Origin of the sequence: Massilia sp. BKSP1R2A-1 (assembly GCF_050586525.1) — a bacterium.
Lineage (GTDB): Bacteria > Pseudomonadota > Gammaproteobacteria > Burkholderiales > Burkholderiaceae_D > Telluria.
The window spans coordinates 115,344-171,881 of the sequence record NZ_JBOBRE010000002.1 but is presented as its reverse complement, the minus strand read 5'-3'; the positions used below and the strand labels follow the sequence as shown (position 1 = coordinate 171,881).

Annotated in this window: 47 protein-coding genes (2 of these 47 running past the window's edge); 28 read left to right on the top strand and 19 right to left on the bottom strand. The window is 66.9% G+C overall.

The window, feature by feature from the left end; all coding sequences use genetic code 11:
* Together ACQ7JA_RS04050 and pcp are read left to right on the top strand one after the other, a co-directional pair.
* Nucleotides 1–631, top strand: partial view of a DUF979 domain-containing protein gene (locus tag ACQ7JA_RS04050; protein WP_430894764.1) — the 3' portion only. It extends 317 nt beyond the left edge of the window; the window shows 631 of its 948 coding nt (coding positions 318–948); its start codon lies off the left edge, out of view; its stop codon occupies nt 629–631.
* Nucleotides 631–1,284: a pyroglutamyl-peptidase I gene (gene pcp, locus ACQ7JA_RS04045; RefSeq protein ID WP_430894762.1), complete on the top strand. Its 654-nt coding sequence runs from the start codon at nt 631–633 to the stop codon at nt 1,282–1,284. The genes ACQ7JA_RS04050 and pcp overlap by 1 nt, the downstream gene beginning before the upstream one ends.
* A gap of 58 nt (nt 1,285–1,342) precedes the next feature.
* Here pcp and ACQ7JA_RS04040 read toward each other — a convergent pair whose 3' ends face one another.
* Nucleotides 1,343–1,753 carry a hypothetical protein gene (locus ACQ7JA_RS04040; protein ID WP_430894760.1) on the bottom strand — a complete coding sequence of 137 codons (411 nt, stop codon included), beginning with the start codon at nt 1,751–1,753 and terminating at the stop codon, nt 1,343–1,345.
* 192 nt (nt 1,754–1,945) lie between these two features.
* On the opposite strand from ACQ7JA_RS04040, the gene ACQ7JA_RS04035 reads away from it, so the two are divergent.
* Nucleotides 1,946–2,155, top strand: coding sequence for a hypothetical protein (locus ACQ7JA_RS04035; protein WP_430894758.1), 210 nt, complete (start codon nt 1,946–1,948; stop codon nt 2,153–2,155).
* Here ACQ7JA_RS04035 and ACQ7JA_RS04030 read toward each other — a convergent pair.
* From ACQ7JA_RS04030 to ACQ7JA_RS04020, 3 genes are read right to left on the bottom strand one after another with little or no spacing between them, the layout of a single operon-like run.
* Complete coding sequence (locus ACQ7JA_RS04030; RefSeq protein ID WP_430894756.1) at nt 2,142–3,059, bottom strand: LysR family transcriptional regulator; 918 nt, start codon at nt 3,057–3,059, stop codon at nt 2,142–2,144. The genes ACQ7JA_RS04035 and ACQ7JA_RS04030 overlap by 14 nt on opposite strands.
* A gap of 14 nt (nt 3,060–3,073) precedes the next feature.
* Nucleotides 3,074–3,997, bottom strand: coding sequence for a pseudouridine-5'-phosphate glycosidase (locus ACQ7JA_RS04025; RefSeq protein ID WP_430894754.1), 924 nt, complete (start codon nt 3,995–3,997; stop codon nt 3,074–3,076).
* A gap of 2 nt (nt 3,998–3,999) precedes the next feature.
* Nucleotides 4,000–5,118 (bottom strand): carbohydrate kinase, encoded by a 1,119-nt coding sequence (locus ACQ7JA_RS04020; RefSeq protein ID WP_430894752.1) that lies wholly within the window; start codon nt 5,116–5,118, stop codon nt 4,000–4,002.
* 283 nt (nt 5,119–5,401) lie between these two features.
* Between ACQ7JA_RS04020 and xapA the strand changes: the two genes are divergently transcribed.
* From xapA to ACQ7JA_RS03980, 8 genes are all read left to right on the top strand, one after another.
* Nucleotides 5,402–6,244: a xanthosine phosphorylase gene (gene xapA / locus ACQ7JA_RS04015; RefSeq protein ID WP_430894750.1), complete on the top strand. Its 843-nt coding sequence runs from the start codon at nt 5,402–5,404 to the stop codon at nt 6,242–6,244.
* Between the two features lie 15 nt (nt 6,245–6,259).
* Nucleotides 6,260–7,453: a phosphopentomutase gene (locus ACQ7JA_RS04010; RefSeq protein ID WP_430894748.1), complete on the top strand. Its 1,194-nt coding sequence runs from the start codon at nt 6,260–6,262 to the stop codon at nt 7,451–7,453.
* Nucleotides 7,450–8,406 (top strand): deoxyribose-phosphate aldolase, encoded by a 957-nt coding sequence (deoC, locus tag ACQ7JA_RS04005; RefSeq protein ID WP_430894746.1) that lies wholly within the window; start codon nt 7,450–7,452, stop codon nt 8,404–8,406. Before ACQ7JA_RS04010 ends, deoC begins: the two co-directional genes overlap by 4 nt.
* Nucleotides 8,407–8,423: 17 nt before the next feature.
* Nucleotides 8,424–10,814, top strand: coding sequence for an aldehyde dehydrogenase family protein (locus ACQ7JA_RS04000; RefSeq protein ID WP_430894744.1), 2,391 nt, complete (start codon nt 8,424–8,426; stop codon nt 10,812–10,814).
* Between the two features lie 135 nt (nt 10,815–10,949).
* The gene (deoA, locus tag ACQ7JA_RS03995) at nt 10,950–12,272 is read left to right on the top strand and encodes a thymidine phosphorylase (protein ID WP_430894742.1); all 1,323 of its coding nucleotides are present in this window, start codon (nt 10,950–10,952) and stop codon (nt 12,270–12,272) included.
* Between the two features lie 2 nt (nt 12,273–12,274).
* Nucleotides 12,275–12,676, top strand: coding sequence for a cytidine deaminase (locus ACQ7JA_RS03990; RefSeq protein WP_430894740.1), 402 nt, complete (start codon nt 12,275–12,277; stop codon nt 12,674–12,676).
* 402 nt (nt 12,677–13,078) lie between these two features.
* Complete coding sequence (locus ACQ7JA_RS03985) at nt 13,079–15,781, top strand: TonB-dependent receptor (protein ID WP_430894738.1); 2,703 nt, start codon at nt 13,079–13,081, stop codon at nt 15,779–15,781.
* Nucleotides 15,782–15,940: 159 nt separating this feature from the next.
* On the top strand, nt 15,941–17,491 hold the full coding sequence (locus ACQ7JA_RS03980) for a tryptophan halogenase family protein (RefSeq protein ID WP_430894736.1): 1,551 nt from the start codon (nt 15,941–15,943) through the stop codon (nt 17,489–17,491).
* Nucleotides 17,492–17,505: 14 nt separating this feature from the next.
* Here the strand turns inward: ACQ7JA_RS03980 and ACQ7JA_RS03975 are convergent, their stop codons facing one another.
* A complete protein-coding gene (locus tag ACQ7JA_RS03975) occupies nt 17,506–18,252 on the bottom strand; it encodes a GntR family transcriptional regulator (protein ID WP_430894734.1) in 747 nt (248 codons plus the stop codon).
* A gap of 268 nt (nt 18,253–18,520) precedes the next feature.
* Between ACQ7JA_RS03975 and ACQ7JA_RS03970 the strand changes: the two genes are divergently transcribed.
* On the top strand, nt 18,521–19,501 hold the full coding sequence (locus ACQ7JA_RS03970) for a glycosyl hydrolase (protein ID WP_430894732.1): 981 nt from the start codon (nt 18,521–18,523) through the stop codon (nt 19,499–19,501).
* Between the two features lie 9 nt (nt 19,502–19,510).
* On the opposite strand, the gene nagZ is transcribed toward ACQ7JA_RS03970, so the two are convergent.
* The gene (gene nagZ / locus ACQ7JA_RS03965; protein WP_430894730.1) at nt 19,511–21,013 is read right to left on the bottom strand and encodes a beta-N-acetylhexosaminidase; all 1,503 of its coding nucleotides are present in this window, start codon (nt 21,011–21,013) and stop codon (nt 19,511–19,513) included.
* Nucleotides 21,014–21,050: 37 nt separating this feature from the next.
* A complete protein-coding gene (locus ACQ7JA_RS03960; protein ID WP_430894728.1) occupies nt 21,051–21,785 on the bottom strand; it encodes a GntR family transcriptional regulator in 735 nt (244 codons plus the stop codon).
* A 426-nt stretch (nt 21,786–22,211) separates the two neighbouring features.
* Between ACQ7JA_RS03960 and ACQ7JA_RS03955 the strand changes: the two genes are divergently transcribed.
* Nucleotides 22,212–23,570 carry a sugar MFS transporter gene (locus ACQ7JA_RS03955; protein ID WP_430894726.1) on the top strand — a complete coding sequence of 453 codons (1,359 nt, stop codon included), beginning with the start codon at nt 22,212–22,214 and terminating at the stop codon, nt 23,568–23,570.
* A gap of 96 nt (nt 23,571–23,666) precedes the next feature.
* On the opposite strand, the gene ACQ7JA_RS03950 is transcribed toward ACQ7JA_RS03955, so the two are convergent.
* Nucleotides 23,667–23,969: a hypothetical protein gene (locus ACQ7JA_RS03950; protein WP_430894724.1), complete on the bottom strand. Its 303-nt coding sequence runs from the start codon at nt 23,967–23,969 to the stop codon at nt 23,667–23,669.
* Between ACQ7JA_RS03950 and ACQ7JA_RS03945 the strand changes: the two genes are divergently transcribed.
* Nucleotides 23,968–24,624, top strand: a complete 657-nt coding sequence (locus ACQ7JA_RS03945; RefSeq protein WP_430894722.1) for a DUF2076 domain-containing protein — start codon at nt 23,968–23,970, stop codon at nt 24,622–24,624. The genes ACQ7JA_RS03950 and ACQ7JA_RS03945 overlap by 2 nt on opposite strands.
* A gap of 7 nt (nt 24,625–24,631) precedes the next feature.
* Here the strand turns inward: ACQ7JA_RS03945 and ACQ7JA_RS03940 are convergent, their stop codons facing one another.
* The 6 genes from ACQ7JA_RS03940 to ACQ7JA_RS03915 all read right to left on the bottom strand — a co-directional run bounded on the left by ACQ7JA_RS03940 (nt 24,632) and on the right by ACQ7JA_RS03915 (nt 29,399).
* Complete coding sequence (locus ACQ7JA_RS03940) at nt 24,632–25,414, bottom strand: LytR/AlgR family response regulator transcription factor (protein ID WP_430894720.1); 783 nt, start codon at nt 25,412–25,414, stop codon at nt 24,632–24,634.
* A complete protein-coding gene (locus tag ACQ7JA_RS03935; RefSeq protein WP_430894718.1) occupies nt 25,414–26,304 on the bottom strand; it encodes a sensor histidine kinase in 891 nt (296 codons plus the stop codon). Before ACQ7JA_RS03935 ends, ACQ7JA_RS03940 begins: the two co-directional genes overlap by 1 nt.
* Nucleotides 26,305–26,307: 3 nt before the next feature.
* Entirely contained in the window at nt 26,308–26,568 is a 261-nt protein-coding gene (locus ACQ7JA_RS03930) for a hypothetical protein (protein WP_430894716.1), read from the bottom strand.
* Between the two features lie 93 nt (nt 26,569–26,661).
* On the bottom strand, nt 26,662–27,255 hold the full coding sequence (locus ACQ7JA_RS03925; RefSeq protein ID WP_430894714.1) for a GNAT family N-acetyltransferase: 594 nt from the start codon (nt 27,253–27,255) through the stop codon (nt 26,662–26,664).
* 62 nt (nt 27,256–27,317) lie between these two features.
* Entirely contained in the window at nt 27,318–27,944 is a 627-nt protein-coding gene (locus ACQ7JA_RS03920) for a TetR/AcrR family transcriptional regulator (protein WP_430894712.1), read from the bottom strand.
* A gap of 9 nt (nt 27,945–27,953) precedes the next feature.
* On the bottom strand, nt 27,954–29,399 hold the full coding sequence (locus ACQ7JA_RS03915) for a PLP-dependent aminotransferase family protein (protein WP_430895397.1): 1,446 nt from the start codon (nt 29,397–29,399) through the stop codon (nt 27,954–27,956).
* A gap of 206 nt (nt 29,400–29,605) precedes the next feature.
* On the opposite strand from ACQ7JA_RS03915, the gene ACQ7JA_RS03910 reads away from it, so the two are divergent.
* From ACQ7JA_RS03910 to ACQ7JA_RS03875, 8 genes are all read left to right on the top strand, one after another.
* The gene (locus ACQ7JA_RS03910; RefSeq protein WP_430894710.1) at nt 29,606–30,922 is read left to right on the top strand and encodes an aspartate aminotransferase family protein; all 1,317 of its coding nucleotides are present in this window, start codon (nt 29,606–29,608) and stop codon (nt 30,920–30,922) included.
* Between the two features lie 4 nt (nt 30,923–30,926).
* A complete protein-coding gene (locus ACQ7JA_RS03905) occupies nt 30,927–32,420 on the top strand; it encodes a CoA-acylating methylmalonate-semialdehyde dehydrogenase (RefSeq protein WP_430894708.1) in 1,494 nt (497 codons plus the stop codon).
* 45 nt (nt 32,421–32,465) lie between these two features.
* A complete protein-coding gene (locus ACQ7JA_RS03900; protein ID WP_430894706.1) occupies nt 32,466–33,842 on the top strand; it encodes an NAD(P)-dependent oxidoreductase in 1,377 nt (458 codons plus the stop codon).
* Nucleotides 33,830–35,107: an NAD-dependent dihydropyrimidine dehydrogenase subunit PreA gene (gene preA, locus ACQ7JA_RS03895; protein WP_430894704.1), complete on the top strand. Its 1,278-nt coding sequence runs from the start codon at nt 33,830–33,832 to the stop codon at nt 35,105–35,107. The genes ACQ7JA_RS03900 and preA overlap by 13 nt, the downstream gene beginning before the upstream one ends.
* 176 nt (nt 35,108–35,283) lie before the next feature.
* A complete protein-coding gene (locus tag ACQ7JA_RS03890) occupies nt 35,284–36,765 on the top strand; it encodes an NCS1 family nucleobase:cation symporter-1 (RefSeq protein ID WP_430894702.1) in 1,482 nt (493 codons plus the stop codon).
* Nucleotides 36,766–36,782: 17 nt separating this feature from the next.
* Nucleotides 36,783–38,174: a dihydropyrimidinase gene (hydA, locus tag ACQ7JA_RS03885; protein ID WP_430894700.1), complete on the top strand. Its 1,392-nt coding sequence runs from the start codon at nt 36,783–36,785 to the stop codon at nt 38,172–38,174.
* A gap of 11 nt (nt 38,175–38,185) precedes the next feature.
* On the top strand, nt 38,186–39,424 hold the full coding sequence (locus ACQ7JA_RS03880; protein ID WP_430894698.1) for a Zn-dependent hydrolase: 1,239 nt from the start codon (nt 38,186–38,188) through the stop codon (nt 39,422–39,424).
* 33 nt (nt 39,425–39,457) lie between these two features.
* A complete protein-coding gene (locus tag ACQ7JA_RS03875) occupies nt 39,458–39,967 on the top strand; it encodes an MgtC/SapB family protein (protein ID WP_430894696.1) in 510 nt (169 codons plus the stop codon).
* Nucleotides 39,968–39,977: 10 nt separating this feature from the next.
* Here the strand turns inward: ACQ7JA_RS03875 and ACQ7JA_RS03870 are convergent, their stop codons facing one another.
* The 3 genes from ACQ7JA_RS03870 to ACQ7JA_RS03860 all read right to left on the bottom strand — a co-directional run bounded on the left by ACQ7JA_RS03870 (nt 39,978) and on the right by ACQ7JA_RS03860 (nt 43,006).
* Nucleotides 39,978–40,229 carry a hypothetical protein gene (locus ACQ7JA_RS03870; protein ID WP_430894694.1) on the bottom strand — a complete coding sequence of 84 codons (252 nt, stop codon included), beginning with the start codon at nt 40,227–40,229 and terminating at the stop codon, nt 39,978–39,980.
* A complete protein-coding gene (locus tag ACQ7JA_RS03865; RefSeq protein ID WP_430894692.1) occupies nt 40,226–41,986 on the bottom strand; it encodes an allantoate amidohydrolase in 1,761 nt (586 codons plus the stop codon). Before ACQ7JA_RS03865 ends, ACQ7JA_RS03870 begins: the two co-directional genes overlap by 4 nt.
* Nucleotides 41,987–42,067: 81 nt before the next feature.
* Nucleotides 42,068–43,006, bottom strand: coding sequence for a LysR substrate-binding domain-containing protein (locus ACQ7JA_RS03860; protein ID WP_430894690.1), 939 nt, complete (start codon nt 43,004–43,006; stop codon nt 42,068–42,070).
* 114 nt (nt 43,007–43,120) lie between these two features.
* On the opposite strand from ACQ7JA_RS03860, the gene ACQ7JA_RS03855 reads away from it, so the two are divergent.
* The gene (locus ACQ7JA_RS03855; RefSeq protein ID WP_430894688.1) at nt 43,121–44,365 is read left to right on the top strand and encodes a urate hydroxylase PuuD; all 1,245 of its coding nucleotides are present in this window, start codon (nt 43,121–43,123) and stop codon (nt 44,363–44,365) included.
* On the top strand, nt 44,366–45,604 hold the full coding sequence (locus tag ACQ7JA_RS03850) for a M20/M25/M40 family metallo-hydrolase (RefSeq protein WP_430894686.1): 1,239 nt from the start codon (nt 44,366–44,368) through the stop codon (nt 45,602–45,604).
* Here ACQ7JA_RS03850 and ACQ7JA_RS03845 read toward each other — a convergent pair.
* Nucleotides 45,572–47,821 (bottom strand): hypothetical protein, encoded by a 2,250-nt coding sequence (locus ACQ7JA_RS03845; protein WP_430894684.1) that lies wholly within the window; start codon nt 47,819–47,821, stop codon nt 45,572–45,574. The two genes, ACQ7JA_RS03850 and ACQ7JA_RS03845, sit on opposite strands and share 33 nt — an antisense overlap.
* A 68-nt stretch (nt 47,822–47,889) precedes the next feature.
* Nucleotides 47,890–50,256, bottom strand: coding sequence for a prolyl oligopeptidase family serine peptidase (locus tag ACQ7JA_RS03840; protein WP_430894682.1), 2,367 nt, complete (start codon nt 50,254–50,256; stop codon nt 47,890–47,892).
* 539 nt (nt 50,257–50,795) lie between these two features.
* On the opposite strand from ACQ7JA_RS03840, the gene ACQ7JA_RS03835 reads away from it, so the two are divergent.
* From ACQ7JA_RS03835 to nirB, 4 genes are all read left to right on the top strand, one after another.
* Complete coding sequence (locus ACQ7JA_RS03835) at nt 50,796–51,437, top strand: ANTAR domain-containing response regulator (protein ID WP_430894680.1); 642 nt, start codon at nt 50,796–50,798, stop codon at nt 51,435–51,437.
* 26 nt (nt 51,438–51,463) lie between these two features.
* On the top strand, nt 51,464–52,609 hold the full coding sequence (locus ACQ7JA_RS03830; protein ID WP_430894678.1) for a CmpA/NrtA family ABC transporter substrate-binding protein: 1,146 nt from the start codon (nt 51,464–51,466) through the stop codon (nt 52,607–52,609).
* 257 nt (nt 52,610–52,866) lie between these two features.
* Nucleotides 52,867–54,162 carry an MFS transporter gene (locus tag ACQ7JA_RS03825; RefSeq protein WP_430894676.1) on the top strand — a complete coding sequence of 432 codons (1,296 nt, stop codon included), beginning with the start codon at nt 52,867–52,869 and terminating at the stop codon, nt 54,160–54,162.
* 10 nt (nt 54,163–54,172) lie between these two features.
* Nucleotides 54,173–56,538: the 5' portion of a nitrite reductase large subunit NirB gene (nirB, locus tag ACQ7JA_RS03820; protein WP_430894674.1), read on the top strand. Its footprint extends 169 nt past the window's final position; the window shows 2,366 of its 2,535 coding nt (coding positions 1–2,366); the start codon lies at nt 54,173–54,175; its stop codon lies beyond the right edge, outside the window.

Below are 56,538 nucleotides of genomic sequence, written 5' to 3'. Positions count from 1 at the left end.
GACCATGCTGGGCGCCACCGTGTTCAAGGATGTCCGGCTGGGCGGCCTGCCGCTGCTGGACGACAAGCACCTGACCCTGGTGAGCCTGGGCTGCGCCTCCGTGGTGGCGGCGGCTTGCTGGCTGACCCGCTCGACACCGCTTGCCAGCATGCGCGAGGCGCGCCGCCTGGTCGATGCGATGAGCTGGGCCGTGGTGCTGCCGCACATGCTGGCGGTGCTCGGCCTGCTGTTCACCGAGGCCGGCGTGGGCAAGGCCGTGGCCCACGTGACGACGTCCTACATCAATATGGATTCGCGCTTCATCGCGGTGCTGGTCTTCTGCGCCGGCATGGCGCTGTTCACCATCGTGATGGGCAACGGCTTCGCCGCCTTCCCGGTGATGGCGGGCGGCGTCGGGATCCCGGTGCTGGTGGGGGGCTATGGGGCGAATCCCGCCGTGATGGCGGCGATCGGCATGTTCAGCGCCTATTGCGGTACATTGATGACGCCGATGGCGGCCAACTTCAATATCGTGCCGGCCGCGCTGCTCGATCTGCCGGACAAGAACGCGGTGATCCGCGCCCAGATTCCGACTGCGCTGCCGCTGCTGGGCGCTAACGTGTTCCTGCTCTACTTTTTGATGAACCAGTGATGATCAAGACCGTTTTACTGACCGGCTTCGAGCCCTTCAACGGGGCCGCCATCAATCCCGCCTGGGAGGCCGTCCGTGCCCTGGAAGGCTGGAGCGGCGAGGATTTCCGTGTCGAGGTGCGCCAGCTGCCCTGCGTGTTCGGGGAAGCCAACAGGGCGCTGGCCGGCATGGTCGACGCCCTGCACCCCGACGTGGTCATTGCCGTCGGCCAGGCCGGCGGCCGGGCGGAAATCTCGGTCGAGCGGGTGGCGATCAATGTGGACGACGCCTCCATCCTCGACAATGCGGGCCGGCAGCCGGTGGACCGGCCCATCCACGACGGCGGACCGGCGGCCTATTTCACGACCTTGCCGATCAAGGCCATGGTGGCGGCGATGCGGGAACGGGGATTGCGGGCGGGCGTGTCGCAGACGGCGGGCACCTTCGTGTGCAACCACGTGTTCTACGGCCTGATGCACCACGCGGCCGCGAGCGGGCGCAAGGTGAAGGCCGGTTTCATCCACGTGCCGTACTTGCCCGAACAGGCCGAGGGCAGGGCGGATGCGCCGCCCTCGATGGCGCTGGAAGAGATTGTCGCGGGGATCCGGATCGCGGTCGAGCTGGCGGTGCGCGTGGAGCGCGACGAGGCGCACGCAGGCGGCGCGACACACTAGGTGTGCGCGGCGCCCGCGTGGCGGTGGGACAGGCGGGGCAAGACCCCGCTTCAGGCGATTAACGCTTCTCTTGCAGCTTCTCGCCAGCGCGCTCCAGGGCGGCGCCGGTCTTGTCGCCGATCTTGTCCGATGCGGCGCGGACTTCAGCAGCGGCTTCCTTCGATTCCTGCTTGATCTCGGCGCCGGCTTCGCGCATGTTCTGGCCGGCCTTGTCGGCGGCCTGCTCGATGTTCTCGCCTGCGCGATCGGCAGCGGCGTCGACGCGTGCGGCGGCGTTTTCGGTCGCGTTTTCCACGTTCTGCGCGGCTTCGCGGGTTTCCTGGGCGGCGTTGGCAGCTGCTGCGTCGACGGCGGCGCCGGCTTCCTGGGCAGGGCCCATGTTCGGATTGTCGTCGGCTTTCTTGCAGCCGGTGGCCATCACGGCAACGGCCAGCATCAGGGCGGAGAGGGTAGCGGTGGTTTTCATCATGTGCTCCTTGTTAAGGTGGGTCTGGTTATTCATGTTTTGACAAGAGTTTGCCCCAACTCATGCATGAGAACGGTGCGCGAAGTAACGCAGAATAAAGAAAAAGTGTGTCTTGTATGAGGTTAAATCGACACACTTCTATCGATTAATCTTTCCAAAGACCTGTTGAAGTGGCAACAATGTTACGATTGCCATATGGACCGACGAAACGACTACAAGACTGCCTTGCTCATCGATGCCGCCATCCACGAGGCGGCCAGCGAAGGGCGCCCGCGCGCTGCGACCGAGCTGGCGCGCATCGGCGTGCCGCTGGAAGTGACCATGCGGGTGCTGACCCGCCCGGAAGAGCGCCGCCACCAGATCGCCTCGCTCAGCACGGTGGCGGTGGAGATCAAGCGGCAGTAGGCGCCGCCGCGTCCGGGAACAGGATGTTCAGGAAGGCGCGCACCACCGGCGCGTCGTCCAGCAGCGGATAGCTGATGTACAGGTTGGCCGAGGGCGGATTGGTCTTCACCGGCAGGAAGCGCACGCCGGGCCAGCCGATGCGGCTGGTGGTCTCGGGCAGCAGGGCCACGCCCAGGCCGGCGCCGACCATGGCGAGCAGGGTCTGGGGCTCGGCCGCTTCCTGGAAGATGGTCGGCTGGAAGCCTGCGTTCACGCAGCACTGGATCAGGTAGCGCGGCTCGGCCGACTGGTCCAGGTGCAGGGTCAGCATCGGCTCGTTCGCGATGTCGATCAGTTCGATGGACGCCTCGCGGGCCAGCGGGTGTTTCTCGCTGATCGCCACGCACACGTTCTCGCGGAAGCACAGGTCCTGGCGCATGTTCGCCTGCTTCAGCACGTCCGCCTCGATCTTCGGCTCGCGCCAGAAGCCGACGTCGATCTGGCGCGCGCGCAGCGCTTCCCACTGGTCGTTGGGGCCCAGTTCGTGGATGGTCCAGGTGACGCGCGGGTACTGGCTCTGGAACTGCTCCAGCAGGCCCGGGATCGGTCCCCACATCGCGGAGCCGACGATGCCCACCCGCAGGCGTCCCACTTCGCCGCGGTCGATCTGGCGGATGGTGTCGATCGTCATGCGCATCTTGGCCAGCAGCTCGGCCGCCTCCACCATCAGCGCCTTGCCGGCCACCGTCAGCTCGAAGCTGCGGGTGGTGCGCGTGAACAGGCGCACTCCGAGTTCGCTTTCCAGCTTCATGATCTGCTGGCTCAGCGGCGGTTGCGAGATGTGCAGGCGCTCGGCCGCGCGCGAGAAGCTTTTTTCTTCCGCCACCGCGAGGAAGTAGCGCAGCTGTTTCAGGTCGATCGACATGGCGCTGTGCGGGTTCAGGCGTTGAGGGCCACGGCCAGGCGTGCGCCGACCAGGGCGTTGTGCTTGACCAGGGCGATATTGGTCGCCAGGCTGCGGCCCCCGGTCAGTTCCTTGATGCGGGCCAGCAGGAAGGGCGTGACCGCCTTGCCTTTCACGCCCTGGGCATCCGCTTCGCCCAGCGCCCGCCGGATGATGGCGTCGATCTCTTCGGCCGGCATCGCGGATTGCTCCGGTACCGGATTGCTGACCACCACGCCGCCCTGCAGGCCCAGCTGCCACTTGGTGCGGATGAAGGAAGCCTGTTCTTCGGGCGTGTCGAGCTGGAAGTCGGCCTTGAAGCCCGATTCGCGCGTGAAGAAGGCGGGGAAGCCCGGCTGGCCGACGCTCAGCACCGGCACGCCATGGGTTTCCAGGTATTCGAGGGTGAGGCCGATGTCGAGGATGGACTTCACGCCGGCGCAGACCACGGCCACGCTGGTGTGCGCGAGTTCCTGCAGGTCGGCCGAGATGTCGAAGCTGGTCTCGGCGCCGCGGTGCACGCCGCCGATGCCGCCGGTAACGAAGACCTCGATGCCGGCCAGCCCGGCGCAGATCATGGTGGCGGCGACCGTCGTGGCGCCCAGTTTGCCCCGGCTGCCCGTATGCGTGGAGAGCACATAGGCCAGGTCGCGGCGGCTGACCTTCATCGCGTCCGGGGAAGAACCCAGCAGTTCCAGCTGATCCTCGGAGAGCCCCACGCAGATCTTGCCGCCAATGATGGCGATGGTGGCCGGCACCGCGCCGGCGTCGCGGATGATCTGCTCGACTTCGCGCGCGGTCTGCACGTTCTGCGGGTAGGGCATGCCGTGCGAGATGATGGTCGATTCCAGCGCCACGACAGGCTTGCCGCTAGCGCGCGCTGCGGCCACTTCGGGCGAGAACAGGAGGAAGGATTGCATGCTTAGTCCAATACGGTTTCGTTGAATTGATTCACGGGCCCGTCGAGCAGGCCGGGTTCGATGTCGAGGCAGACGGTCTGCGCGCAGGCCACCGTCATGGCGGACAGCTGCAGGCCGCGGCGGCAGGCCACGCCCAGGTCGAGTTCGCCCGCGTGCAGCGACCAGCACACGGCGGCGGCGAAGGCGTCGCCGGCGCCGGTGACGTCGACCACGGCGGCACGCGGCGCCCCCAGGCTTTGCAGGCCGGCGGGACTGGTATACAGCACGCCGACGGCGCCGCGCGTGACGATGAGGTCCTGCACGCCCTGGCGCTGCACCTCGGCGCAGGCGGCGGCGATCGCGTCCAGGCTGCCGAGCGGACGGCCGACGCGCACGCCGAGTTCACCCTCGTTCAGGATCAGGAGGCGCAGGCCGGGGAGTTGCGCGGGCAGGCGCGCCATCTTCGGTTCCGACACCGCCACCAGCACCAGCGGAATGCCTTCTCTGGCCGAATCCTCGACCAGGGCGGCGACCGTTTCGAGCGGGAGGTTCAGGTCGGCCACCACCAGGGCCGCGCCCAGGCGCTGCTGCTGGCGGCTGGCGATGAAGCCCGGCGTCAGGTGTTCGTTGCAGGCCATGTCGGCCAGCGCCACCACCATCTCGCCGTCGCGGTCTAGCACCGCCGTGTAGGTGCCGCTGCCGACGCTGTCCAGGTGCAGGGTGCCGCGGGTGTCGATGCCGGCATCCTCCGCATGGGCGAGCAGGGCGCGGCCCGAGGCGTCCATCCCGACCGCCGTGATCAGGGCGGCCGGCGCCCCCAGGCGGGCCAGGTTCTCCGCGATATTGCGGGCCACGCCGCCGAACGATTCGCTTTGCGTGGCCGGATTCGAGGTGGCGAGGGCCAGCTTGTCGAGCGTGCGCAGCTTGCGGTCCAGCACGGCCGCGCCGATGCACAGGATGGGCCGGCGGTCCGGCAGCACATAGGCGCGCCCCAGGATGCGGCGTTCGCGCACCAAGGTGGCGATGTAGTTGGCCACGGCCGAGCGTGAGAGGCCCAGCTGGCTTGCCAGGTCCTGCTGTGCAATGAAGGGATTCGCGCGGATCAGTTCATACAGCTGTTCTTTTTTGGGCTGCTCGCTCACCGTCGTTCCCGGGTTATAAACAAGTGTTTGCCGATACTAGACAAATGTCTCGATGGAGTCAATCACACTAGGGCGGACGCCAACGATACACCGATTGATTTATTTTTTAAACCAATAAATCGACAAGAAAAATGGTATTTGCCATACATATCGCCCCTCATGCATAGTTATAATATTCAGGCTCATATGTGCCGTTGGCAGCTGCTCATCAAGCAATACACAGCAGCAAGATCGGTGCCAGCCCCTCCTCATCTCTCCCGTACTGCACACCACAAGGACAATCATGTTCAGCAACACTCCATTCGAAGCAGCAGAAGTCATCAAGGCGCGCAAGCCCGGTTTCGCGCCGCGCGTCGCCCTCATCCTGGGTTCCGGCCTGGGCGTGCTGGCCGAGCAGATGACTGACGCGGTCTCGATCAGCTATGCCGACCTGCCGGGCTTCCCGATCAGCACCGTGCACGGCCATGCGGGCGAGCTGGTGCTGGGCACCCTGGCGGGCGTGCCGGTGGTGTGCATGAAGGGCCGCGGCCACTTCTACGAAGGCTATGGCGCCAGCGTGATGACCTCCGCCGTGCGCACCTTCAAGCTGATCGGCTGCGAACTGCTGTTCGTGACCAATGCGGCCGGCTCGCTGCGTCCTGAAGTCGACGCGGGCAGCGTCGTGGTCCTGAACGACCACATCAACCTGCTGCCGGGCAGCCCGATGGCCGGCCCGAACGACGAGCGCTTCGGCCCGCGCTTCTTCAGCATGGCCAACGCCTACGATGCCGACATCCGCGCCCTGATCAAGGAAACCGCGGCCGCCAAGGGCATCACCCTGAACGAAGGCGTGTACCTGGCCTGCCCGGGCCCGAACTTCGAGACCGCCGCCGAAATCCGCGCCTTCAAGGCGCTGGGCGCCGACGTGGTCGGCATGTCGGTGGTGCCGGAAGTGATCGCCGCGCGCCACTGCGGCCTGAAGGTCGCCGGCGTCTCGGCGATCACCAACCTCGCGGAAGGCCTGACCCCCTTCCCGCTGTCGCACGAGCAGACCCTGAAGTACGCGGCCGTCGCCGCCAAGGACCTGGTCACCCTGATCCATTCCTTCATCGAGCGCCTGGGCGCGATCCCGCGCACCGAGGCTTAACAAGAGGAGCATCCGATGTCACGCGCATTCATCCTCCTGCTGGACTCCTTCGGCCTGGGCGCGCTGCCCGACGCCGACAAATACGGCGATGCGGGCGCCAACACCTTCGGCCACATCGCCGAGTGGGCCGCGCAAGAGGGCAAGCCGATGTCGCTGCCCAACCTCGAACGCCTGGGCCTGGCCGCCGCCGCGCACAAGGCGAGCGGCGAGTGGGCGCCCGGCTTCGGCCTGCGCGACGGCTTCACGGGCGCCTGGGGCGTCGCACGCGAGCAGTCGACCGGCAAGGACACGCAGAGCGGCCACTGGGAGATCGCCGGCGTGCCGGTGCTGTTCGACTGGGGCTACTTCCCGAAGACCGTGCCGTCCTTCCCGAAAGAGCTGACCGACAAGCTGCAGGAGCTGACGGGCGTGCCGGGCTGGCTGGGCAACTGCCACGCCTCGGGCACCACCATCATCGACGAGCTGGGCGACGAACACGTCGCGAGCGGCAAACCGATCCTCTACACCTCGGCCGACTCGGTGCTGCAGATCGCCGCGCACGAAGAGCACTTCGGCCTGGAGCGCCTGTACGCCGTCTGCGAAGCGGCCTATGAACTGGTCAAGCCCTACAACATCGGCCGCGTGATCGCGCGTCCCTTCCTGGGCGAGAACGGCAAGTACAAGAGGACGAGCAACCGCCACGACTACGCCGTGCCGCCCACCAGCCCGACCCTGCTGGACCACGTCAAGAATGAAGGCGGCGAAGTCATCGCCTTGGGGAAGATCAGCGATATTTTCGCGGCCCAGGGCGTGACCCAGCTGATCAAGGGGCCGGACAATATGGCCCTGTTCGACCGCCTGGTCGAAGTGGCCGATACCGCACCAATGAAGTCGCTCACGTTTGTCAACTTCGTCGACTTCGACATGCACTTCGGCCATCGCCGCGACGTCGCCGGCTACGCGAACGCGCTGCACGAGCTGGACGCGCGCCTGCCGGAATTCATGGGCAAACTCAAGGACGGCGACCTGGTCGTCATCACCGCCGACCACGGCTGCGACCCGACCGCACCGGGCTCGGACCACACCCGCGAGCACATCCCGATGATCTTCTTCGGCCCGAACGTCGCCGCGCAGGAACTGCCGACCGCCTCCACCTTCTCCGACATCGGCGCCACGCTCGCCAAGCACCTTGGCGTCAAACCACTTTCGAACGGAACCGCACTGCTATGACCCAGCCCCTGGATTTCAAACGTAACACCGCCGTCGGCCTCGACCTCGGCCTGGTCAAGCACGTCAAGGTGAACCGCAACGCGGCCGACCGCCGCGCCGCCAGCCTGGCGAACCGCCGCACCGTCAAGAAGGAATACCAGGCCGCCTGGCTGATCCGCGCCGTCGAGTGCATGGACCTGACCACCCTGGGCGGCGACGACACCCCGGGCCGCGTCGAGCGCCTGTGCATGAAGGCCATGCGCCCGCTGCGCGCGGACCTGATGGAGGCACTGGGCCTGGAATCGCTCACCACCGGCGCCGTCTGCGTCTACCACGAGATGATCGGGCCGGCCGTGAAGGTCCTGCAGGGCCGCCTGCCGATCGCCGCCGTGTCGACCGCCTTCCCGGCCGGCCTGTCGAGCCTGGAGACCAAGCTGCGCGAGATCGAGCTGTCGGTGGCCGCCGGCGCGACCGAGATCGACATCGTGATCACCCGCCAGCACGTCCTGACCGGCAACTGGCAGGCCCTGTACGACGAAATGGTCGCCTACCGCCAGGCCTGCGGCGACGCGCACGTGAAGGCGATCCTCGCCACCGGCGACATCGTCACCCTGGACAACGTGGCCAAGGCCTCGATGGTCTGCATGATGGCCGGCGCCGATTTCATCAAGACCTCGACCGGCAAGGAAGGCGTCAACGCAACGATTCCCGTGTCGCTGGTGATGGTCCGCGCGATCCGCGATTACTACGAGCAGACCGGCTTCCAGGTCGGCTACAAGCCGGCCGGTGGCGTGTCCACCGCCAAGGCCGCGCTGCAGTACCTGACCGTCATGAAGGAAGAACTCGGCAACGATTGGCTGCAACCGCACCTGTTCCGCATCGGCGCCTCGAGCCTGATGACCGACATCGAACGCCAGCTCGAGCACTACGTGACCGGCAACTACTCGGCCGCCCATCGCCACGCGCAACCATAAACAGTAACGGATTCGTCATGCCCACTATTAAAGAGATTCTTCAGACTATGGATTACGGTCCCGCACCAGAAAGCACCAAGGAAGCGAACGCGTGGCTGGACCAGCATGGACGCCGTTTCGGCCTCTTCATCGACGGCGCCTGGAGCGAGGCGGCGACGACCTTCGCCACCAGCAACCCGGCCGACGGCAGCGAGCTGGCGCAGGTGACCCAGGCAACAGGCGACGACGTCGAGCGCGCCGTGCAGGCCGCACGCCGCGCCCAGCCGGGCTGGGTGGCGCTGGGCGGCCAGGGCCGCGCGCGTGTCATGTACTCGCTGGCGCGCCTGCTGCAGAAACATGCGCGCCTGTTCGCGGTGCTCGAGACCCTCGACAACGGCAAGACCATCCGCGAAACCCGCGACGCCGACCTGCCGCTGGCCGCCCGCCACTTCTACCACCACGCCGGCTGGGCCGCGCTGCAGGCGGAAGAATTCGCGGACTACCGCGCCGTGGGCGTGGTCGGCCAGATCGTGCCGTGGAACTTCCCGCTGCTCATGCTGGCATGGAAGATCGCACCTGCGCTGGCCGCCGGTAACACGGTCGTGTTCAAGCCGGCCGAGTTCACGCCGCTGACCGCGCTGCTGTTCGCCGAGATCTGCCAGCAGGCAGGTGTGCCGGCGGGCGTGGTCAACATCGTCACCGGCGACGGCGCCGTGGGCGAAGCCATCGTCAACCACCCGGGCATCGACAAGCTGGCCTTCACCGGCTCCACGGAAGTCGGCCGCATCATCCGCAAAGCCACCGCCGGCACGGGCAAGAAGCTGTCGCTGGAACTGGGCGGCAAGTCGCCCTTCATCGTGTTCGACGATGCGGATCTGGACGCCGCCGTCGAAGGCCTGGTCGATTCGATCTGGTTCAACCAGGGCCAGGTCTGCTGCGCCGGTTCGCGCCTGCTGGTGCAGGAGTCAAGCTACGAGCGCTTCATCGCCAAGGTGAAGGCGCGCATGCAGAATTTGCGCGTGGGTTCGCCGCTCGACAAATCGAACGACATCGGCGCGCTGGTGGATCCGATCCAGCAGCAACGCATCCACGCGCTGGTGGAATCGGCGCGTACGGAAGGCTGCGAAGTGTGGCAGCCGGCCTGCGAAGCGCCGAGCGCCGGCGCCTGGTACCTGCCGACCCTGATCACCGGCGCCTCGACCTCGGCCGCCGTGGCCCAGGCCGAGATCTTCGGCCCGGTGCTGGTGGCGATGAGCTTCCGCACCCCGTCGGAGGCCGTGCAGCTGGCGAACAACACCGTCTACGGCCTGGCCGCCTGCGTGTGGTCGGAATCGATCTCGCTGGCGCTGGACGTGGCGCCGCAGATCAAGGCCGGCGTGGTGTGGATCAACACCGCCAACCAGTTCGACGCGGCCTGCGGCTTCGGCGGCTACAAGGAATCGGGCTTCGGCCGCGAAGGCGGCAAGGAGGGCATGTACGAGTACCTGACCCCGTTGTCGGAAGATGCACGCCCGGCCGCGCCGCTCGTGGCCGACAAGGGTCGTGTGAAAGCATCGGAAGAGGCGAATCTTGCAACTGCGCCCTTCGCCATCGACCGCACCGCCAAGCTCTACATCGGCGGCAAGCAGGCGCGCCCTGACGGCGCCTACAGCCGCGCAATCAACGGCGCGAACGGCGCCTTCCTGGCCGATGTCGGCGAAGGCAACCGCAAGGACATCCGCAACGCCGTGGAAGCGGCGCACAAGGCGTCCGGCTGGTCCAGGGCCACCGCGCACAACCGCGCGCAAGTCCTGTACTACATCGCCGAGAACCTGGCGATCCGCGCCGACGAATTCGCCCAGCGCATCGCCGCCCAGACCGGCGCCAAGGAGGCCGCCCGCGAAGTCCAGGCCTCGATCGAGCGCCTGTTCTACTGGGCCGCATGGTGCGACAAGTACGACGGCGCCGCCCACCAGCCGCCGATGCACGGCATCACCGTGGCGCTGAACGAACCGGTCGGCGTGATCGGCATCGTCTGCCCGAACGAGAACCCGCTGCTGGGCTTCATCTCGCTGGTCGCTCCGGCGCTGGCCCTGGGCAACCGCGTGGTGGCGGTGCCGTCGGAAGCCCATCCGCTGTCCGCCACGGACCTGTACCAAGTGCTGGATACCTCGGACCTGCCGGGCGGCGCGCTCAATATCGTCACCGGTTCGGCATCGGAGCTGGCGCGTACGCTGGCTTCGCACGGCGACGTGGATGCCGTGTGGCGTCACGACGGTTCTGCCGAAGGTTGCGCGGAAGTGGAACGCTTATCAAGCGATTCGCTCAAGCGCACCTGGGTCGGCGGCGCCAAGGGCCGTGACTGGTTCGATGCGAAGCAGGCTTGCGGCCGCACCGTGCTGCAGCATGCCAGCCAGGTCAAGAACGTCTGGATCCCGTACGGCGTCTAAATAAGATTTTGTAGGGTGGGCGGTCCTCCGCCCACGCGTCCAACGAACGGTTCCACGCCACGAAGCTGGCCGGGATACGTGGTTTGAACGCGTGGGCGGGGAACCGCCCACCCTACGTTATAGAAAGGTTTTGGCATGTTCCTCCCCCAAGAAATCGTCCGCAAAAAGCGTGACGGCGGCGTCCTGAGCGCCGAAGAGATCCAGTTCTTCGTGCGCGGCATCCCGGACGGCAGCACCACCGAAGGCCAGATCGCGGCGCTCGCGATGGCCGTCTACTTCAACGACATGACCATGGACGAACGCGTCGCGTTCACGCTGGCGATGCGCGATTCGGGCCTGGTCATGGAGTGGAAATCGCTCGACCTGCCGGGCCCCGTGGTCGACAAGCACTCGACCGGCGGCGTCGGCGACGTGGTCTCGCTGATGCTGGGCCCGATGATCGCGGCCTGCGGCGGCTTCGTGCCGATGATCTCGGGCCGCGGCCTGGGCCACACCGGCGGCACCCTCGACAAGTTCGATTCCATCCCCGGCTACAGCACCGTGCCGGAGCCGGAAAAATTCCGCCAGGTCGTCAAGGACGTCGGCGTGGCCATCATCGGCCAGACCGCCCAGCTGGCGCCGGCCGACAAGCGTTTCTACAGCATCCGCGACACCACGGCGACCGTGGAATCGGTGGCCATGATCACCGGCTCGATCCTCTCCAAGAAGCTGGCCGCCGGCCTCGATGCGCTCGTGATGGACGTGAAGGTCGGCAGCGGCGCCTTCATGCCGAGCTATGAGAAATCGGTGGAGCTGGCCGAGAGCATCGTCACGGTCGGCAATGGCGCCGGCACCCGCACCTCGGCCATCCTGACCGGCATGAACGAGTCGCTCTGCCACGCGGCCGGCAATGCCGTCGAAGTGCGCGTCGCGATCGACTACCTGACCGGCAAATCGCGCCCCGCGCGCCTGCATGAAGTGACGATGGCGCTGTGCGCCGAGATGCTGGTCATCTCCGGCATCGCCGCGAATAACGAAGAAGCGCGCGCCAGGCTGCAGGCGGCCCTCGATTCGGGCGAAGCGGCGGAACGCTTCGCGCGCATGGTCACGGCGCTGGGCGGCCCGGCGGACCTGATGGACAAGCCGGACGCCCATTTGGAAACCGCACCGGTGATCGTGCCAGTGCCGGCGCTGCAGGCAGGCTTCGCGACTTCAGTGGATACGCGCGGCCTGGGCCTGGCCGTCGTGGCCCTGGGCGGCGGCCGCGTGCGTCCGCAGGACACGATCGACTTCGCCGTCGGCCTCACCGGTTTGGTGGAACTGGGCGACAGCATCGCCGTCGGCCAGCCGCTGGCCATGGTCCATGCGCGCACCCAGGAGGCTGCCGAGCAGGCAGTGCGCCAGGTGCAGGCTGCCTACCAGATCGGCGCTTCGATGCCCGCGGCCGAGCCGATGATCTACAAAACCATCCGTCCTTGATCATGAAATACGCGAAACTCATCGACGAAGCCCGCGCCGCGCGCGAACTGGCCTATACGCCGTACTCGAAGTTCCAGGTCGGCGCTGCACTGGAATGCAAGGACGGACGCATCTTCCGCGGCTGTAACGTGGAAAACGCCTCGTATGGCCTGTGCAACTGCGCCGAGCGCACCGCCTTCTTCAGCGCCATCGCCAGCGGTTACAAGCCGGGCGATTTCGCGGCGCTGGCCGTGATCGGCCAGACCGACGGCCCGATCGCTCCCTGCGGCGCCTGCCGCCAGGTGATCCTGGAACTGGGCGGCAACGCGCTGCCGGTGGTATTGACCAACCTGAAGGGCGACGTGTTCGAGACCACGGCTGCCGAGCAACTTCCGAACGCCTTCGGCGGTCGCGACCTGGGCTAGTCAAGCCCGCATTCGCGAGGGCTCCGGCCCTCGCATCCTCCCGGGCCTTTCCCTGGTCCCGACCCTCTGCGGCCTGCGTCTGGCACAGCAATGTTTCCATTTTGCGACATTGTGTAGCGCCGTTTTCCACCCTGTTGAGCTAATACCACTTTGCATGTGGTCTTCCTGCCTTGTCGAATAGCCAAGGGAGCGTCACATCCCATTTCCCCTGATACCACTTGCCCGCTTCCGGTTTCCTGGCCTTACCAATCCATACCAAAAACGCATACACCTATGCAAATTGGTAGTGATTTGGTATTCAAAGAATTGTATATTGGTCACACACTGGTTCTGTAGAGGGGTAAGGAAGGTTCGACAAACTGGCTGTTTAGTGGACGGCCATTCCATTTTTAGGGGACTCACATGCAGCGTGAAACAACAACAATCAACCTCACTCCATTCGCGGCCGCTGCGGCGCTGATGGTGCTGAGCCTGAACGCCAACGCCCAGCAGGACAATGCCGACGCACCGACCACGGTGGTGGTGCAGGGCATCCGGGCGTCCGTCCAGGAGTCGATCAACCAGCGCCGCAATGCCGACTCCTATGTGGAAGTGATCACCGCCGAAGACGTCGGCAAGCTGGCCGACAAGAACGTCGCCGACTCGCTGCAGCGCCTGTCGGGCGTGAGCGTGGCCGCGGCCGGCGGCTCGGAAGGCAGCTTCGGCGAGAACGACCGCGTGGCCCTGCGCGGCACCCCGTCGTCCCTGACCCTGACCACCCTGAACGGCCACTCGGTCTCGAGCGGCGACTGGTTCTCCGATAACATCATCGCGGGCGGCCGCAGCGTCAGCTTCACCCTGTTCCCGTCGGAGCTGATCGGCCGCGTGACGGTCTATAAAGGTTCGCAGGCCAGCCTGATCGACGGCGGCGCCATGGGCCTGATCGACATCGAAACCCGCAAGCCCCTGGACCTGCTGCGCAAGCAGACCATCACGGCCCAGGCCAGCGTCGGCGCCATGCATTCCGAGTACGCCAAGAAGACCGACCCGCAGCTGAGCGGCATGGTCGCCTGGCGCAACGATGCGGCCACGGTCGGCGTGCTGTTCCAGGCCTTCCACCAGAAGCGCCACCTGAGCCGCGTGGCCCAGGAAAACTCGATCTGGTGGGACAAGGTCGAAGCCGGCTCGCCGATCGCCAACGCGATCCCCGGCTCGGTCGGCGCGATCGTCAACTACCTGGGCGGCACCGCCTGGTTCGAGCAGGAGCGCACCCGCACCGGCGGCCTGGTCGACCTGCAGATCCGTCCGAACAAGGACCTGAACCTCGACCTGACGGTGTTCCATTCGAAGATGGACGCGCCGAACGTCAACCACAACTTCATGCAGACCATGGGCCGCTTCCTGGGCAATGCCTGGGCCGCGCCGTCTTTTCCGGCGTCGAACATCACGGGCACCGTCAGCAATGGCGTGATCACCTCGGTGTCGGCGACCGTCCCGGCCAACTGTACCGTGTGCGCCGACATGTCGGGCTCGATCCAGGAGATCTTCGCGCGTCCGGTGGCCGAGAGCCAGTCGCAGTTCGTCAACCTGGACGGCAAGTACCGCATCAACGAGCTGTGGCTTGTCAGCGGCAAGGTCGGCACCACCAGGGGCAAGGGCAATACCGAAAGCGGGGCGCTGAGCAACCCGATTCCCTTCGGCGCCATCAGCTACAGCCTGAACGGCCCGGACAAGGCGATCAGCTACGTGACCGCCGGCAGCGCCCAGCATGCCATCGGCGGCGGCTACGGCGGCGTGCCGGGCACCTTCGGTTCCCACGTCACCTCGAAGGACGAGGAGACCTATGCCCAGCTCGACCTCGAGCGCAGCCTGGACCACTCCTTCTTCCGCACCGTGAAATTCGGCGTGCGCGGCGCGAAGCATGAACGCAGCCTGTCGGTGATCGACAACGGCCCGCTGCCGGGACTGAGCGATCCGAAGAACCTGCCCCTGTACGGCCTGACCACCTTCCCGGATCACCTCAAGGACGTGGCCGGGATCGGCTCGAACTACTGGACCTTCAGCCAGGCGAGCGTGAACGACTGGGTGCGCAAGTACACCGGTTTCCTGGTGCGCCGCCGCCAGGCCGAATTCGACATCGAGGAGCCGACCGCATCGGCCTATGTGCAGGCCGACTTCGGCAACGACGCAGGCCTGTCCGGCAACTTCGGCGTGCGTTACGCGCGCACCAAGGAGGACGTGCTGAAGTACGAGATGGGTCCTTCGGGCAGCTTCGAGCCGCGCAAGTACGAGAACACCTACAAGGACGTGCTGCCCAGCCTGAACATCCGCTACGAGCTCTCGCGCGACCTGGTCCTGCGTTCCGGTCTCTCGCGTACCCTGGCGCGTCCGGAACTGGGCGCCATGGCCGGCATCGACCTGCGCGACCAGCAGCGCACCGGCACCACCGGCAACCCGAACCTGGCGCCGATCACCTCGGACAACTTCGACGTCGGCGTCGACTGGTACTTCGCACCGCGCTCGCTGCTGGCCGCGAACGTGTTCTACGCCGACATCGACGGCTATGTGTCCTACGGCGCCAGCTCGGGGATCTACTACAACCAGCAGGCCCAGGCCAATACCGAGTACCAGACCAGTTCGCCGATCAACTCGACGGCCAAGGTCAAGGGCGTGGAGCTGAACTATATCCAGACCCTGCCGCTCGGCTTCGGCTACAACGTGAACTACACCTACACCGATGCCGAAGAGACCGGACGCAAGCCCGGTTCGGCCTGCGGCGCCGTGCAGTACGCGGACTGCACGATGATCGGCGCCTCGAAGAATGCGGCCAACGTCGGCGCCTACTTCGAGAACGACCAGTTCAGCGCACGGGTGAACTACAGCTGGCGCTCGGGCTTCCTGAATGGCTTCAGCCGCAACACGGCCCAGTTCCAGGATTCCGTGGGCACGCTGTCGGCGACCTTCTCCTACCGCATCAGCGAGAACCTCAGCCTGTCCCTGGACGGCAAGGACCTGAACAACCCGACCCACCGTTCGATCGTCAAGAACCCGGGCGCGCAGAACCTGCCGGGATCGATCTATCGTAACGGCCGCCAGTGGTTCCTGGCCCTGAACGGCAAGATCTGAGTCTGATGTTGTCGGGTTAATGGGTTCGTAGGGTGGGCAATCCTTTGCCCACGCGTTCAACGAGAACAGGCGTCGCCACGGTGCAGCCATGAGTTGAACGCGTGGGCGGGGGACCGCCCACCCTACGGGTCCTGACTATAACTTTGGGAGTGCCAATCCATGAAAAGCGCTTCGGAAATCAAGCAGATCGTGATCGTCGGCGGGGGAACGGCGGGCTGGATGAGCGCCCTGATCCTGGCCGACACGCTGGCACAGTCGGCCACCATGCAAGGCGCCAGCATCACCCTGCTGGAGTCGCCCGTCGTCGGGACCATCGGCGTCGGCGAAGGCTCGACCCACGCCCTCAAGCGCTTCTTCGACACGCTGCGCATCGCCGAATCCGAGTGGATGCCGGCCTGCCACGCGACCTATAAATGCGGCATCACCTTTGACGGCTGGTCGACGCGGCCCGGCTTCACCAGCTACTTCCACCAGTTCTCGACCATGGTGGACAACCTCACCCAGCCGGTGTTCATGAACAACGTGCATTCGCGCCTGCGCGGCGTCGATGCACCAGCCTGGCCGAACGACTACTTCCTGTCCGCTCATCTCGTCAGGAACAAGCTGGCCCCGGTCACTCCGGAACACTTCCCCTTCACGGCGAATTACGGCTTCCATTTCGACGCCACCCTGCTGGCGCGCTTCCTGCGCAAGAAGGCGCTGGAGCGCGGCGTGCGCCACCGCCAGTGCCACATCGTCGCGTCGAATCTGGATGCGGCCGGCGACATCGCCAGCGTGCGTTCGCAGGAGGGGGAAGCGTTCGCGGCCGACCTGTTCGTCGACTGTTCGGGCTTCACGGGCCTGCTCATCGACAAGGCCCTGAAGACACCCTTCCACAGCTATGCCGGGGACCTGGCCAACGATGCGGCCGTGGCCATGCCGACCCCGCACGACGGCGACATCGCCCCGCATACGGTGTCGACGGCCCTGAAGCACGGCTGGGCGTGGCAGATTCCGCTCACTACGCGCTACGGCAACGGCTACGTCTACAGCAAGGCCTACTGCAGCGCCGACCAGGCGGAATACGAACTGCGCGAACGACTCGGCCTGCTCGAGTCGGATGTGCCGGCGCGCCACCTGGCGATGACGGTCGGGCGGGTGGAGCAGCACTGGAACCGCAACTGCGTCGCGATCGGCCTGTCGCAGGGATTCCTCGAGCCGCTGGAAGCGACCGCGCTGTTCCTGACCCAGACGGCGGCGGCGATCTTCGCGGCTATTCTTACAGCGGGCGACTACGGCGAACGCGCGCGCCAGGCCTACAACCGCGAGGTAAGCGGTTATTTCGACGGCCACCGCGACTACATCGTCGCCCACTACAAGACCAACAGCCGGCCCGATACCGAATACTGGCGCGACCGCGCCAAGGACCCCGGCGCGGTGTCGGATTCGCTGCGCCAGGTGTTCGACACCTGGCTCGGGGGCAGGGATTTGGCCGCGGAAATCACGCGCCAGGGCCTCGACAAGTACTACCCGATCGGCTCATGGTATGCGCTGCTGGCCGGCATGGGGGTGTTCCCGCCGCCGACGCCCGCGCAGGCCGATCCTGCCTACGGGCAGCAGGCGCGCGAGATGCAGGAATTCCTGCGCCGCTGCACGCTGAACTTCCGTAATCACATGGAGGTGCTGCGCGAGTACGACAGCGCGGCCGGCGCGCAGGCCAGGGCCGCGTGAAGCCGCGCCGCGACTTACAGCGCGTTGAGTTCGGCGACGAAGTCGTACATGTCGCCGCGGAAGAAGGAACGGCAGAACTCGACGGCGCGCCCGTCCGCGAGAAAGCCGAGCCGCTCCACGCACAGGCCCGCCGCGCCGGGTCTGGATTCCAGCAGCTCGGCCTGTTCCTGGTTCAGGACGATGGCGGACAGGCGCTGCAGGGCGCGCACCGGCCGGTGGCCGGTCTTGCCGAGCGCCTCGTACATCGAGGCGTCGACGTCGTCGATGCTGGCGAGGGCGCTCTTGACCAGGGTCGCGTATTCGATGCACATGGGGATGCCGTCGGCGCAGCGGATGCGGTTGAAGCGGTAGACCGGCGCGCCGGGCGAAAGGCGGAAACGCAGCGCCTCTTCAGGTGTGACGGAACCCTCCTGGCGCTTGAGCCAGCGGCTGCTCGGCACCTGTCCGCGCGCGCGGATGTCTTCCGAAAAGGAGGTCAGCTTGGCGAAGTTCTTTTCGACCCGCGGATGCACATTGATGTAGGTGCCGGAGCCCGGCGTGCGCGCCAGGATGCCGTCCGCCACCAGGCCGTCGATGGCCTTGCGCACGGTAATGCGCGAGATGCCCAGCTCGGTGGCCAGCTGCCGCTCGGCCGGCAAGGCCCGGTTGGGGCCGAAGAGGTGCTGCTCGATCGCCTGCCGCAGCGCGATTTCGAGCTGCTGGTAGAGAGGCAGGTTTCCGCCCGCGGCGACGGTTTGCATGATCCCCAGGAGCGGACTCATCGGATGTTTCCTTAGGTAAATTCTTGCTTGGGCAGCTGATGATCATACCAAAAAACATGCACGCCGCATTGGTGAAATGCGGCCATGCTCCGATCCGACGCCCGCAGAGGGTGTGAAAAAACCGCCATGGCAAGGCGCCGAGTCGAAGACAGTACGCTAGTACGGCGAGACGAGGCAACGCAGCCATGGCGGAATTTTTCACACCGTCGCAGGGGCGCTAACCCGCCGGACCGCCTTGCGTGGCGCCGGCCTTGCACGAGGAATGACGATGAAGCTGAAAGCTGTTTGCATCCTGCTGGCGCTTGCGGCCAGCGCCCAGGCGGCGCCCCTGATGCGCGGGCCCTACAAGCACGTGCCCCAGCACCTGGGCGAGGACCTGGTGCTCGCGGCCGCACCCGGCGGCGTGCGCGCGCCCTACGTCAACGATGGCAAAGCCATGTACGGCAACGCGACCGTGTCGCTGGCCTTCGCGACCGGCGAATGCGGCAGGGAGACCTGGGGCAAGCCGGACGCGGACGCGCTCATGCAGGCCAACGTCCCGGCCTTCGTGCAGGCGGGCGTGGCCTATGTGATCTCGACCGGCGGCGCCGAAGGCATCTTCACCTGCACCACCCGCGCCGGCATGGACCGCTTCATGGCGCGCTATATGTCGCCGATGCTGGCCGGCTTCGACTTCGACATCGAGACCGGGCAGACCGAGAAGCAGGTGGCGAGCCTGCTAAAGCAGGTGCGCTACGCCCAGCAGAAGCATCCGAAGCTGCGCTACAGCTTCACCATCGCCACCGTCGCCGCCTCGGACGGCAGCCGCCGCAGCCTCAACGAGACCGGGGAGATGGTGCTGCGGCAGCTGCGCAAGAGCGGCGTCAAGGACTACGTCATCAACCTGATGGTGATGAACCACGACACCGGCAAGCCCGCCAACTGCGTGGTGGCCGACAGCGGCAACTGCGACATGGGACGCTCCGCAATCCAGGCGGTGCGCAATGTGAACCAGCGCTACAAGGTGCCGCTGTCGCAGCTCGCCATCACCGCCATGATCGGCGAAAACGACAGGCCGAACAACCAGACCACGGTCGAGGATGCGCGCGTGATGACGGAAGCGGCCGAGCGCATGGGCCTGGCCGGCCTGCATTACTGGTCGCTCGACCGCGATACGCCCTGTACCGAGCCTGTGACCGCGGCCAGCCCGGTGTGCAGCGGACTCGATGTGGCGGCGGGCGAGTATGCCCGCGCCTTCGGTTTGAAATAAGGGCGTCGTTCAGGGGGCGAATCCCGGCACGGGAATGACGCCCTCGGCATCGAGGCGGCCTTCCAGCCAGTCGCGGACCGCCTCGAGGGCCGGCATCGCGAAGCCGTAGGTGATCAGGGCCGGCGCCGCGATGTCCAGCGCGTGATAAGGATTCCACAGCGCCAGGTGCAGGTCCGGGCGCCAGCTGCGGCGCGCGTGTTCGCCATGGCGCAGGCGCGAAGTGGAGGCGAGGATGGTGTAGCTGCCGTCGTCCGGCAGCGCATCCCAGTCGAAGCTGTCTTCGTCGACGAAGGTCACCAGCTCGACCGCGCCCATTCCGCTCAGGCAGGCGGCGATCACGTCCGCGGGCACGCCTGCTTCGGAGACGCCGTCGCTCACCACGTCGCGGCGCGCGACCAGGCGCAGCCTGGCGCCCGGTGGCGGACGCCGTGGGGCGCGATAGGCGGTGAGGCCGCGGCGCCAGCCCTCGACCATGCGCTGCCGGTCGGCGGCTTCCTCTTCGTAGGGCGCCTGGAGGCAGGGATAGCGCGCGGCCAGGGCGGTCAGCCTGGCGCGCCGCTGCGCCGCTTCCCTGGGCGGAACGGCGCTGGAAGCGAGGGCATGCGCGATCGCGGCCAAGGTCTCTTCCTGGGTTTCGCGGGTGCCGAGCGCCATCACCATGTCGGCGCCCGCCTGGAGCGCCTGCACCGCCGCCTGGCCGGCGCCGTAGCGTCCGGCGATGGCATGCATGTCCATGCCGTCGGTGATGATGACGCCGCGGTAGTCCCAGGCCCCGCGCAGCAGGCCGCTGAGGATGGGGCGCGACATGGTGGCGGGATAGTCGGGATCGAGGCTGGGGTAGACGATGTGGGCGCTCATGATGGCGGGTGCATGGGGCGCGGCCATGCGGAAGGGGAGGAACTCGAAGCGTTCCAGTTCTTCCAGCGGCTTGTTCACGACGGGCAGCTCGCGGTGCGAGTCGACGTGCGTATCGCCGTGCCCCGGGAAGTGCTTGACGCAGCAGGCCACGCCCTGCGCCTGGCTGCCTTCCATCCAGGCCAGGGCCAGCTCGGTCGCGCGGACGGGCTCGGCGCCGAAGGAGCGTTCGGCGATCACGGGATTGTCGGGATTGTTGTTCAGGTCGAGCACCGGTGCGAAGTTCCAGTTGAAGCCGAGCGACCTGACCGCGCGCGCGACGGCCGCGCCGGTCTGGCGCGCGAGTTCCAGGTCGTCGGCTGCGCCCAGGCCCATCGCCGCGGGCGGCGGCGGCAGCCAGGTCGAGCGCACCACGGCGCCGCCTTCCTGGTCGATGGCGATCAGCGCTTCGGGGCCCATCGCGTCGCGCAGGGCGGCCGTGAGCGCGCGGACCTGTTCGGCGTCGCGCATATTGCCCCTGAAGAGGCAGACGCCGCCGATGCTGTTCTCGCGCAGGAAAGCGGCTGTTGCGGCATCGAGTTCGGTGCCGGGGAAGCGGATCATCATCAGCTGTCCGGCGATTTTCCTGTATTGCGGGTCCAGGCTTGTCTGGCTCATCGGTGCTCCGTGCTTGAAGGTGTGGTTGTTCAGGGGGTTAGCGCTGCGATTCGGTCACGTAGCCGTAGTAGTCGCTGCGGAACCAGGAATGGGTCAGCTCGACGGCGGCGCCGGAGCCGAGATAGCTCACCCGGGTGATGTGCAGCATGGCGGTGTTCGGCGCCAGGTCGGTCAGGCGCGCCTGGGCGGCGCTGGCGTTGACCGCGCGGATGTGCTGCAGGGCGCGCACCGGGTGGATGCCGCGTTCGTCCAGGTAGTCGTAGAGCGAATCGCCGACCGCCTGCGGATCCGGCATGTAGACGGCCGGGATGGTGGAGGTCTCGATCGCCATCACGATGTCGTCGGCGGTGCGCAGGCGCTTGAGCCGGACCACCGGCATGTTCGGCGACAGGCCCAGCGACAGCATCTCGAGCGGCGTGGCGGCGCCGAGCTCGCGCGACAGCCAGATCGAGCCGGCCTTCGCGCCGCGCTGGCTGAGTTCCTCGGAAAAGCTGGACAGCCGCGACAGGGGTTGCTCGAGCTTGGGCGTGATGTAGGTGCCGGAACCGCGGACCCGGGTCAGGACGCCGCGCTCGCACAGGAGGTCGATCGCCTTGCGTGCGGTGACGCGCGAGATGCTCAGCATGCCGGACAGCGTGCGCTCGGACGGCAGGGCCTCGTTGGCGCGCCAGCGGCCTTTGCCGATTGCGTTCGACAGCTTGTTCGCCAGCTGGATGTACAGGGGCGTGACGTCCGCAGGATCGGGCCGGAAGGCCTGCAGTTCTTCGTCCATTGCGGGTCAGGAGGCAAGGGCGCCGCGAGCAACTGCACTGAGAAGATGCTGGGTCATCGTAGCCTTTCTTGCAATAAAGTTCGGTAAATATAGGTCGGGCCGTACCAATAAGTCAATCGGTATCTGATTGGTATTGCCATGCTTCTGCCGCGCGTGCACTGAGGATTGAAGCGCATGTGCGTGTCCTTTCATGCAGATGGAATGGGACCGGAGCTGGTCTTTGGAGAGCGCTGGCGAGCAAATTGGTAAGTACCAGTGGTTTATAACTTTTTGTTCTGGTACCATGAATTGCCGGCTTCAGTCTGCCTGCCGGCGACGGCGGTTCGAACGCTCACAGTCTCTCCTCTGTGAGTTCCCCCGAGTCTTGTTACCGGGACCCGGGGGTTTTTTACGACCAGGCGGATTGCATTCATCGTTGGGATGTCCATGAAGCGACTCGATTCAGATTCGGCCAGTGCATCGACGCGTGAAGTGGTCGTCGCCATGTGTTTTGTTGGCATGCTGTTCTTCATCCTGGGCTTCGTTACGTGGCTCAATGGCTCCCTGATTCCCTACCTGAAGATCGTCTGCGACCTCAGTAATTTCCAGGCCCTGTTCGTCACCTTTGCCTTCTACATCGCCTACACGGTGATGGCCCTGCCGTCGGCCGCGGTGCTGGACAGGGTCGGCTACAAGCACGGCATGACCATCGGCCTGGGCGTCATGGCCGCCGGCGCCTTGCTCTTCATTCCAGCGGCCCGCAGCGCCGCCTATCCGCTGTTCCTGCTGGCCCTGTTCACCCTGGCGACCGGCGCCACGCTCATGCAGACCGCCGTCAATCCCTACCTGGTCTGCATCGGTTCGCGCGAGAGCGCCGCCATGCGCATCAGCATCATGGGACTGTTCAACAAGGGCGCCGGCGTCGTCGTGCCGCTTCTGTTCGCATCGTTGATGCTCTCGGACGTCGGCAATGTCTCGGACGTGGCGCTCGAGGCCATGGGCGCGGCCCGGAAGGAAGCCCTGCGCGCCCAGCTCGCCGAGCGGCTGGTATTCCCCTACGTGGTCATGGCCGCAGGCCTGTTGCTGGTCATGGTCATCGTGCACTTCTCGACACTGCGCGAGATCACGCCGGAGAAGGATGCGGGCGACCTTGCCGTACGCCGCTTCGGTGTGCTGCAGTTTCCCCAACTGGTGCTTGGCGCGCTGGCCCTCTTCGCGTACGTCGGTGTGGAAGTCATCGCGGGGGATACCATCGGGCTCTACGGCCAGCAGCTGAACGTGCAGAACTTCGGCGTGCTGACGTCCTACACCATGGCCTTCATGGTGCTCGGCTACCTGGTGGGGACCGTCGCCATTCCGCGCCTGCTGGCGCAAAAGACCGCCCTGATGCTGTCGGCCCTGCTCGGACTCCTGTTCACTTGCGGCGTGCTGTTCGGTTCGTCCATCGATGACGGCCTGGCCCGGGTCCTGCTGGGATGGCTGGGCGTGCCCGCCGTACCGGACACGGTGCTGTACCTGGCGCTGCTGGGCTTTGCCAATGCGCTGGTGTGGCCGGCGATCTGGCCGCTGGCGCTGGAGGGATTGGGCAAGTACACGGCCGCGGGATCGGCCCTCCTGGTGATGGGCGTGGCGGGCGGTGCGCTGCTGCCCATGCTCTATGGCCACTTCTCGGATGCTGCCCATGCGCAAACGGCGTATGCCGTGATGCTGCCGTGCTATGGCCTGATCCTGTTCTATGCGCTCAAGGGGCACGGCCTGCGGCGCTGGGGATGGAGGGCGCCCCTTGTCCGGCAGCCTGGCGCATAAGGGCGGAACAGAGGTCGGCCGCGTTCGGACCACCGCGCTGGCAATCTTCGGAAATTTCCGAATGATCCTTGCTTCAATTAAATAAAGTGACGCTGGTCAAATACGCCAGAACATTTCGCCCATGTAATCATAGGAATCAGCGTTGCCTGAATGGAGGAAGCCATGCTGGACCTTGCCTGCGATACCGGTATGGAGAGCCGTGTTTTCAAGGATATAACGTCTTCGACATCCTCGATACGGCTGTTCTACTTCTTCGAGCATGGCAGCGAACCCAGTGGTATCTCGCGCAGTGGCCGCACCATGGTGATTGCCGACTGCATGCCTGTCGAGGTGCTTGAAATCGTGGCTAGACGCACAACATGCAGGGTTAATCACATCCACGATGAGGAGCATCACCATGAGCCCATCCGATACCCAAAAACTGCATGACTTCCTCGGCCAACTGGTCCAGGCCAGCGGCATCCAGAAAGACCCCGAAGCCGATTCCCTGATCCAGCGCGCCGTCGCCCAGCAGCCCGACGCCGCCTACCTGCTGGTCCAGCGCGCCCTGCTGATGGAGCAGGCCCTCGACGCCGCCAGGTCGCGCATCGCCATGCTGGAAAGCCAACTGGACAAGCAGCAACGCAGCGGCGGTGGCTTCCTCGATCCGAACAGCTGGGGCAACCGCCACCGCTCCCATGCGCCGCAACACCACCAATCCCAGCACATGTCCTGGCAGCACGCCCTCCCGAGCTTCTCCAACCGCAGCGGCAGCGGTTTCCTGCGCGGCGGTGGAGGCGGCGGCTTGCTCGGCTCGATCGCGGCAACCGCGGCCGGCGTGGCGGCAGGCAGTTTCCTCTTCCACGGCCTCGACAACCTGTTCCACGACCACGATGCCGGCGGCAACGCCAGCCACCTGCTGTCGGATAACGACCAGTCCGGCGGCGCACTGGCCGACCAGGCCGGCATCAACGACATCGGCGAGTCCAACAACCTGCTGGACGAAGGAGGAGGCCTCGACGGCCCGGGCGGCTTCTTCGACGGCGACGGTTCCGACGAGGGCCTGTTCGGCTAAGAGACACTCACATCTGCTGGAACAGGTAGCCGTGGTTCCGGCTTACCTCCAGCAGTTCCGGGTAGTTGCGCAGCTTGACCATCTGCCGTCCGCGCAGGTCGCGCGTGACCTCGAGGATGGCGTCCACCCGCACCAGGGTCGAGCGGTGGATGCGCCAGAACTCGTCCGGGTCCAGCTCGTCCGCCAGCTCCTTGAGGGTCTTGCGGATCAGGAGCTGGGTGCCGGCGGTCTGTACGCAGGTGTACTTGTCGTCGGCCTGGAAGAACAGGATTTCGCGGGTGCTGACCATGCGCAGGCTGCCACCGACCTGGGCCTGGATCCAGCGCAGGTAGTTCGGTTTGGCGGCGGCGCTGCCTCCCTTGAGCAGAGCCCCCAGCTCGGCCAGTTGCGCGCCGATGTCCTGGGGCGCCGCCGCATTGCCGGCGAGGCGCTTGCGCAGGCGCTCGCAGGTGGTCTGCAGGCGTGCCGGCGTTACCGGTTTCAACAGGTAGTCGATGGCGCCCTGCTCGAACGCGTCCAGCGCGTACTGGTCGTAGGCGGTGGCGAACACGATGTGGCAGCGGTCGTAGAGCTGGCGCGCCGCATCGATGCCGCCCATGCCGGGCATGCGGATATCCAGGAACACGATATCCGGCTTGTGCTCGGCGGCCAGGGCAACCGCTTCGGCGCCGTTGGCCGCCTCGGCCACGATGCGCAGCTCGGGCCAGGCCTCAAGCAGGCGCGTACGCAGCTGTTCGCGCAGCGGCGCCTCGTCGTCGGCGATCAGTGCGGTTAGCGTAGCAGCGGGCATCAGTCGAACTCCGTCATCCGGTAGGGCAGGCGGATCGATGCGCAGGCGCCGCCGCCAGGCGGCATCTCGATCACCAGCTCGGCATCCTTCCCGTACAGCAGGGCCAGGCGTTCGCGGATGTTGGCCAGGCCCACGCCCTCGTCGGCGTGCAGGTCGATGCCGACGCCATCGTCGCAGACGTCGACGTGCAGGGTGGCGCCGACCACATGGCCGCGCACGGTAATGGTGCCGCCCGCCACCTTCGGCTCGAGGCCATGCTTGATCGCGTTCTCGATCAGGGTCTGCAGCATCATCGGCGGGAAGGGCGCGCTGCCGAGGAAGTCCGGCACCTCGAAGCGCACCGCCAGGCGTTCCTTCATGCGCGCCTGCATGATCGCCAGGTAGGCGCGCGACAGCTCGACCTGCTTGCCGAGGGTGCCGCCGCCACCTGCGCGCATCTGCGGCAGCGAGGAGCGCAGGTATTCGATCAGGTGGGCGTGCACGCGCGCCGCCTCCTTCGGGTCGGTCTCGATCAGCTGGCCGATCAGGGCCAGGGTGTTGAACAGGAAGTGCGGTTCGACCTGGGCCTGCAGGGTCGCCATCTGCGCCTCCATCAGGCGCCGCTCGAGCGTGGCGACGTTGGCCTTGTCCGCTGCTTCCTGGGCGGTGAGTTCGGCGCGGCGCTTGCCGCCGGCCAACACCTTGACGCCGAAGGAGATCAGGATGAACCAGACGGCCGGCTCGGTCAGGTTGAGCAGGATGCCGAACACGAAGACCAGGAACCAGGTCATGTACAGCTGGCGCCACTCGACCAGGGCCAGCCAGTCGAAGAAGCGCCACCACAGGACGCTGGCTTCGTTGACGGCTTCGCGCACGAAGTCGATTGCGCGGTTGATCGGAGCGGCGGCCATGATTTACTCCACGATCTGTTGCGGACGGCGGCCGAACAGGGCGGCAGCGACGAATTTCAGCAGCAGGAAGCCGACGAACAGGGTCAGCGCCAGCGGCACGATGGTCATCAGGCAGGCCAGCACGATCGACACGGCCAGCAGGGCCGGCCAGGGCAGGGCGGCCAGGGTGCGGGCGCCCGAGCGCACGGCGCGGTTGCACTTGCGGCCGATGTCTTCCATGTCGGCCACAAAAGAGCGGAAAGCGGAACGGGTGGCGGTTTTCATGCGGTATGTCCTTTGGTAGAGGTGATGGCGCTACTGTAGGACGGTGGCGCCGCGCGCGCCACGGTCATCCGACGAATGGTCGGATTCCCGGGTTTAGCGGTCAAGAGGACGGATAGGCGGGAAGGAGCGCTTGCTTGCGCTCGTCCCAGTAGCGGCGCAGCAGGCCGTAATTGACCGTGTCGGCCATCTCGCCGTGCACGAACCAGCGCTCCGGCATATAGCCTTCCTTGCGAAAGCCCAGCCGTTCCAGCAGGGCGGCGACGCGGTATTGCGCGGGTCGATGTCGGCCTCGATGCGGTTCAGGCGCAGCTCGTGGAAGGCGTAGTCGATGCCGGTGGCCAACGCTTCGCTGGCGTAGCCCTTGCCCCAGTGCGCGCTGCCGAGGGCGTAGCCGATTTCGCAACGGCGGTTTTTCGGGAAGAAGCGGTGCAGGTTGAGGGCGCCGATCAGCTGGCCGGTGGCGGCCAGTTCGATGCCGAAGCGTACCTCGGACTGCTCGCGGTAGCTCGCAAGCGCCTGTTCGATCATGGTCTCGGCGTCGCGCACCGAGGTCCAGGGCTCGGAGCTCCAGTAATGCATCACGGCGGGGTCGGAGAACACGGCCAGCAGGTCCGGCGCATCGTCCAGGGTGAACGGGCGCAGGGTGAGGCGGTCGGTCGTCAGGATGGGAGTTGCGTAATTGGACATGGGCTGCACATGACAAGACCTGTTGTTATAAAAGCATGGTAACACCTTGCTGCCGGACTGTCCTAGGCGACGGAAGTAACAGCCCGGACCACCAGTTCGCCGACCAGTTGCTCGGCATCCTCGAAGTCCGCGCCCGTCAGTTCCGGCCGGCCCAGGACCAGGGCCATCTGGGCCGCGAAGTCGGCGTAGGACTGGGTCATGGCCCACAGCGCGAACAGCAGATGGGTCGCGTTCACGCGCGCAATGCGCCCGTCCGCCATCCAGCGCTCGAACACGGCGATGTCCCGGCGCAGCAGCGGCACCACGCGGGCGCGGATCTGCTCGCCGTAGAACTTGGCGCCGCCGATCACCTCCATCGCATACACGCGCGAGGCCCAGGGCTGTTCGCGTGAAAAGCGCAGCTTGGCGCGGACGTAGGCGCGCAGCACCTCGCCCGGCTCGCCCGCGCTGTCGGCCAGGTGCTCCATGCGGGCGAGCCAGTCGTCCAGCACGTCGTCGAGCACGCGCTGGTAGAGGCTGGGCTTGGTCGGAAAGTAGTAGAGCAGGTTCTGCTTCGAGATGCCGGCCGCTTGCGCCACCGCGGCGATGGTCGTGCCCTCGAAGCCGCATTCGGCGAACAGGCGCGTGGCGGCCTGCAGGATGGCGGTCTCGACCTTGTCGCGCTTGCTTGGGAGGGCCTGGATGTCCATATTGTTCTCCTAGCGCTGTGCGCGCAGGAAGGCCAGCAGTTGCGGGTCGGCGGCGTACGCCACGTTGAAGCGGAACCAGATGCGCTCCGGCGTGCGCTGGGTGAAGAACTCGCCGGGCGCGAGCAGGATGCCGGCCTTGAGCGCGGCGTCGGCGATGGTGCGGGCGCTGCGTCCCGGCCCTGGCGGGCCATCCCAGCCGGCGCTGACGAACATGCCGCCGCGCGGCCGGGCCAGCGGGCGCAGGCCGGCGTCGCGCAGGGCGTCCAGGGATTCGTCGCGCGCGGCGTCGAGGCGGGCCGCGAGGCGCGCCACCATGCGCCGGTAGCTGCGGGTGCTGGTGGCTTCGAATACGGCGCGCTCGTTGATCTCCGAGGTCGTCAGGCCCGCCAGCATCTTCACGCGCAGCAATTCCGGCACCAGCGAGCGGGAGGCGCACAGGGAGCCGACGCGCAGCACCGGCGACAGGGTCTTGGAAAAGCTGCCGACCCGGATCACCCGGCGCAGGCCGTCCATCGCGGCCAGCGAAGCTTCCGCAGGCAGGGCCAGCTCGCGGTAGATATCGTCCTCCACCAGCCAGAAGTCGAACTGCTCGGCCAGCGCGAGCAGGCGGTGGGCCTGGGCCTGGCTGAGCGACGTGCCGAGGGGATTCTGCAGCACCGTGTTAACGAACATGAGCTTCGGCTGGAGTACGGCGGCCTGGCGCGCCAGCTCGTCCATGTCCAGGCCCGCTTCGCCGCGGCGAATGCCGACCGGGACGCAACCGTGGTGGCGGATCAGGGACAGCAGGTTGCTGTAGCCCGGGTCTTCGACCAGCACCACGTCGCCCGGCCGCGCCAGGGTGCGCAGGATGAGGTCGAAGGCGTGGGTCGCACCGTGGGTCAGCAGCACCTGGTCCGGGTCGACGGGAAAGAGCTCCGCGCCCAGGGTGGCGGCGAGGTGCTGGCGCAGGGCGGGCAGGCCGAGCGGGTGGCCGTAACCGCGCAGGCGGCCGGCCGGGATCTTCATGGCGTGGCGCACCGCGTCCAGCAGGGTGTTGTCGCCATACCACTCCGGCGGCAGCCAGCCGGCGCCGACCGGCAGGGCGTCCGACTGGCCGGAATACAGGTCCGGTGCCAGGGCGTCGATCTCGGACTGCAGGCTGGGCGCTGCCAGGGTCGGGCAGGCTGCCTGGGGCAGGCTGCGGGCGACGAAGAAGCCGGCGCCGCGCCGCGAGGAGAGCAGGCCCAGCTGGTGCAGCCGTTCATAGGCTTCGACAACCGTGAATGTGCTGACGCCATTGCACTTTGCGAATTGTCTAACTGAAGGCATTTTCGTGCCGGAACCGAGCTGGCGCTCGTTTACCATCGTCGAGATGGCCCCGACGATCTGGTCGACCAGGCTGCCACGTTTGCTCCTGTCGATGGCGAGCAGCGGCCAGGAGTGGACGGCAGCGCTATCGGGCGCCACCGTCGGCATTTCGCAAGGAAACTCTTCTGTCAACACAGCTTGTTCCATCGTCACCGCTCCGCGCCAAAGGGCTGCAACTGTGCAGGTCGGGCTGCCTGTACGGTTGGCCTGTTTTTACTCTGGTGTATCTGTGCCGGTGTTGCCTTGCTGACTATTATTGATCAATATTTTGCCAACTGGTAAAAAATTTTCGCCGCCATGGCAAGGAGAGACGCATGAACGAATCCAGGCCCAGCTCGATGTCCGCATTCTGGATGCCTTTCACCAATAACCGGGATTTCAAGGCCAGCCCGCGCCTGCTCGTGTCCGCCGAGGGGATGTACTACAAGGACGTCGACGGCAACCGCATCCTCGATGGCACGGCCGGCCTCTGGTGCGTTCCTTGCGGCCATGCCCAGCCGCGCATCACCCAGGCGGTCAGCGAGATGGTCGGCCAGCTGGATTTCGCGCCCACCTTCCAGATGGGTCACCCGGCCGCATTCGACCTGGCCGAGCAGCTGATGGATTACACCGGCCATAAATTCGGCCACGTCTTCTATACGAACTCCGGCTCCGAAGCGGTGGACACGGCCCTCAAGATGGCGCTGGCCTACCACAGGGCGCGCGGCGAGGGCGGGCGCACCCGCCTGATCGGCCGCGAGCGCGGCTATCACGGTGTCGGCTTCGGCGGCCTGTCGGTGGGCGGCATCGGCAACAACCGCAAGAGCTTCGGCCCGCTGCTGCCGGGCGTCGACCACCTGCCGCACACGCACAACCTGCTGAAAAACGCCTTCTCGCGAGGCGAGCCGGACTTCGGCGCCGAGCTGGCCGACGAGCTGGAACGCCTCGTCACCCTGCACGACGCGTCGACGATCGCGGCGGTGATCATCGAACCGGTGTCGGGTTCCACCGGCGTGCTGGTGCCGCCCAAGGGCTACCTCAAGCGCCTGCGCGAAATCTGCGACAAGCACGGCATCCTGCTGATCTTCGACGAAGTCATCACCGGCTTCGGCCGCCTGACCACGCCTTTCGCGAGCGACTATTTCGGCGTCGAGCCGGACATGATGACCACCGCGAAGGGCCTCACCAATGGCGTGGTGCCGATGGGCGCCGTGTTCTCCAAGCGCTTCATCCACGACGCCCTCATGGACGCGCCGCCGGGCATCGAGCTGTTCCATGGCTATACCTATTCCGGCCACCCGCTGGCCTGCGCGGCCGGCATCGCCACCTTGCAGGTCTTCCGCGAACAGGGCGTCATCGAGAACGCCAGGGCGATGCAGGCCTATTTCGAGGATGCGCTGCATTCGCTGCGCGGCCTGCCGCACGTGATCGACCTGCGCTCGATCGGCCTGGTGGCCGGCATCGAACTCGAGCCCATCGCGGGCAAGCCGGGCGCGCGCGCCTACGCCGCCTTCAAGCAGGCTTTCGCCGACGGCATCCTGATCCGCGTGACGGGCGACATCATCGCCCTGTCGCCGCCGCTCATCCTCGACCGGCAGCACATCGACGAACTGTTCGGCAAACTCGCCAACGTACTGAAAAACCTGGATTGAATCAATGGAACTCATCTCGCATTTCATCAACGGCCAACTGGCGCACGCGGAAGGCACGCGCCTGGCGGACGTCTACAACCCCGCACGCGGCGAGCCCTGCGCGAAAGTCGCCCTGGCCGAGCCGCGCGACGTCGACGCGGCGGTACAAAGCGCGCTGGCCGCCTTTCCGGCCTGGGCCGCGACGCCCCCGCTGGCGCGCGCCCGCGTCCTGTTCAAATACCTGCAGCTGTGCCAGCAGCACGTCGATGAATTCGCGGCCATGGTGGTGCGCGAGCACGGCAAGACCTTCGCGGATGCCCAGGGCGAAGTCGCACGCGGCATCGAGGTGGTCGAGTTCGCGGTCGGCATCCCGCAAATGCTCAAGGGCGAATTCACCGACCAGATCGCGCGCGGCATCGACGCCTGGTCGATGCGCCAGCCGCTCGGTGTGGTGGCCGGCATCACGCCGTTCAACTTCCCGGTGATGGTGCCGATGTGGATGTTCCCGGTCGCGATCGCCTGCGGGAACACCTTCCTACTCAAACCCTCCGAGCGCGACCCGTCCGCCTCCCTCCTGCATGCGCGCCTGCTGCAGGAAGCCGGCCTGCCGGATGGCGTGTTCAATGTGGTCCAGGGCGACAAGGTGGCGGTCGACGCGCTGCTCGAACACCGCGACATCCAGGCCATCAGCTTCGTCGGCTCCACGCCGATCGCCGAAACCATCTATGCCAAGGGCTCGGCCGCGGGCAAGCGCGTGCAGGCCCTGGGCGGCGCCAAGAACCACATGGTCGTGATGCCGGACGCCGACATGGGCATGGCGGTCGACGCCCTGATCGGCGCCGCCTACGGTTCGGCCGGCGAACGCTGCATGGCGATCTCGGTGGCGGTGGCCATCGGCGATGCCGGCGACAAGCTGGTTGCCAGCCTGGCCGAACGCACCGCGACGCTCAAGATCGGCGACGGCATGGCGGCCGGCATGGAGATGGGCCCGGTGGTCACGCGCGCCGCCAAGGAGCGCATCGAGCGCCTGATCGGCCAGGGCGTGGAGCAGGGCGCCACGCTCGTCGTGGACGGGCGCGACTACCGCGTGGACGAGAGTCCGAATGGCTTCTTCGTCGGCGGCACCCTGTTCGACCACGTCACCCCCGACATGGCGATCTACCGGGAAGAGATCTTCGGCCCGGTGCTGTGCGTGGTGCGCCTGCCGGACGTGGGCCGCGCGGTGGAACTCATCAACGCCAACGAATACGGCAACGGCGTCGCCATCTTCACCCGCGACGGCGGCGTTGCGCGCGAGTTCGTGCGCCAGATCGAGGTCGGCATGGTGGGCGTGAACGTGCCGCTGCCGGTGCCGATGGCCTTCAACAGCTTCGGCGGCTGGAAGCGCAGCCTGTTCGGCGATCACCATGCCTACGGGCCGGAAGGGGTGCGTTTCTACACCCGCCACAAGGCGGTGATGGAGCGCTGGCCTGACACCGCCAGCAGCGGGCCGCAGTTCGCCTTCCCCCAGATGAAGTAGCGTTTGCGCAGCAGGTTCGTCGTCTCACAACAAGAAGGGATGCACATGATTGAGTCACTCCAGCACCTGCCGCCGGCGGCGGGTTCGAACGGCGAACTGGCCGCGCAATTCACCGACCTGGCGCCGCCCTTGACGGCGCGCCAGGCGGCGCTCGAGGCGGCGCGCTGCCTCTATTGTTATGACGCGCCCTGCATGAACGCCTGCCCGACCGGCATCGACGTGGCAGGCTTCATCCGCAACATCCAGGACCAGAACATCGACGGCGCCGCCTACGGCATCCTGAAGGCGAACATTTTTGGGGGCAGCTGCGCCCGCGTCTGTCCCACCGAGATCCTGTGCGAGCAATCCTGCGTGCGCAACAACCCGGCCGAGCGCGAGCCCGTGCGCATCGGCCTGCTGCAGCGCTATGCCATCGACAATGCACGTTTCGCAGGCCATCCTTTCGAACGCGCACCTTCCACAGGGCGGACCATCGCCGTGGTCGGCGCGGGACCGGCCGGCCTGTCCTGCGCGCACCGCCTGGCCATGCTGGGCAACGACGTGGTCGTCTACGAGGCGCGCGAAAAGGCCGGTGGCCTGAACGAATACGGCATCGCCAAGTACAAGCTGCCCGGCGACTTCGCGCAGCAGGAAGTCGACTTCCTGATGGCCATCGGCGGCATCCACATCGAGCACGGCCGCCGGCTGGGCGAGAACCTCAGCCTGGCCGAGCTGCACACCCGCTTCGACGCGGTCTTCCTGGGCATCGGCCTGGCCGCCAGCCGGGCCCTCGGCCTGACGGGCGAGGACGCGCCCGGCCTGGTGGCCGCGATCGACTACATCGCCGCGCTGCGCCAGGCCGGCGACCTGTCCCGGCTGCCGGTGCCACGGCGCGCCATCGTCATCGGCGCCGGCAACACTGCGGTCGACATGGCGGTGCAGATCAAGCGCCTGGGGGCGGAGGACGTCACCCTGGTCTACCGCCGCGGCCTGGAATCGATGAGCGCGACCGGCCACGAGATCGAGATCGCCAAGGCCAATTTTGTGCGCATCCGCACCTGGGCCGCGCCGCTCGAGGTATTGCTCGACGCGGAAGGCAGGGTGGCCGGCATGCGCTTCGAGCAGACCCGCATGGAAGAAGGGCGGCTGGTGCGTACCGGAGGCTACGTCGAGATCGCGGCCGACGCCGTGTTCAAGGCCATCGGCCAGGGCATGTGCGAGGACGGGCTCGGTGACGCCCTGGCCCGCGAGGGCGACCGGATCCGGGTCGACGCCCACTTTCGTACGGCGATCCCTGGCATCTATGCGGGCGGCGACTGCGTCGCACCGGGGCAGGACCTGACGGTGCAGGCCGTCCAGCACGGCAAGCTGGCGGCTCTCGCCATCCACGACGACATCCAGGCACGAACCGACATCAACCCGGAGGCAGCATGGCCGACCTGAGCATCGATTTCTGCGGCATCAAGAGCCCGAATCCCTTCTGGCTGGCCTCCGCGCCACCGACCGACAAGGCCTACAACGTCGTGCGCGCCTTCGAGGCGGGATGGGGCGGGGTGGTGTGGAAGACCCTTGGCGAAGACCCGCCGGCGGTAAACGTCTCCTCGCGCTACTCGGCCCACTACGGCAAGAACCGCGAGGTCATCGGCTTCAATAACATCGAGCTGATCACCGACCGCAGCCTGGAGATCAACCTGCGCGAAATCACCCAGGTCAAGAAGGACTGGCCGGACCGCGCCATGATCGTGTCCCTGATGCTGCCCTGCGAGGAAGCGCCCTGGGCGGCGATCCTGCCGCTGGTCGAGGCCACCGGCGCCGACGGCATCGAACTGAATTTCGGCTGCCCGCACGGCATGCCCGAGCGCGGCATGGGTGCGGCCGTCGGCCAGGTGCCGGAATACGTGCAAATGGTAACCAGCTGGTGCAAGAAGCACACCCGGCTGCCCGTCATCGTCAAGCTGACCCCGAACATCACCGACGTGCGCCATCCCGCGCGCGCCGCGCTCGCCGGCGGGGCGGATGCGGTCTCGCTCATCAACACGGTGAACTCGATCACCCACCTGGACCTCGACCGCATGGTGGCCCACCCCATCGTGGGCGGCGCCAGCACCCACGGCGGCTACTGCGGCTCGGCGGTCAAGCCGATCGCCCTGAACATGGTGGCCGAGATCGCACGCGATCCCACGACGTCCCGTTTGCCGATCTCCGGCATCGGCGGCATCGGCAACTGGCGCGACGCGGCCGAGTTCATCGCCCTGGGCGCCGGCTGCGTGCAGGTGTGCACGGCCGCCATGCTGCACGGTTTCCGCATCGTCGAAGAGATGAAGGACGGCCTGTCGCGCTGGATGGACACGCAGGGCTACGCCGACATCGCCGCGTTTTCCCGCAAGGCCGTGCGCAATACCACCGACTGGAAGTACCTGGACATGAATTACCAGGTGATCGCCCACATCGACCAGGACAAGTGCATCAAGTGCGGCAAGTGCTACGTGGCCTGCGAAGATACCTCGCACCAGGCCATCGCGCGCGCCGTGGACGAGGCGGGAACCCGGCGCTTCGAGGTGATCCGCGAGGAATGCGTGGGCTGCAACCTGTGCGAGATCACCTGTCCGGTGGAGAGCTGCATCACCATGGTGCCGCAGGACAGCGGCAAGCCCTACATGAACTGGACGCAGGATCCGCGCAATCCAAGAGCAGAGGTTGCCGCGTAGGGTGGGCGGTCCTCCGCCCACGCGTTCAAACTACGTGTCCTGGCCTGCTCCGTGGTTTGTAATCGTCCGTTGAACGCGTGGGCAGGGACCGCCCACCCTACGAACACCGCGCATCCGTCCATACGATTGCGCTACACTCGGTCGCACATCTTGCCACCGACGAGGAGAGTCCGACCGTGACCACCAATAACAACGCCAGCCCCGAACTCTGGAACCACGACCTGGCCCCGACCACGCTGGAGCAGCGCACCTGGCGCTGGTACCATTTCGCCGCCCTCTGGGTCGGCATGGTGATCAGCATTCCCGCCTACATGCTGGCGGCCAGCCTGATCGAAAGCGGCATGTCGGCCTGGCAGGCGGTGCTCACGGTATTCTTCGCCAACGTGATCGTGCTGGCGCCGATGCTCCTGATCGGCCACGCCGGCACCAAGTACGGCATCCCCTACGCGGTGCTGGCGCGCGCCTCCTTCGGCACCCGCGGCGCGCGCCTGCCCGCCTTCATGCGTGCGATCGTCGCCTGCGGCTGGTACGGCATCCAGACCTGGTTCGGCGGCAGCATGATCTATACGCTGCTGGGCGTCCTGCTGGGCGCCCCGATCGGCGGCGACAAGCTGCCGGGACTGGGCATCAACCTCGGCCAGCTGGCCTGCTTCCTGGGCTTCTGGGCGATCCAGATGTACTTCATCGTGCACGGCATGGAGTCGATCAGGAAGCTGGAAACCTATACCGCACCTTTGAAAATCGCGATCTGCTTCCTGCTGCTCTGGTGGGTGTACGACAAGGTCGGCGGATTCGGCCCGCTGCTGGACCAGCCCTCTCAGTTCGTCGAGGGCGGTCCGAAGGCCGGCCTGTTCTGGGCCGTGTTCTGGCCTTCGCTCACGGCCATGATCGGCTACTGGGCCACGCTGGCGCTGAACATTCCCGACTTCACCCGCTTCGCCACCACCCAGCGCGACCAGGTGGTCGGCCAGACCCTCGGCCTGCCGCTGCCCATGGCCCTGCTCGCGGCCCTGGCCGTGACGGTCACCTCGGCCACCATCGTCCTGTACGGCAAGGCGCTGTGGGACCCGGTCGACGTGGCCAGCCGCATGACCGGCATCGCCGTGCTGGTGGCGCTGATCATCCTGCTGATCGACACCGCCAGCGTCAACCTGGCCGCCAACCTGGTCGGCCCGGCCTACGACTTCTCGGCGCTGTCGCCGAAACGCATCTCCTACCGCACCGGCGGATACATCACCGCCGGCATCGCGCTGGCGATGATGCCCTGGAAGATCCTGGAGTCGACCCAGAACTACATCTTCACCTGGCTGGTCGGCTACTCCGCGCTGCTGGGGCCCATCGCCGGCATCCTGATGGTCGACTACTACCTGGTGCGCCGGACCCGGCTCGACGTCGCCCAGCTTTACCGCGACGACGGTATCTACGCCTACCGCGGCGGCTGGAACCCGGCCGCCATCGTGGCGTTCGTGGCCGGCGTGCTGCCCAACATCCCGGGCTTCATGAATGCGGCCTTCCCGTCCGCCTTCCCGGACGTTGGTGAGACCTTCAAGACCATCTACACCTACGCATGGTTCGTGGGCCTGGCCATCGCGGCCGTGATCTACGGCGCCATGATGAAAGGCCAGCGCGTAGCGGCGCTGGCGCCGAAGCATACCTAGAACCCAAGGAGAAGCTGATGACGACGATGATCCGTGGCGGCACCGTGGTGAACGCGGACCGCGCATTCCGCGCCGACGTGCTGTTCTCGAACGACAAGGTGGTGGCGGTCGGGGAAAACCTCGACGTCCCCGCCAACGCCACGATCATCGACGCCGGCGGGCAGTACGTGATGCCGGGCGGGATCGATACCCACACCCACATGCAGCTGCCCTTCATGGGCACGGTCACCATGGACGACTTCTACACCGGCACGGCGGCCGGCCTGGCGGGCGGCACCACGACCATCATGGATTTCGTCATTCCCGACCCGAAGCAGTCCCTGCTGGAGGCCTTCCACACCTGGCGCGGCTGGGCGAGGAAGTCGGCCGCCGACTATACCTTCCACGTCGCCGTCACGTGGTGGGACCAATCGGTGCATGAAGAGATGGGCGTGCTGGTGCGCGAACACGGCGTCAACAGCTTCAAGCACTTCATGGCCTATAAAAACGCCATCATGGCCGACGACGAGACGCTGGTGAACAGCTTCCGCCGCGCGCTGGAACTGGGCGCCATCCCCACCGTGCATGCGGAGAATGGCGAACTGGTCTACCAGCTGCAGCAGGAACTCCTGAAGAAGGGCATCCGCGGCGCCGAGGCGCACCCGCTCTCGCGCCCGCCGGAAGTCGAGGCGGAAGCGGCCAACCGGGCGATCGCGATTGCGGGCGTGCTGGGTACGCCGGTCTACATCGTGCACGTGTCCTGCGCCGAGTCCCTGGAGGCCATTACGCGGGCCCGGGCGAAGGGCCAGCGCGTGTACGGCGAGGCGCTGGCCGGCCACCTCGTCATCGACGACAGCGTCTACCGCCACCCGGACCCGGATGTCGCGCGCGGCCACGTCATGAGCCCGCCGTTTCGCAGCAGCCACCACCAGCAGGCGCTGTGGCAGGGCCTGCAGGGCGGGAACCTGCACACCACGGCCACCGACCACTGCACCTTCTGCGCCGAGCAGAAAGCAGCCGGCAAGGACGATTTCACGAAGATACCTAACGGCTGCGGCGGCGTGGAAGAGCGCATGGCCGTGGTCTGGGACGCCGGCGTGAACAGCGGCCTGCTCACGCCCTCGGAATTCGTGCGCGTCACCTCGACCAATGCGGCGCAGATCTTCAACATCTACCCGCGCAAGGGTGTCGTCGCGGTGGGCGCGGACGCCGACCTGGTGGTCTGGGACCCGAGCGGCACCCGCACCATCTCCGCCAGGACCCAGTTCTCGAAAGGCGGCTTCAACGTCTTCGAGGGCCGCACCGTGCGCGGCATCCCGACCCATACGGTCGCCGCCGGCAAGCTGGTGTTCGAACGCGGCGAGCTGCGCGCCGAAACCGGGGCCGGGCGCTACATCGAGCGACCCGCCTTCACCGCCACCGTTGCCTGAGGAGAGCGAGCATGAGTGACCTGCGCATCAATGGCGAGCGCCTGTGGAAGTCGCTGATGGACCTCGCCGCCATCGGCGCCACCGAGAAGGGCGGCGTCAAGCGCCTGGCCCTGACGGACCTCGACCGCCAGGGCCGCGACCTGGTGGTGCGCTGGGGACGCGAAGCGGGCATGGAGGTCACGATCGACCAGATCGGCAACGTCTTCATGCGCCGCGAAGGGCGCAATCCGGCCCTGTTCCCCATCGTCACCGGCAGCCACGTCGACACCCAGCCGACCGGCGGCAAGTTCGACGGCAACTACGGCGTGCTGGCCGGCCTGGAGGTGGTGCGGACACTGAACGACCGGGGCATCCAGACCGAGGCGCCGATCGAAGTCGCCTTCTGGACCAATGAAGAGGGTTCGCGCTTCGTGCCGGTGATGATGGGTTCCGGCGTGTTCTGCGGCGCCTTCAGCCTGGAGACGGCGTATAGCGCCCGCGACGTCGAGGGCAAGAGCGTGCGCGAGGAACTGGAGCGCATCGGCTACCTCGGCGACGAGGTGCCGGGCCGCCACCCGATCGGCGCCTACTTCGAGACCCACATCGAGCAGGGCCCCGTGCTGGAAGACGCGGACAAGGTGATCGGCGTGGTGCCGGCCGTGATGGGCCTGTCCTGGTACGACTGCACCGTCAGCGGCATGGAAGCGCATGCCGGCCCGACCCCGATGGGCCTGCGCCGCGATGCGCTGCAGGTGGCCACCACCATCATGCAGGAAGTCGTCGGGATCGCGAACCGCTATCCGCCTTACGGCCGCGGGACGGTGGGCATGGTGCAGGTGTTCCCGAACAGCCGCAACGTGATCCCGGGCCAGGTCAAGTTCAGCATCGACCTGCGCAATGTGAGCGACGCGCTCCTGAACACGATGCACGAAGAGATGCTGGCCTTCGTCGCGCAGACGCGTGAGAAAAGCGGCCTGGCCATCGAGGTGGAGCGTGTGTCCTACTACCCGCCATGCCCCTTCCACCCGGATTGCGTCAACGCCGTGCGGGCCGCCACCGAAAAGCTGGGTTACTCGAGCACGGACGTGGTGTCCGGCGCCGGCCACGACGCCATCTACGCGGCGCGCGTCGCCCCTGCTGGCATGATCTTCGTGCCCTGCAAGGACGGCATCAGCCACAACGAGATCGAGGACGCGCGGCCGGACCACCTGGAGGCCGGCTGCAACGTGCTGCTGCATGCGATGCTGGAACGGGCAGGTAGCGTGAGCTGAACTGCCGAGCGTGGCGACACCTTTCCTGTCGAAATGGCATCATCCCGAAAAACCATCGGGAGGGCGCGCAAGGTGTGGATCGAGAGGAGTTGGGCGACGATACAGCAGGAATTCGCGGACGTGGGCAGCGTCGAGGACATCACCCGCATCGTGCTGCGCCTGCTGGTGGCAGTGGCGCTGGGCGCCCTGCTCGGCTATGAACGCGAATCGGTCGGCGCTTCCGCCGGCCTGCGCACCCATATGCTGGTTTCGCTCGGTTCCGCACTCTTCGTGCTGATTCCGCTGCAGGCCGGGATGGAAATCGGCGACCTCTCGCGCGTGCTGCAGGGCGTCACCGCCGGCATCGGCTTCATCGGCGCGGGCGCCATCCTCAAGCACACCCAGAAGGACGACATCAAGGGCGTCACCACGGCCGCCAGCGTGTGGCTGACCGCGGCGATCGGCATCGCGGCCGGCATGGGGCGCGAGGCGACCGCGGTGCTCAGCGCCCTGTTCGCGCTGGCGATCCTGGCGATCCTGCGTCTCGAAACGAAAAAGGAGTGACCTGGCCCGGCTAGATCAGCGCCGGCTCGATGCCCTGAAGGACGGCGCGGACCCGCTCGCTCACCGCCACCGTGCCCTTCGCTGCCAGGTAGAGCGCCCGCCCTTGCAGGCGCGGTTCGTTGGCGGTGCCGAACAGGCGCTGGTCGAATGCATGCTTGCCGGTCGTTCCGGAGAAGCCGGCATGGCCCGTCGCCACGCCGGCGTAGAAGCGCGGAAGGGCGTCTTTTTCAGCGGCGCGTCCGCCGCATGTGCCATTCGTCATGCGTATGTCCGAATGCGGCGCAGGAGGCCGAGCAACACCTCGCCCGCCACCTCCGCGTCGTCCGCCGTCATCGTCTCGAGCGGATTGTGACTGATGCCGCCGTTACCGCAGCGGGTGAACAGCATGGCCACGTCGGTGATCTTCGCCATCTCCATCGCGTCGTGGCCGGCGCCGGACAGCAGGTCGAAGCGCGGCAGGCCGGCGTCTTCGATGGCGGCGCCCAGCATGTCCATCAGGCGCGGCGAGCAGGGGGCGGCGTCGGCCTCCACCAGCTTCCACCGCTTTTCCCCGATGCCGCGGCGCGCGCAGATGGCGGATATGCCGGCCAGGATGTCATCCACCGCGGCGAGACGCTCTTCGTCGCTGGCCGCGCGGATGTCGAGCGATAGCCGGCACTGTCCGGGGATCACGTTGACCGAGCCAAGCGGCACCTCGAGCTGGCCGACGGTGCCGACGAGCGACCCGCGTCCGCTGCAGCGCGCTTCCACCAGCAGCACGATTTCGGCGGCGGCCGCCGCCGCGTCGCGCCGCATGTCCATGGGCGTGGTGCCGGCGTGGCTGGCGACGCCGCTCAGTTCCACCAGGTAGCGCGAGCTGCCCGCGATCGCCGTGACCACGCCGACCGGCAGGCCGCGCTGCAGCAGCACCGGTCCCTGCTCGATATGGACTTCGACGAAGCCGAGGAGGGAATCCGGAGAGCGGGCAAGGGCGGGAATCGCGGACGGATCATGGCCGGCTGCTTCCAATGCCGCGCGTATGGACACGCCGTCGCTGTCGCGCTGCTCCAGGAGGGCCGAATCGAAGCGTCCGGTAATGGCGCTGCTTCCCAGGAAGGTGCTGCGAAAGCGTACGCCTTCCTCTTCCGCGAAACCGACGACTTCCAGGTGGAAGGGCAGGCGCTCGCCGCGTTCGTTCAGGTACTGCGCCAGCGCGATCGGCAGCAGGATGCCGAGCCGGCCGTCGTACTTGCCGCCGTTGCGCACGGTGTCGTAGTGCGAGCCGGTCATCAGGACCCTGGCGCCGGCCTGCGCCGCCGCGTAGCGCCCGACCACGTTGCCCACCGCGTCGATGTGGGTGTCCATGCCGGCCGCGCGCATCCACGCGGCCAGTTGAGAGGCGGTGCGCTGGTGCGCCGCTGTCATGTAGGCGCAGGTCAGGCCCTCGTCGGTGTCGCTGATGGCGCCCAGGATTTCGGCCCAGTCCATCACCTGCGGTCCGAAGCGCAGTTCCACGCCGAGCAGGACGTTCAGGCGGATCTCGGCGATGCGGTGCACCTGGCGCAGGCATTCCTGCATCTCGAGGTCGATCCCGTTTTCCAGGCGCCGCGCGAAGGTGGCGATGATGGCGCTGCGGGTCAGGCCGCGCCCGGTCGGCCCCTTCACCGCGAGGATGAAGGGGAAGCCAAATTTCTCCCCGTACTGCGCGTTCAGTTCCTGCAGCCGCGCATATTCCTCGGGACTGCAGCGGTCCAGGCCCGATGCCGCCTGTTCGCCGGTCGACTCCGCCGTGAGTTCGCCCGCGATGGCGGCCTTGCCGGCCAGCTCCGGGTGGGCGCGCAGCAGCGCCAGCTGCTCGTCTTGCGAGGCTTGCGCCACCACGGCCTGCAAGGCCTGCCTGAGGGCGGCGAGGCTGGGGAAGGGACGATAAGCGGCCGCGCGCTCGGCGATCCATGGCGAGTGCTCGTAGATGCCGCGCAGGGCGTCGGCAAAGGCGGCGGGCGGGCAGCTGTTCAGGTCCGGCAGGGTGGTCGTGTTCAAGATTGCCTCCGTGGAGTCCCGGGATGATAAATCCTGCAACCGTCCCAGCTTATACGCTCGTGGGCATAGCGGGTATTGCGCCTACTTCGCGACCAGGGCGCGCGCGGCGCTGCTGACCTGGTCGCGCAGCCATTTGTGTTCGGACGACTGGTGCACCCGCTGGTGCCACAGCTGGTAGAAACGCATCGGCGGGAACTTGACCGGCACCGTGAAGCTTTTCAGGGGCAGAGTGCGTTCGTAGAAGCGGATGAACTGGCGGCCGGTGGTCAGTACCAGGTCGCTCTGGGTCAGCATATAGGGAATCACCCCGAAGTACGGCGACTCCACGGCCACCTTGCGCTGCATGCCCTGGCGGTCCAGGAAGGCGTCGATCACGCCGTGGTAGCCGGGCAGCATCTGGGACGGCGCCACGTGCGGCAGCGAGAGGTAGTCCTCGACCGTCATGGCGTCGGCGGCGGTGCGCCGCGCATAGGGGCTGTCGGCGCGCATGGTGCAGATGATCGGGTCCTCGAAGAGCTTGGACATGTGCAGGTGGGCCGGCGGCTCGTCCCAGTTGGCGATCACCAGGTCCATCTCGCCGTCGGAGAGCATGCGCAGGTAGTCCAGGCCCGGGCCCAGGCTGTGGAACACCACCTTGCTGCCGGGCGAACCGCGGCGCAGCGCCGCCACCACATTCGGCAGGAACTGGGTGTCGAGGTAGTCGGGTGCGGCAATGTGAAAGGTGCGCGTCGCCTCCTCCGGCACGAAGGGCGACTTCTTCACGAACAGGCCCTCGGCTTCGTCGAGGATGCGCTTGGCGGGTTTGAGCAGGGTCTCGCCATGCTGGGTCGGCACCATGCCGCGCGCGCCGCGCACCAGCAGCGGATCGCCGGTCAGTTCGCGCAGCTTGCGCAGGGAGGCCGAGATCGAGGGCTGCGGCTGGTTCAGCTTGAGCGCCACGCGCGAGACGTTCTTCTCCACCAGCAGCAGGTAGAGGATGCGGATCAGGTGCAGGTCGAGGTGCTGGGGCAGGCTGGACATCGTGCTGGCTTCGCTTTGCGTATATCAATCTGGTTATGTCGAATATACGCTAGTTTTCATGTTGCAGAAATTGAAATCACGTTATCGTCGAGGGATCACCACCAAGGAAGCCGCATGGACGTATTCGGACACCTGGGCCCCTATGCCCTCGAATGGCTCAACCTGCTCGTGCGCTGGCTGCACATCATCACCGGCATCGCCTGGATCGGCGCCTCCTTCTATTTCGTCTGGCTCGACAACACCATCCGCCCGCCCGCACCCGGCTCGGAGCTGGCGAAGAAGGGCGTGGCGGGCGAGCTGTGGGCGGTGCACGGGGGCGGCTTCTACAACCCGCAGAAATACCTGGTGGCGCCCGCCGAGCTGCCCAAGGAACTCCACTGGTTCAAGTGGGAGGCCTATTCGACCTGGCTGTCCGGCTTCGCGCTGCTCGTCATCGTCTACTACCTGAACGCCCAGGCCATGATGGTCGACCGCGGCGTGGCGGACCTCTCGAGCGGGCAGGCGATCGGCATCGGCCTGGGCAGCCTGGTGGTCGGCTGGATCGTTTACGACCTGCTGTGCCGCTCGCCCCTGGGCAGGCACGACCTGGCCTTCGGGCTCACGATCTTCGCCTTCCTGGTCGCGAGCGGCTATGTGCTCACCCACCTGCTCAGCGGCCGCGCCGCCTACCTGCACGTGGGCGCGATGATCGGCACCATGATGGTGGCGAACGTCGCGATGCTGATCATCCCGGGCCAGCGCAAGATGGTGAACGCCATGCTGGCGGGCGGGAAGCCCGACCCCGTCCACGGCATCAAGGCCAAGCAACGCAGCGTCCACAACAATTACTTCACCCTGCCTGTGCTGTTCATCATGATCAGCAACCACTATGCGATGACCTACCGCCACGCCTACTCCTGGGCGGTGCTGGGCGCGATCATGGCGGCCGGCGTGCTGATCCGCCACTTCTTCAACCTGCGCCACAAGGGCCGCGTCGAATGGCGCTATCCACTTGCTGGCGTGGCGATCCTGGCCGGCGTCGCGGTGGCGATCGCACCGAAGGCGCCCGCGCCCGCGGCTGCGGCTGCGGCTGCGCCAGGGGTGGACGAGACGGCGCGTTTCGCCCAGGTCCGCACCATCATCGACCAGCGCTGCGTGTCCTGCCACGCCGCCCATCCGACCCAGCCGGGATTCGCTACCGCGCCAGCCGGCGTGATGCTGGACACGGCGGACCACGTGAGCCAGAACGCCGCGCGCATCTACCAGCAGACCGTGCAGATGAAGGCGATGCCGCTGGCGAACCTCACCAACATGACCGATGCCGAGCGGGCGCAGGTCGGCGCCTGGTTCGAAGCCGGCGCAAAAACAGGAAAACAGTGAATGGACACCTCAACGCAGGAACGCCTGCTGGCCTGGATCGACGCCCACTTCGACGAGGAGGTCGGCTTCCTGCAGCAGGTCATCCGGATCCCGACCGACACCCCGCCGGGGAACAATGCGCCGCATGCCGAGGCCGTGGCAGGCATGCTGGAGCAATACGGCTGGACAGCCGAGCGGCACGCCGTGCCAGGGCAGGCGGTGCGCGACTACGGCATGGAAAGCATCACCAACCTGATCGTGCGCCGGCCCTACGCCGAGGGCGGACCGACCGTCGCGCTCAATGCCCACGGCGACGTGGTGCCGCCGGGCGAGGGCTGGACCAGACCGCCCTATGGCGCCGAAATCCATGATGGCGCCATCTACGGCCGCGCCGCCGCCGTCTCGAAGAGCGACTTCGCCACCTATGTGTTCGCGGTGCGGGCGCTGGAAGCCCTCGGCGCGCCGCTCCGGGGCGCGCTCGAGCTGCACTTCACCTACGACGAGGAGTTCGGCGGCCTGCTCGGCCCCGGCTGGCTGCTGGAACAGAAGCTGACCCGGCCCGACTACGTGATCGCGGCCGGCTTCAGCTACAACATCGTCACCGCCCACAACGCCTGCCTGCAGCTGGAGATCACGGTGCATGGCAAGGCCGGTCACGGCGCCATGCCCGAGACGGCGGTCGACGCGCTGCAGGCCGCGACCCGCATCCTGAACGCCATCTACGGCCAGCTGCCGGAACTGAAGAAGATCAAGTCCAGGGTCCCTGGCATCGATTCTCCCACCATGCTGGTCGGTCGTATCGATGGCGGCACGAATACCAATGTGGTGCCGGGCAAGGTGGTCATGAAGATGGACCGCCGCATGATTCCCGAGGAAGACCCGGTGGCGGTGGAAGCGCAGGTGCGCAGCCTGATCGAGGAGGCGGTGGCCGGCATGCCCGGCATCCGCCTCGAGATCCGGCGCCTGCTGCTCTCGCATGCGCTGCGGCCGCTGCCGGGTTCGCAGCAGCTGGTGGAAAGCCTGCAGCGCCACGGCCGCGCCATCCTGGGAGAGGAGATCACGGCCCAGGGCACGCCGCTGTATGCGGATGCGCGCCTCTACGGCGAGCACGGCATCCCGGCGGTGCTGTATGGCGCCGGCCCGCGCACGGTGCTCGAGGCGAACGCCAAGAAGGCCGACGAACACCTTCAGCTCGAGGACCTGCGCAAGGCCACCAAGGTGGTGGCCTTAACGCTGCTCGACTTTCTCGCTGCCCCCTGACTCGGAGCGTGGAACGATGGCGAACTGTGGCCCGAGACCGTAGTCTGGCTTGACGCTGCGCGCCATGAACTGGCGCCAGGCCTTCCTGCCGGGTTCGCCGAGCGCGTCGGCAGCGTAGGCGAGAGCAGGCTGCATATTCGATGGAAAACCCGTCGCACTGTTCGAGTAGCCCGTCATCTGGCCGGACTTCACCCCGAGTGCCGTCGCCATTGCCGGGCTGTCGCAGGGCAGATCGCGCACTTCCGGCGGCATGCTGGCGCGGTAGGCCTGCGCCATGCTGCGGTAGAACGGGGCCGAGGCGTTGTCGCGCACCATCATCTTGTACATCGCGCCACTGAGCCAGCATGCGCCGTCGCCGATCATCCGCTGCACCGGGAAGGTCGCCTTCCAGCGCAGCAGTTCATGCGCCTTGCCGAATCCGAGTTCGGCGACATGGCCGACGGCCGAGGTGAAGAAGTCGTCCTGCCAGGGGGCGAGGCCGCGCTTGTCCTCGTAGGCGAGGGCGTAGCCGTTGACGAGGGCCCCGAGGACATTGGCCTGGGGATTGCGGGGGTAGGTGGCGTTGTACCAGTCCAGGTTGCTGTCGAGGATCTGCAGGAAGTGGCGCTTGAGCGGGTGCGCATCCGGCGTGATGTAGGCGGCTTCGCCCAGGCTACGCAGGGACCAGGCCTGGCCCCTCACCTGGCCGGCTGCAAGCAGGCCCTTGCGGTCCTGGCGATAGCCAGGTGGCGTCATGAACACGTTGTACATCGCCCAGAACTGCAGCTCTTCCAGATGATAGTGGTCGCCGGTGAGCAGGTAGGGGAGGTAGGAGAAGGCCGGCTGGTGCGAAGTGTCGTGCTTGTTCGGCGTCGTGCAGGCGTCCCTGGCCGCGCAGTCCGGGAACGCTTCGCGCTTGCCGGTTGCGGGATTGAGGGTATCGCCGCCGCTGCCGCGGATGGTCATGAAGGGATAGTCGACCAGGCTCACCGGCATGCCGGTGCGGCGGTCGCGGTAGTGGATCGACCAGCTACCGGCCAGGTCGGCCGTGCCCAGCGTGATCTCGCGGGCGCGCGGGTCCATGCCCAGCAGGTACATCGCCGCCCATCCCGGCAGGAGGCCGATGTCCGGGCGTCCGCCGGTGGTGGCCATGGCGCGCACGGCCATGCCGACGCCCATCGGTGCGGTTTTCTCGCCGCCCCAGGACGCGTACATCCTGGCCAGCCGCTTCTCGTCGATGCGGACCGACTGGTCGTAGTTGGGCAGGGCCTTCGAGGCGATCAGCTGGGACGTGTCGTGGCGCAGGTTCACGACGGGTTCGCCGCCCCACCAGAACAGCTTGCGCCAGCGCGCGTGGTGATAGTGGTTCAGTTTCTCCCGGCTGTAGACCTCGTCCTTCCCGACGACGATGCGGGCGTCGTAGACGAAGTTCTGTGGAGCCGGCTCGTAGGCCCAGTTGTTCTCGACCGTGACGTCGATGCGCGCCCTGGCGGCAAGCGGATACCAGCGCAGGGCGAACCGTGCGGCCAGGTGCGGGTGCGAACGGCCTCCGGCATCAAGCAGGGGCGTCGATACCAGCCATTCGCGGGCGAGCGGGCCGTCGAGCCAGAGGACCGGCTTGCCCTGTTCCAGCAGCGGGCGCAGCGAAGCGGTCCAGGTCTTGCCGTCGATGCGGGCCTCGACCCTCGCATCGAGCTCCTTGCCGGGCAGCGTCGTGGCGCGCATGCGCTCGTCCGGCGCGGCATCCGCGAAGAGCCCGACCGCCACCGGACGCGCATGCGCCAGGCGCTCGAGCACCAGCGACACGACGGCGTGCCGCACCGAGCCGTCGGGATGATGCGCCTTGACGTCGGTTTGCACCGGCAGTGTGCTGCCGTCGGCGAGCTTCGCCCGCAACTGCTGGCCCGCCTTGAACTCGCCGACGCCGAAGACCTGCCCGAAGGTGACCGGGACATCGGCCTGGTCGCGCGTGCTGCTGTTTTCGATGGAGAGCGTGGCCAGCGCGCCAGGGATCGCAGCCGGGGGGGCGGGCGTAGGCGCGGGGGCGGGGCGAACAGGGGTGCGCGGCTTGTCCGCTGTTGCGCTCGGCTCCGTCCCGTAGCGCAGTTCGATCACGCGCCCGGCATCGAGCCCGCCGCCGGCCGGCAAGCCCTTGGGGGCGTCGGCCAGGGACCGGGCGTGGGTCTCGCACAGGAGGGCAGCGGACAGGAAGAAGGGAATCAGGCGGGAAATCAGCATGGGGAAGAAAGCCGTCCAATGAAAAAGGGCGCCCTGGGGCGCCCTGGATGGTACACCTTATCCGCGAATCACCTCGCCGGCTTGAGCGTGCGCTCGAACAGCTGCCAGATGCGGCGGTACTGGTCGTACCAGGCTTCCGGCTGCACGTAGCCGTGGCGCTCCAGCGGATAGCTGGCCAGTTCCCAGTGGTCTTTCTTCAGTTCGATCAGGCGCTGGGCCATGCGCACCGAGTCCTGGTAGAACACGTTATCGTCGATCATGCCGTGGGCGATCAGCAGATGGCCCTGCAGCTTGTCGGCGTACTCGATCGGCGACGAGATCTTGTAGGCCACCGGGTCGATGTCCGGCGTATTCAGGATGTTGGCCGTGTACTCGTGGTTGTAGGTCACCCAGTCGGTCACCGGACGCAGGGCGGCGCCGGCCTTGAAGGTTTCCGGTGCGCGCAGCAGGGCCATGAAGGTCATGAAGCCGCCGTAGCTGCCGCCGTAGACGCCCACGTTCTTCGCGTCGCCCTGGTGCTGCGCGACCATGTAGTTCACGCCGTCGATGTAGTCGACCAGTTCCGGGTGGCCCATCTGGCGGTAGATCGCAGTGCGCCACTTGGCGCCATAGCCCTTCGAGGCGCGGTAGTCCATGTCGAGCACGATGTAGCCGTTCTGGACCAGCAGGTTGTGGAACATCTGCTCGCGGAAGTAGTTCGGATAGCGGCGGCTGACGTTCTGCAGGTAGCCGGCGCCGTGAACGAACATCACGACCGGGTACTTCTTGCCCGGCTCGAGCTGTGCCGGGCGATACAGCTTGGACCAGACCGGGTCGCCGCCGGCGCTCGACGGCACCGCCACGTACTGCGGCTCGATCCAGCTGCGCGCTTTATAAGCCTCGCTGCGTGTATCGGTCAGCTTCACGGCCGCGCCGCCCTTGGCCGGCACGGTGGCTACCTGCACCGGGGTGTAGCTGGCGGAGTAGTGGACCAGCAGCTTGCGCTCGTCCGGCGACAGGCGGAAGCGCTCCACGCCGTCCAGGCTGGTGACTTCCTTCACGCCGCCCTTGGCATCGACGGCGCAGACTTCGTAGTCGCCCGGGTTGGTGCGGTTGCACATCACCCAGGCCATGCCGCCGTCCTGCGACCAGCGCACGTCCGAGGCTTCCCATTTGCCGCTGGTGAGTGCACGTGGCGCGCCGCCATCGGCGTCCTGCGTGTACAGGTGCGAGTAGCCGCTCTCCTCGGACAGGTACCACAGGGTACGGTTGTCCGGCAGCCAGCCGAATTCGTTGTTGTCGTAGTTGACCCAGGCCTGGTCGGTGAGGCGGTGCAGGGGCTTCAGTTTTGCGCCCTGCAGGTCGACGGTGGCGATCCAGCGGTCCTTGTTGTCGACCGAGCGCAGCATGACGGCGACGCTGGCGCCGTTCGCGGTCCACTCGATGGCGTCGGCGCCGTCGATCACGCGCACGGCGCGCTTGCCTTTCAGCGGCTCCTTCTTCGCCGCGGCGCGCAGCTCGGCCAGCGGGTCGGTGTCGACGCCCGGCAGCACGTCGAAGGACAGGTCCTGCACCCGGTTGGTGCGCAGGTCGACCAGTTTCAGGGCATGGGCCGGCGGCATGGCGCGGCCGACGCGGGTGCGCACGTCCTCGAATTCCTCGTAGCCCGATTCGGTCACGTAGCGCGGCATCTTGCCGGCCTTGCCCTTGTCCACGCCTTTCGGCTCGGTGACCACCAGCAGCCAGCGGCCGTCGGGCGACAGCACGCTGCTCTCGATGCTCACCTTGTCGCCCAGGTAGACCGGGCCAGGCGGCAGGCTCGCATCGCTGCGGCGCTGCTCGTTCATGCGTTCGCGCAGCGCGTCGCGATCACTCTTCTGGCGCTTCAGGTGCTCACTCAGGCGCAGCTGCTGCTCGCGCAGCGGGTCGTCGTCGCCGGCAGCCGGGTCCTTCGCTGCGCGCGGCAGGGCGGCAGGGCCGACCACCTTGCTGGCGCGGTCCCACAGATACCAGTCGTTGCCGATGCGGTAGTGGACGCCGCGCTCGTCGGCGGTGAACTGCATGGCGTCCAGCTTGGCGGCGCCGCGCGTGATCTGCAGCAGGGCGCCGTTCTTCAGGTCGCGTTCGAACAGGTCGCCGTTACGCAGCATCAGGGCGCGGCTGCGATCGCGGTTGTAGACGACGTCGGCGCCGTCGATCTTCGCCAGCTCGGCATCGGCCACCTGCTTCGGCTTGGCGCCCTGGGTGACCGCCCAGGTGTCGCGGATCGGGGAACCGGTGCGCTTCTGCTTGTAGTACACCTGTTTGCCGTCCCAGCTGAACCAGGCGGTCTCCACCGGGGTGCCGATCCAGTCGGGATGGGACATGGCCTGGTCGAGGGTGATGGGCGTGGATGCCGCCGCCGGCAGTGCCAGGGCGAGTGCCGCCGCGAAGAGGGACAGGGAAGGTGTGCGCATTGTCATCAGATCTGAGTGGAAGGGACTTTCTTGCCAGAAAAACGCGCTTGCATTCTAGCTCAGCAGACAATGTTGCGGTGAAGCGAAACAGGCGTGAGGGACGCCCAAAAAAACAGCGCCGCCGTACGTACGTACAGGCGGCGCATGCCTATATGGGGCACTGCTGCGGCGCAGCGTGCGCCGCCTGGGTCAGCCGCGGACGGCCGGCGCCCAGCCGCCGTGGGCAGCGTAGAGTTCGATCGAAAAGCTGCGCACGGCGGCGACGGCGCTGGCGAAAAGACGGCGGGTGGATGCGGCCATGGTGTTCTCCTTGAATACAGTAAAGTGTGATGCGATGTTGCGTTGCAGTATAAGGACATCCGCGTCATAAATAAACTTTCGGTTTGTGATCTCGGCGATAGATGCCGCGAATAATTGTCGACTTCTCTCGGCTGCAGATATTTACGTCGCGAATGTCTCATTGCCGCCACTGTGAATAAAAAAGGGCTGACGAACTCGGCTGCTTTGAAGGTGGTGCGAATCTTGCATGTCCTTCCGGCATGAAATCGCCAGGCAGTGCTTCACCCTCCTTACGCATCGTTGTCGTCAATCCCCCACTCGTGACGGGGGAGCAGGACGGCATTGGCGCCGAACAGGCGCGCCGCAGCGCCGCGCTGCGCATCGGCCTCCTCGAATGCGGCTACGACCTGGTGGCCTCGCTGCCGGCCGATGCGTATCTCGCGGAGCGCATCGGCCAGCTGCAGCCGGACATGATCATCGTCGACAGCGCCTCCAGCGCGCGCGACATCCTCGAGCACATCGTCATCGCCACCATGGATGCGCGCCGCCCGATCGTGCTGTTCACCGAAGACGACGCGCCGAGCAGCATGGACGCGGCCCTGGACGCCGGCGTCTCGGCGTACATCGTGGCCGGCCTGCAGGCGGAGCGGGTCAAGCCGGTGCTGGACGTGGCGCTGGCGCGCTTCCGGCGCGAGCAGAAGCTGCTCGATGAACTGGAGGGCACGCGCCAGAAGCTGCTTGATCGCAAGCTGGTCGACCGCGCCAAGGGCCTCCTGATGGCGCGCTACCGCCTGAGCGAAGACCAGGCTTACCAGCGCCTGCGCAGCATGGCGATGAACAAGAACATGAAGCTGGCCGAGATCGCGCAGCGGCTGATCGACGTGGAAGACCTGCTCGGCTAGCGCCGGCAGACGTAGAAAGGATCACTATGGCAGTCCTGGAGAATGGCAGCGGCAGCGGCGCATGGGTCGCCGGCTCGGACAAACCGGAAGTCGACACCCTGCGGATCGGCTTCATGCCGCTCGCGGACTGCGCACCGCTGGTGATGGCCTCGGTGCTCGGCTTCGACGCGAAGCACGGGCTGCGTTTTCAACTCAGCCGCGAACTGTCCTGGACCGGCATGCGCGACCGCCTGCTGGCAGGAGAGCTCGATGCGGCCCACGTGCTGCTTGGCCTGCTGGCCGGCCTGCAGATGGGGATCGGCACCCGGCCGCGCCAGATGGCGGTCCTGATGAACCTGAACCAGAACGGGCAGGGCATCACGCTCTCGCGCCTGCTTTCCCAGCAGGGCCTGAAGAATCGTGAGCGGCGCCTGCGCTTCGCCCATACCTTCCCGACGGGGAACCATGCGATGTTCCTGTATTACTGGCTGGCCGCGCAGGGCATCGACCCGCTGGCGGACTGCGACATGGTGACGGTGCCGCCGGGCCAGATGGCGGCCAGCCTGGGCGCAGGCCACATCGACGGCTTCTGTGCCGGCGAGCCCTGGGGCCAACGCGCCGTGCGCGAGGGACTGGGCGCACTGGCGGCCTCCAGCGACGCCATCTGGCCCGATCACCCGGGCAAGGTGCTCGGTACGAGCGCGGACTTCGCGGCCGCGCATCCGAACACCTGCCGCGCCATGATCGCGGCCCTGCTGGAGACGGCGCGCTGGCTGGATGCCGCGCGCCTGAACCGCGAGGCGGCCGCCGAGGTGCTGTCCAGTCCCGGCTACGTGAACGCGGACCGTGAGCTGCTCCAGTTCTGCCTGGCCGGCCGCGGCAGCGACCCTGTGCACTTCCGCGGCCACAACGGCCTGCGCTTCTTCGGCGGCGGCGAGGCCACTTTCCCCTGGCTGTCCGACAGCATGTGGTTCCTGACGCAGCAGCGCCGCTGGGGCCTGCTGCGCACCGATCCGCACTGGCGCGCGGTAGCCGCGGAACTCAATCGCATCGACCTCTATCGCGATGCCGCCAGCCAGGCGGGTGTCGACGTCCCCGATGCCGATATGCGCAGCTCGACCCTGCTCGACGGCCGCGTGTGGGACGGCAGCGATCCCGCTGGCTACCTTGCCTCATTCGGGGGCGCGGCTTGAAGCGGTGCGCCCGCATGCATCATTCCCGGGCATGTTGCACCGCAATGTAGCGCGCCGCAGGCGATCGAACCTGTGCTTCCCTCTGGCGCTTGCGTGGCACGGCTCTTGCTCATAGAGGGTACAGGGTCAATGGCGATCCTCTTCATACTTTCGCCGGTCTAACGAAGGACCGGCAACCAGGACAACGGCGTCCGCGGCTCCCTGCCTCATTCACGAGCAGGAGCGCGGACGCCGTTTTGTTTTCCAAAGGAAGAAACATGGCCAGCAAAGCAGACAGCATCAAGCTTCTCTCTTTCGACACGGCGCCGATGCGCGCATTCCACCTCACCTGGGTGGCCTTCTTCATCTGCTTCTTCGCCTGGTTCGCCTGCGCACCGCTCATGCCGGTGATCAAAGGCGAGTTCGGCCTCTCGATGGAGCAGATCGCCAACATCAATATCGCGGCCGTCGCCATCACCATCTTCGTGCGCCTGATCGTCGGCCCGCTGTGCGACCGCTACGGCCCGCGCAAGACCTATACCGGCCTGCTGCTGCTCGGCGCCATTCCGGTGCTGGGCGTGGCCATGGCGCAGAGCTACGAAAGCTTCCTGCTGTTCCGCCTCGGGATCGGGGCGGTGGGTGCGAGCTTCGTCATCACCCAGTACCACACCTCGGTGATGTTCGGCCCGAAGGTGGTCGGCACCGCCAACGCGGCGGCGGCCGGCTGGGGCAACAGCGGCGGCGGCGCGGCGCAGGCCCTGATGCCGCTGCTGCTCACCGCGGTCACCATGCTGGGCGTCTCGCAGGCCCTGAGCTGGCGCGTGGCCCTGGTGGTGCCGGGCCTGATGATGATCGTGATGGCCTTCTTCTACTGGCGCTATACCCAGGATTGCCCGGCCGGTAACTACGACGACCTGCGCGCGCAAGGCGAACTCCCCCAGGGAGGCAAGGGCGGCTGGGCGAGCTTCCGCGAGGCCTGCCGCAACCACCGCGCCTGGCTGCTCTTCGTCACCTACGGCGCCTGCTTCGGCATCGAGATCTTCATCCACAACATCGCGGCCGTGTACTACGTCGACAAGTACGGCCTCTCGCTGGGCGCCGCGGGCCTGGCCGCCGGCAGCTTCGGCCTGCTGGCCCTGTTCGCCCGTGCCCTGGGCGGCTGGCTGTCGGACCGCAGCGCACGCAAGGGAAGCCTGAACAGCCGCGTCACCGTGCTCTTCGTCCTGATGATCGGCGAGGGCCTGGGCCTGCTGTGGTTCGCCCAGGCCGACGGCGTCGCCTATGCCGTGATCGCCATGCTGTGCTTCGGCCTGTTCACCCACATGGCCTGCGGCGCCACCTATGCGCTGGTGCCCTTCGTGGCGCCGAAGGCGCTGGGCGGCGTGGCAGGCATCGTCGGCGCGGGCGGCAACGTCGGTGCAGTGCTGGCCGGCTTCCTGATGAAGGGGACCGGCGACATCGCTCAGACCCTCACCATCCTGAGCGTGCTGGTGCTGGTCTCGAGCCTGTGCGCCATCGCCACCCGTTTCACCATCACCGCGGCGCAGGACGCCCCGCTCGCATCCGCCGCATAAGGAGTACGCAATGCATATCGTCGTCGTCGGCCACGGCATGGTGGGCCACAAATTTGTCGAGACCCTGCTGGCAGCGGGCACGCCCGGGCTGCGGGTCACCATCCTCGGGGAGGAGCCGCGTCCCGCCTACGACCGGGTGCACCTGTCCGAGTTCTTCAGCGGGAAGAGCGCCGAAGATCTCTCGCTCGTCACGCCCGGTTTCTTCGAGCGCGAGGACGCCGTCCTGCGGCTGAACGCCCGCGTGACCGGCATCGACCGCGCGGCGCGCAGCGTCACCCTGGGCGACGGCGAAAGCGTCGCCTATGACAGGCTGGTGCTGGCCACCGGTTCCTATCCCTTCGTGCCGGCGGTTCCGGGCGCCGATCGCAAGGATTGCTTCGTCTACCGCACCATCGAAGACCTGGAGGCGATGCGTGAGTGCGGGGCGCGTTCGCGCACCGGCGTCGTGGTCGGCGGCGGCCTGCTGGGGCTCGAATGCGCCAAGGCGCTGCGCGACCTCGGCCTGCAGACCCACGTCGTCGAGTTCGCGCCGCGCCTGATGGCGGTGCAGGTCGACGAACCGGGAGCGCGCGTGCTGCGCAACAAGATCGAAGAGCTGGGCGTGCAGGTGCACACGCAAAAGAACACGCTGGCCATCGTCGACGGCGAAGCGGGTACGCACCGCATGCAGTTCGCGGACGGCGCGCATCTGGATGTCGACATGATCGTGTTCTCGGCCGGCATCCGTCCGCGCGACGAGCTGGCCCGCTACAGCGGCCTGGCGCTGGGCCAGCGGGGCGGCATCGTGATCGACGACCGTTGCCTGACGTCCGACCCGCATATCTACGCCATCGGCGAATGCGCGCTCTGGAATGGGCAGCTCTTCGGCCTGGTGGCGCCGGGCTACGATATGGCGCGCACCGCGGCGTGCCACATCCTGGCGGAAGAGGGCGCATTCACCGGCGCCGACATGAGCACCAAGCTCAAACTCATGGGCGTGGATGTGGCGAGCATCGGCGACGCGCATGGCGCGACGAAGGGCGCGCGCAGCTACCAGTTCCTGGACGAGCGCAAGCAGGTCTACCGCAAGATCGTGACCTCCGATTGCGGCCGGTACCTGCTCGGCGCCGTGCTGGTGGGCGACGCCTCGCCCTATGGCGAGCTGCTGCAGATGATGCTGAACCGGATCGCGCTGCCGGCCTCGCCGGAAGTCCTGATCCTGCCGCAGCTCGACGGCGCGGCGCGTCCGGCGCTCGGCGTGGGCGCGCTGCCGGCCGGCGCCCAGATCTGCTCCTGCAACGACGTGTCCAAGGGCGCGCTGTGCGAGGCTGTGGCGGGCGGCGCCAGTTCGATCGGCGCCCTGAAGAGCTGTACCAAGGCCGGCACCGCCTGCGGCGGCTGCGTGCCCTTGATGACGCAGGTGATGAATGCCGAGCTGTCGCGCCTGGGCGTGGCGGTCAACGACCACCTGTGCGAACACTTCGCCTGCTCGCGCCAGGAGCTCTACCACATCGTGCGCGTGGAAGGCATCCGCAGCTTCGGCGAACTGCTGGCGAAGCACGGCAAGGGACTGGGCTGCGACATCTGCAAGCCGGTGGCGGCGAATATCCTTGCGTCCGCCTGGAACGATTTCGTCCTGAAACCCGAGCACGCCAGCCTGCAGGACTCGAACGACTACTTCCTCGGCAACATCCAGAAGGACGGGACCTATTCCGTGGTGCCGCGCATGCCCGGTGGCGAAGTGTCGGCCGACGGCCTGATCGCGGTGGGGCAGGTGGCGAAGAAGCATGGCCTGTACACGAAGATCACGGGCGGCCAGCGGGTCGACCTGTTCGGCGCGCGCCTGGAGCAGCTGCCGCAGATCTGGGAAGAGCTGATCGCCGCCGGCTTCGAGTCCGGCCATGCCTACGGCAAGTCGCTGCGCACGGTGAAATCCTGCGTGGGCTCGACCTGGTGCCGCTATGGCGTGGGTGACAGCGTGGGCTTCGCGATCGCGCTGGAGAACCGCTACAAGGGCTTGCGCGCGCCGCACAAGATCAAGTTCGGCGTGTCCGGCTGCACCCGCGAATGCGCCGAGGCCCAGGGCAAGGACGTGGGCCTGATCGCGACCGAGAAGGGCTGGAACCTCTACGTCTGCGGCAACGGCGGCATGAAGCCGCGCCATGCGGAACTGATCGCCTCCAGCCTCGACGAAGCGGCGGTGGTGAAGCTGGTCGACCGCTTCCTGATGTTCTACGTGCGCACCGCCGGCCGCCTGCAGCGCACCAGCGTGTGGCGCGAGAACTTGGAGGGCGGGCTGGAATACCTGAAGCAGGTGGTGGTCGAGGACAAGCTGGGCATCGCCGCCGAACTGGAGGCGCAGATGCAGCACGTGGTCGATACCTATGCCTGCGAGTG

What these genes read in the sequence shown, in the direction of transcription:
- ACQ7JA_RS03855 (WP_430894688.1), top strand. Translation starts at nt 43,121, where the DNA reads ATGGACGTATTCGGACACCTGGGCCCCTATGCCCTCGAATGGCTCAAC.
- ACQ7JA_RS03980 (WP_430894736.1), top strand. Translation starts at nt 15,941, where the DNA reads ATGAAAAGCGCTTCGGAAATCAAGCAGATCGTGATCGTCGGCGGGGGA.
- ACQ7JA_RS03920 (WP_430894712.1), bottom strand. Translation starts at nt 27,944, where the DNA reads ATGGACATCCAGGCCCTCCCAAGCAAGCGCGACAAGGTCGAGACCGCC.
- ACQ7JA_RS03905 (WP_430894708.1), top strand. Translation starts at nt 30,927, where the DNA reads ATGGAACTCATCTCGCATTTCATCAACGGCCAACTGGCGCACGCGGAA.
- ACQ7JA_RS03960 (WP_430894728.1), bottom strand. Translation starts at nt 21,785, where the DNA reads ATGGACGAAGAACTGCAGGCCTTCCGGCCCGATCCTGCGGACGTCACG.
- ACQ7JA_RS03915 (WP_430895397.1), bottom strand. Translation starts at nt 29,399, where the DNA reads ATGCCGACGGTGGCGCCCGATAGCGCTGCCGTCCACTCCTGGCCGCTG.
- ACQ7JA_RS03860 (WP_430894690.1), bottom strand. Translation starts at nt 43,006, where the DNA reads ATGTCCAGCCTGCCCCAGCACCTCGACCTGCACCTGATCCGCATCCTC.
- ACQ7JA_RS03875 (WP_430894696.1), top strand. Translation starts at nt 39,458, where the DNA reads ATGGCATCATCCCGAAAAACCATCGGGAGGGCGCGCAAGGTGTGGATC.
- preA (WP_430894704.1), top strand. Translation starts at nt 33,830, where the DNA reads ATGGCCGACCTGAGCATCGATTTCTGCGGCATCAAGAGCCCGAATCCC.
- pcp (WP_430894762.1), top strand. Translation starts at nt 631, where the DNA reads ATGATCAAGACCGTTTTACTGACCGGCTTCGAGCCCTTCAACGGGGCC.
- ACQ7JA_RS03830 (WP_430894678.1), top strand. Translation starts at nt 51,464, where the DNA reads ATGGCAGTCCTGGAGAATGGCAGCGGCAGCGGCGCATGGGTCGCCGGC.
- ACQ7JA_RS04025 (WP_430894754.1), bottom strand. Translation starts at nt 3,997, where the DNA reads ATGCAATCCTTCCTCCTGTTCTCGCCCGAAGTGGCCGCAGCGCGCGCT.
- hydA (WP_430894700.1), top strand. Translation starts at nt 36,783, where the DNA reads ATGACGACGATGATCCGTGGCGGCACCGTGGTGAACGCGGACCGCGCA.
- deoA (WP_430894742.1), top strand. Translation starts at nt 10,950, where the DNA reads ATGTTCCTCCCCCAAGAAATCGTCCGCAAAAAGCGTGACGGCGGCGTC.
- ACQ7JA_RS03975 (WP_430894734.1), bottom strand. Translation starts at nt 18,252, where the DNA reads ATGAGTCCGCTCCTGGGGATCATGCAAACCGTCGCCGCGGGCGGAAAC.
- ACQ7JA_RS03950 (WP_430894724.1), bottom strand. Translation starts at nt 23,969, where the DNA reads ATGGTGATGCTCCTCATCGTGGATGTGATTAACCCTGCATGTTGTGCG.
- ACQ7JA_RS03955 (WP_430894726.1), top strand. Translation starts at nt 22,212, where the DNA reads ATGAAGCGACTCGATTCAGATTCGGCCAGTGCATCGACGCGTGAAGTG.
- ACQ7JA_RS03900 (WP_430894706.1), top strand. Translation starts at nt 32,466, where the DNA reads ATGATTGAGTCACTCCAGCACCTGCCGCCGGCGGCGGGTTCGAACGGC.
- ACQ7JA_RS03825 (WP_430894676.1), top strand. Translation starts at nt 52,867, where the DNA reads ATGGCCAGCAAAGCAGACAGCATCAAGCTTCTCTCTTTCGACACGGCG.
- ACQ7JA_RS03870 (WP_430894694.1), bottom strand. Translation starts at nt 40,229, where the DNA reads ATGACGAATGGCACATGCGGCGGACGCGCCGCTGAAAAAGACGCCCTT.
- ACQ7JA_RS04010 (WP_430894748.1), top strand. Translation starts at nt 6,260, where the DNA reads ATGTCACGCGCATTCATCCTCCTGCTGGACTCCTTCGGCCTGGGCGCG.
- ACQ7JA_RS03935 (WP_430894718.1), bottom strand. Translation starts at nt 26,304, where the DNA reads ATGGCCGCCGCTCCGATCAACCGCGCAATCGACTTCGTGCGCGAAGCC.
- ACQ7JA_RS03940 (WP_430894720.1), bottom strand. Translation starts at nt 25,414, where the DNA reads ATGCCCGCTGCTACGCTAACCGCACTGATCGCCGACGACGAGGCGCCG.
- ACQ7JA_RS03840 (WP_430894682.1), bottom strand. Translation starts at nt 50,256, where the DNA reads ATGCGCACACCTTCCCTGTCCCTCTTCGCGGCGGCACTCGCCCTGGCA.
- ACQ7JA_RS04035 (WP_430894758.1), top strand. Translation starts at nt 1,946, where the DNA reads ATGGACCGACGAAACGACTACAAGACTGCCTTGCTCATCGATGCCGCC.
- ACQ7JA_RS04030 (WP_430894756.1), bottom strand. Translation starts at nt 3,059, where the DNA reads ATGTCGATCGACCTGAAACAGCTGCGCTACTTCCTCGCGGTGGCGGAA.
- ACQ7JA_RS04000 (WP_430894744.1), top strand. Translation starts at nt 8,424, where the DNA reads ATGCCCACTATTAAAGAGATTCTTCAGACTATGGATTACGGTCCCGCA.
- ACQ7JA_RS03880 (WP_430894698.1), top strand. Translation starts at nt 38,186, where the DNA reads ATGAGTGACCTGCGCATCAATGGCGAGCGCCTGTGGAAGTCGCTGATG.
- ACQ7JA_RS03985 (WP_430894738.1), top strand. Translation starts at nt 13,079, where the DNA reads ATGCAGCGTGAAACAACAACAATCAACCTCACTCCATTCGCGGCCGCT.
- deoC (WP_430894746.1), top strand. Translation starts at nt 7,450, where the DNA reads ATGACCCAGCCCCTGGATTTCAAACGTAACACCGCCGTCGGCCTCGAC.
- ACQ7JA_RS03835 (WP_430894680.1), top strand. Translation starts at nt 50,796, where the DNA reads ATGAAATCGCCAGGCAGTGCTTCACCCTCCTTACGCATCGTTGTCGTC.
- ACQ7JA_RS03990 (WP_430894740.1), top strand. Translation starts at nt 12,275, where the DNA reads ATGAAATACGCGAAACTCATCGACGAAGCCCGCGCCGCGCGCGAACTG.
- nagZ (WP_430894730.1), bottom strand. Translation starts at nt 21,013, where the DNA reads ATGAGCCAGACAAGCCTGGACCCGCAATACAGGAAAATCGCCGGACAG.
- ACQ7JA_RS03970 (WP_430894732.1), top strand. Translation starts at nt 18,521, where the DNA reads ATGAAGCTGAAAGCTGTTTGCATCCTGCTGGCGCTTGCGGCCAGCGCC.
- ACQ7JA_RS03930 (WP_430894716.1), bottom strand. Translation starts at nt 26,568, where the DNA reads ATGAAAACCGCCACCCGTTCCGCTTTCCGCTCTTTTGTGGCCGACATG.
- ACQ7JA_RS04040 (WP_430894760.1), bottom strand. Translation starts at nt 1,753, where the DNA reads ATGATGAAAACCACCGCTACCCTCTCCGCCCTGATGCTGGCCGTTGCC.
- ACQ7JA_RS03850 (WP_430894686.1), top strand. Translation starts at nt 44,366, where the DNA reads ATGGACACCTCAACGCAGGAACGCCTGCTGGCCTGGATCGACGCCCAC.
- ACQ7JA_RS03845 (WP_430894684.1), bottom strand. Translation starts at nt 47,821, where the DNA reads ATGCTGATTTCCCGCCTGATTCCCTTCTTCCTGTCCGCTGCCCTCCTG.
- ACQ7JA_RS03910 (WP_430894710.1), top strand. Translation starts at nt 29,606, where the DNA reads ATGAACGAATCCAGGCCCAGCTCGATGTCCGCATTCTGGATGCCTTTC.
- xapA (WP_430894750.1), top strand. Translation starts at nt 5,402, where the DNA reads ATGTTCAGCAACACTCCATTCGAAGCAGCAGAAGTCATCAAGGCGCGC.
- ACQ7JA_RS03945 (WP_430894722.1), top strand. Translation starts at nt 23,968, where the DNA reads ATGAGCCCATCCGATACCCAAAAACTGCATGACTTCCTCGGCCAACTG.
- ACQ7JA_RS03925 (WP_430894714.1), bottom strand. Translation starts at nt 27,255, where the DNA reads ATGTCCAATTACGCAACTCCCATCCTGACGACCGACCGCCTCACCCTG.